Source organism: Streptomyces sp. NPDC101234 (assembly GCF_044767525.1).
Classification (GTDB): Bacteria; Actinomycetota; Actinomycetes; order Streptomycetales; family Streptomycetaceae; genus Streptomyces; species Streptomyces sasae.
This window is the reverse complement of the sequence record NZ_JBIWOA010000003.1, coordinates 340,558-397,978: the sequence shown is the minus strand read 5'-3', so window position 1 is coordinate 397,978 and position 57,421 is coordinate 340,558. Positions and strand designations below refer to the sequence as shown.

At 72.4% G+C, this 57,421-nt stretch carries 46 protein-coding genes (2 of these 46 running past the window's edge); 19 read left to right on the top strand and 27 right to left on the bottom strand.

From position 1 onward, the window contains the following. On the top strand, positions 1 to 944 hold the 3' portion of the coding sequence (locus ACIRR9_RS08230) for an RICIN domain-containing protein (RefSeq protein WP_403748870.1). The gene continues 937 nt to the left of window position 1, outside the view; the window shows 944 of its 1,881 coding nt (coding positions 938–1,881); its start codon lies beyond the left edge, outside the window; the stop codon is at positions 942 to 944. A 10-nt stretch (positions 945 to 954) separates the two neighbouring features. Here ACIRR9_RS08230 and ACIRR9_RS08225 read toward each other — a convergent pair whose 3' ends face one another. The 5 genes from ACIRR9_RS08225 to ACIRR9_RS08205 form a co-directional block, all read right to left on the bottom strand. Further along, on the bottom strand, positions 955 to 1,446 hold the full coding sequence (locus ACIRR9_RS08225; RefSeq protein ID WP_403748868.1) for a universal stress protein: 492 nt from the start codon (positions 1,444 to 1,446) through the stop codon (positions 955 to 957). A 21-nt stretch (positions 1,447 to 1,467) separates the two neighbouring features. Then, positions 1,468 to 2,727 carry an arsenic transporter gene (locus ACIRR9_RS08220; RefSeq protein ID WP_403749024.1) on the bottom strand — a complete coding sequence of 420 codons (1,260 nt, stop codon included), beginning with the start codon at positions 2,725 to 2,727 and terminating at the stop codon, positions 1,468 to 1,470. A 58-nt stretch (positions 2,728 to 2,785) separates the two neighbouring features. Further along, positions 2,786 to 4,027, bottom strand: a complete 1,242-nt coding sequence (locus tag ACIRR9_RS08215; RefSeq protein ID WP_403748866.1) for a hypothetical protein — start codon at positions 4,025 to 4,027, stop codon at positions 2,786 to 2,788. Between the two features lie 214 nt (positions 4,028 to 4,241). Further along, entirely contained in the window at positions 4,242 to 4,940 is a 699-nt protein-coding gene (locus tag ACIRR9_RS08210) for a DUF4232 domain-containing protein (protein WP_403748862.1), read from the bottom strand. A 127-nt stretch (positions 4,941 to 5,067) separates the two neighbouring features. Continuing rightward, positions 5,068 to 6,465: a serine/threonine-protein kinase gene (locus ACIRR9_RS08205; RefSeq protein ID WP_403748860.1), complete on the bottom strand. Its 1,398-nt coding sequence runs from the start codon at positions 6,463 to 6,465 to the stop codon at positions 5,068 to 5,070. A 46-nt stretch (positions 6,466 to 6,511) separates the two neighbouring features. On the opposite strand from ACIRR9_RS08205, the gene ACIRR9_RS08200 reads away from it, so the two are divergent. From ACIRR9_RS08200 to helR, 3 genes are all read left to right on the top strand, one after another. Continuing rightward, complete coding sequence (locus ACIRR9_RS08200) at positions 6,512 to 7,060, top strand: RNA polymerase sigma factor (protein ID WP_403748857.1); 549 nt, start codon at positions 6,512 to 6,514, stop codon at positions 7,058 to 7,060. Between the two features lie 170 nt (positions 7,061 to 7,230). Further along, positions 7,231 to 8,433 (top strand): glycosyltransferase, encoded by a 1,203-nt coding sequence (locus tag ACIRR9_RS08195; RefSeq protein ID WP_403748855.1) that lies wholly within the window; start codon positions 7,231 to 7,233, stop codon positions 8,431 to 8,433. 190 nt (positions 8,434 to 8,623) lie between these two features. Then, positions 8,624 to 10,798 carry an RNA polymerase recycling motor ATPase HelR gene (gene helR / locus ACIRR9_RS08190; protein WP_403748852.1) on the top strand — a complete coding sequence of 725 codons (2,175 nt, stop codon included), beginning with the start codon at positions 8,624 to 8,626 and terminating at the stop codon, positions 10,796 to 10,798. Positions 10,799 to 10,834: 36 nt separating this feature from the next. Here helR and ACIRR9_RS08185 read toward each other — a convergent pair whose 3' ends face one another. Further along, positions 10,835 to 13,222, bottom strand: a complete 2,388-nt coding sequence (locus ACIRR9_RS08185; protein WP_403748850.1) for a SpoIIE family protein phosphatase — start codon at positions 13,220 to 13,222, stop codon at positions 10,835 to 10,837. 273 nt (positions 13,223 to 13,495) lie between these two features. Between ACIRR9_RS08185 and ACIRR9_RS08180 the strand changes: the two genes are divergently transcribed. The 4 genes from ACIRR9_RS08180 (at position 13,496) to ACIRR9_RS08165 (ending at position 19,467) form a co-directional block, all read left to right on the top strand. After that, on the top strand, positions 13,496 to 16,597 hold the full coding sequence (locus ACIRR9_RS08180; RefSeq protein ID WP_403748847.1) for a glycoside hydrolase family 2 TIM barrel-domain containing protein: 3,102 nt from the start codon (positions 13,496 to 13,498) through the stop codon (positions 16,595 to 16,597). Between the two features lie 147 nt (positions 16,598 to 16,744). Next, positions 16,745 to 16,984 (top strand): hypothetical protein, encoded by a 240-nt coding sequence (locus ACIRR9_RS08175; protein ID WP_365350087.1) that lies wholly within the window; start codon positions 16,745 to 16,747, stop codon positions 16,982 to 16,984. A 3-nt stretch (positions 16,985 to 16,987) separates the two neighbouring features. After that, entirely contained in the window at positions 16,988 to 17,365 is a 378-nt protein-coding gene (locus tag ACIRR9_RS08170; protein ID WP_365350089.1) for a toxin Doc, read from the top strand. A 464-nt stretch (positions 17,366 to 17,829) separates the two neighbouring features. Next, the gene (locus ACIRR9_RS08165) at positions 17,830 to 19,467 is read left to right on the top strand and encodes an RICIN domain-containing protein (protein WP_403748843.1); all 1,638 of its coding nucleotides are present in this window, start codon (positions 17,830 to 17,832) and stop codon (positions 19,465 to 19,467) included. 51 nt (positions 19,468 to 19,518) lie between these two features. On the opposite strand, the gene ACIRR9_RS08160 is transcribed toward ACIRR9_RS08165, so the two are convergent. The 4 genes from ACIRR9_RS08160 to ACIRR9_RS08145 form a co-directional block, all read right to left on the bottom strand. Continuing rightward, the gene (locus ACIRR9_RS08160; RefSeq protein ID WP_403748840.1) at positions 19,519 to 20,496 is read right to left on the bottom strand and encodes a 2-hydroxyacid dehydrogenase; all 978 of its coding nucleotides are present in this window, start codon (positions 20,494 to 20,496) and stop codon (positions 19,519 to 19,521) included. Continuing rightward, positions 20,493 to 21,662: a lactate 2-monooxygenase gene (locus tag ACIRR9_RS08155; protein WP_403748837.1), complete on the bottom strand. Its 1,170-nt coding sequence runs from the start codon at positions 21,660 to 21,662 to the stop codon at positions 20,493 to 20,495. The genes ACIRR9_RS08160 and ACIRR9_RS08155 overlap by 4 nt, the downstream gene beginning before the upstream one ends. Before the next feature lie 85 nt (positions 21,663 to 21,747). After that, a complete protein-coding gene (locus ACIRR9_RS08150) occupies positions 21,748 to 23,328 on the bottom strand; it encodes a purine-cytosine permease family protein (RefSeq protein ID WP_403749022.1) in 1,581 nt (526 codons plus the stop codon). A gap of 212 nt (positions 23,329 to 23,540) precedes the next feature. Then, a complete protein-coding gene (locus ACIRR9_RS08145) occupies positions 23,541 to 24,071 on the bottom strand; it encodes a hypothetical protein (RefSeq protein WP_403259656.1) in 531 nt (176 codons plus the stop codon). Between the two features lie 323 nt (positions 24,072 to 24,394). On the opposite strand from ACIRR9_RS08145, the gene ACIRR9_RS08140 reads away from it, so the two are divergent. Continuing rightward, positions 24,395 to 24,817, top strand: coding sequence for a subtilase-type protease inhibitor (locus tag ACIRR9_RS08140; RefSeq protein WP_384573758.1), 423 nt, complete (start codon positions 24,395 to 24,397; stop codon positions 24,815 to 24,817). Positions 24,818 to 24,951: 134 nt separating this feature from the next. Here the strand turns inward: ACIRR9_RS08140 and ACIRR9_RS08135 are convergent, their stop codons facing one another. Further along, positions 24,952 to 25,335 carry an STAS domain-containing protein gene (locus ACIRR9_RS08135; protein ID WP_403748835.1) on the bottom strand — a complete coding sequence of 128 codons (384 nt, stop codon included), beginning with the start codon at positions 25,333 to 25,335 and terminating at the stop codon, positions 24,952 to 24,954. A gap of 270 nt (positions 25,336 to 25,605) precedes the next feature. Further along, complete coding sequence (locus ACIRR9_RS08130) at positions 25,606 to 27,111, bottom strand: MFS transporter (protein WP_403748833.1); 1,506 nt, start codon at positions 27,109 to 27,111, stop codon at positions 25,606 to 25,608. Between the two features lie 212 nt (positions 27,112 to 27,323). On the opposite strand from ACIRR9_RS08130, the gene ACIRR9_RS08125 reads away from it, so the two are divergent. Beyond that, positions 27,324 to 27,671, top strand: a complete 348-nt coding sequence (locus ACIRR9_RS08125; RefSeq protein ID WP_403748831.1) for an ArsR/SmtB family transcription factor — start codon at positions 27,324 to 27,326, stop codon at positions 27,669 to 27,671. A 5-nt stretch (positions 27,672 to 27,676) separates the two neighbouring features. Next, positions 27,677 to 28,207 (top strand): SRPBCC family protein, encoded by a 531-nt coding sequence (locus ACIRR9_RS08120; protein WP_403748828.1) that lies wholly within the window; start codon positions 27,677 to 27,679, stop codon positions 28,205 to 28,207. A gap of 4 nt (positions 28,208 to 28,211) precedes the next feature. On the opposite strand, the gene ACIRR9_RS08115 is transcribed toward ACIRR9_RS08120, so the two are convergent. The 5 genes from ACIRR9_RS08115 to ACIRR9_RS08095 all read right to left on the bottom strand — a co-directional run bounded on the left by ACIRR9_RS08115 (position 28,212) and on the right by ACIRR9_RS08095 (position 35,299). Continuing rightward, a complete protein-coding gene (locus ACIRR9_RS08115; protein WP_403748825.1) occupies positions 28,212 to 31,028 on the bottom strand; it encodes an NHLP bacteriocin export ABC transporter permease/ATPase subunit in 2,817 nt (938 codons plus the stop codon). A gap of 1 nt (position 31,029) precedes the next feature. Continuing rightward, entirely contained in the window at positions 31,030 to 33,252 is a 2,223-nt protein-coding gene (locus ACIRR9_RS08110) for an NHLP family bacteriocin export ABC transporter peptidase/permease/ATPase subunit (protein ID WP_403748823.1), read from the bottom strand. After that, positions 33,249 to 34,055, bottom strand: coding sequence for an HlyD family efflux transporter periplasmic adaptor subunit (locus tag ACIRR9_RS08105; RefSeq protein ID WP_365350112.1), 807 nt, complete (start codon positions 34,053 to 34,055; stop codon positions 33,249 to 33,251). Before ACIRR9_RS08105 ends, ACIRR9_RS08110 begins: the two co-directional genes overlap by 4 nt. 109 nt (positions 34,056 to 34,164) lie before the next feature. Beyond that, positions 34,165 to 34,380 (bottom strand): type A2 lantipeptide, encoded by a 216-nt coding sequence (locus tag ACIRR9_RS08100; protein WP_403748820.1) that lies wholly within the window; start codon positions 34,378 to 34,380, stop codon positions 34,165 to 34,167. A gap of 505 nt (positions 34,381 to 34,885) precedes the next feature. After that, positions 34,886 to 35,299: a PaaI family thioesterase gene (locus ACIRR9_RS08095; RefSeq protein WP_403748817.1), complete on the bottom strand. Its 414-nt coding sequence runs from the start codon at positions 35,297 to 35,299 to the stop codon at positions 34,886 to 34,888. Positions 35,300 to 35,507: 208 nt separating this feature from the next. Between ACIRR9_RS08095 and ACIRR9_RS08090 the strand changes: the two genes are divergently transcribed. Further along, complete coding sequence (locus ACIRR9_RS08090) at positions 35,508 to 36,944, top strand: S1 family peptidase (RefSeq protein ID WP_403748815.1); 1,437 nt, start codon at positions 35,508 to 35,510, stop codon at positions 36,942 to 36,944. Between the two features lie 82 nt (positions 36,945 to 37,026). Here ACIRR9_RS08090 and ACIRR9_RS08085 read toward each other — a convergent pair whose 3' ends face one another. Next, entirely contained in the window at positions 37,027 to 39,180 is a 2,154-nt protein-coding gene (locus tag ACIRR9_RS08085; protein WP_403749019.1) for a PP2C family protein-serine/threonine phosphatase, read from the bottom strand. 318 nt (positions 39,181 to 39,498) lie between these two features. Here ACIRR9_RS08085 and ACIRR9_RS08080 point away from each other — a divergent pair, with 318 nt between their 5' ends. After that, positions 39,499 to 40,107, top strand: a complete 609-nt coding sequence (locus tag ACIRR9_RS08080) for a response regulator transcription factor (protein WP_403748812.1) — start codon at positions 39,499 to 39,501, stop codon at positions 40,105 to 40,107. 111 nt (positions 40,108 to 40,218) lie between these two features. Here the strand turns inward: ACIRR9_RS08080 and ACIRR9_RS08075 are convergent, their stop codons facing one another. The 4 genes from ACIRR9_RS08075 to lanKC all read right to left on the bottom strand — a co-directional run bounded on the left by ACIRR9_RS08075 (position 40,219) and on the right by lanKC (position 46,605). Then, positions 40,219 to 41,958 carry an ATP-binding cassette domain-containing protein gene (locus ACIRR9_RS08075; RefSeq protein ID WP_403748809.1) on the bottom strand — a complete coding sequence of 580 codons (1,740 nt, stop codon included), beginning with the start codon at positions 41,956 to 41,958 and terminating at the stop codon, positions 40,219 to 40,221. Continuing rightward, the gene (locus ACIRR9_RS08070) at positions 41,955 to 43,754 is read right to left on the bottom strand and encodes an ABC transporter ATP-binding protein (RefSeq protein WP_403748807.1); all 1,800 of its coding nucleotides are present in this window, start codon (positions 43,752 to 43,754) and stop codon (positions 41,955 to 41,957) included. Before ACIRR9_RS08070 ends, ACIRR9_RS08075 begins: the two co-directional genes overlap by 4 nt. 85 nt (positions 43,755 to 43,839) lie before the next feature. Then, positions 43,840 to 43,956, bottom strand: coding sequence for a SapB/AmfS family lanthipeptide (locus tag ACIRR9_RS08065; RefSeq protein WP_123979343.1), 117 nt, complete (start codon positions 43,954 to 43,956; stop codon positions 43,840 to 43,842). A gap of 69 nt (positions 43,957 to 44,025) precedes the next feature. Further along, the gene (lanKC, locus tag ACIRR9_RS08060; protein ID WP_403748804.1) at positions 44,026 to 46,605 is read right to left on the bottom strand and encodes a class III lanthionine synthetase LanKC; all 2,580 of its coding nucleotides are present in this window, start codon (positions 46,603 to 46,605) and stop codon (positions 44,026 to 44,028) included. A 196-nt stretch (positions 46,606 to 46,801) separates the two neighbouring features. On the opposite strand from lanKC, the gene ACIRR9_RS08055 reads away from it, so the two are divergent. From ACIRR9_RS08055 to rfbD, 5 genes are all read left to right on the top strand, one after another. Next, the gene (locus tag ACIRR9_RS08055) at positions 46,802 to 49,255 is read left to right on the top strand and encodes a SpoIIE family protein phosphatase (protein ID WP_403748801.1); all 2,454 of its coding nucleotides are present in this window, start codon (positions 46,802 to 46,804) and stop codon (positions 49,253 to 49,255) included. A gap of 97 nt (positions 49,256 to 49,352) precedes the next feature. Continuing rightward, the gene (locus ACIRR9_RS08050; RefSeq protein WP_403748798.1) at positions 49,353 to 49,631 is read left to right on the top strand and encodes a hypothetical protein; all 279 of its coding nucleotides are present in this window, start codon (positions 49,353 to 49,355) and stop codon (positions 49,629 to 49,631) included. 162 nt (positions 49,632 to 49,793) lie between these two features. After that, positions 49,794 to 50,861, top strand: a complete 1,068-nt coding sequence (locus ACIRR9_RS08045) for a glucose-1-phosphate thymidylyltransferase (RefSeq protein WP_403748795.1) — start codon at positions 49,794 to 49,796, stop codon at positions 50,859 to 50,861. Then, complete coding sequence (gene rfbB, locus ACIRR9_RS08040; RefSeq protein WP_403748792.1) at positions 50,858 to 51,856, top strand: dTDP-glucose 4,6-dehydratase; 999 nt, start codon at positions 50,858 to 50,860, stop codon at positions 51,854 to 51,856. The genes ACIRR9_RS08045 and rfbB overlap by 4 nt, the downstream gene beginning before the upstream one ends. After that, positions 51,856 to 52,737 carry a dTDP-4-dehydrorhamnose reductase gene (gene rfbD / locus ACIRR9_RS08035; protein ID WP_403748790.1) on the top strand — a complete coding sequence of 294 codons (882 nt, stop codon included), beginning with the start codon at positions 51,856 to 51,858 and terminating at the stop codon, positions 52,735 to 52,737. The genes rfbB and rfbD overlap by 1 nt, the downstream gene beginning before the upstream one ends. A gap of 119 nt (positions 52,738 to 52,856) precedes the next feature. Here the strand turns inward: rfbD and ACIRR9_RS08030 are convergent, their stop codons facing one another. From ACIRR9_RS08030 to ACIRR9_RS08020, 3 genes are read right to left on the bottom strand one after another with little or no spacing between them, the layout of a single operon-like run. After that, positions 52,857 to 53,441 carry a hydrolase gene (locus ACIRR9_RS08030; protein WP_403748788.1) on the bottom strand — a complete coding sequence of 195 codons (585 nt, stop codon included), beginning with the start codon at positions 53,439 to 53,441 and terminating at the stop codon, positions 52,857 to 52,859. Positions 53,442 to 53,449: 8 nt separating this feature from the next. Further along, positions 53,450 to 54,862, bottom strand: a complete 1,413-nt coding sequence (locus ACIRR9_RS08025; protein ID WP_403748785.1) for an MFS transporter — start codon at positions 54,860 to 54,862, stop codon at positions 53,450 to 53,452. Next, complete coding sequence (locus tag ACIRR9_RS08020; protein WP_123979351.1) at positions 54,859 to 55,296, bottom strand: MarR family winged helix-turn-helix transcriptional regulator; 438 nt, start codon at positions 55,294 to 55,296, stop codon at positions 54,859 to 54,861. The genes ACIRR9_RS08025 and ACIRR9_RS08020 overlap by 4 nt, the downstream gene beginning before the upstream one ends. 99 nt (positions 55,297 to 55,395) lie before the next feature. Between ACIRR9_RS08020 and ACIRR9_RS08015 the strand changes: the two genes are divergently transcribed. Further along, complete coding sequence (locus tag ACIRR9_RS08015; protein WP_403748783.1) at positions 55,396 to 55,896, top strand: metallophosphoesterase family protein; 501 nt, start codon at positions 55,396 to 55,398, stop codon at positions 55,894 to 55,896. A gap of 187 nt (positions 55,897 to 56,083) precedes the next feature. Here ACIRR9_RS08015 and ACIRR9_RS08010 read toward each other — a convergent pair whose 3' ends face one another. Next, positions 56,084 to 56,695, bottom strand: a complete 612-nt coding sequence (locus tag ACIRR9_RS08010; protein ID WP_403748781.1) for an SRPBCC family protein — start codon at positions 56,693 to 56,695, stop codon at positions 56,084 to 56,086. Positions 56,696 to 56,714: 19 nt separating this feature from the next. Next, on the bottom strand, positions 56,715 to 57,421 hold the 3' portion of the coding sequence (locus ACIRR9_RS08005; protein WP_403748778.1) for an XdhC family protein. 400 nt of this gene lie beyond the right edge of the window; only the last 707 of its 1,107 coding nucleotides appear in the window; its start codon lies beyond the right edge, outside the window — the gene reads right to left on this strand; the stop codon is at positions 56,715 to 56,717.

Sequence of the window (57,421 nt, the reverse complement as noted above, 5' to 3'; positions counted from 1 at the left end):
TGCACCCCGTCGCCTCCCGGCGCGCCGCGCAGCGCGCCGCCCGCCGGGTCCGGGTCCGGCGCCGCAACCTCGCCGTGGCGGTGGGCACCGTGAGCGGACTGGTCGTGCTGCCGCTGGTGCTGTGGGCGGCGCTCGGCTCCGGCGACGACTCCGGCTCGTCCGCCTCCGCCAAGCCCTCCGCCACGCCCGGTACCGGCAGGTCCACCTCGGGCCCGTCCTGGATCGGCACCAGCCAGACCACCCAGGGCACCCTCCGCGGCCGGCTGCACAACATCGCCTCAGGCCTCTGTATCGGCGTGGTCGGCAAGCAGGCCGTCAAGGGCGCCGAGACCGAACTCGCCGAGTGCTCCTCGGCGGCCAGCCAGCAGTGGACGTACGACAGCGACGGGCTGCTGCGCAACGGCGCCGACCCCGGCCTCTGCCTCGACTCGCACCTCGGCTACTCCGTCCAGCTCGCCCCGTGTTCGTCCGCGACCGGGGCCGGCGGCCGGAGCATCCGCTACGACTTCACCCTCCAGGGCGCTCTGGTGCCCCGCTGGGACCAGGACCTGGCGCTCGCCCCGGCCGCCACCGACGGCGGTGGCGCCCTGGTGGTCAAGACCCGGACGAACATCAGCGCCCAGCGCTGGGTGATGGACACCTCCCAGCCCGACCTGCAGATGCAGATCGTCAACTGGGACGCCGAGACCACCCCGACCCCGACCGCGGCCGCCACCCCCACGACCAAGTCCGCGAAGACCCCCACAGCGACGCCCACCCCGTCGGCGTCGCAGACGACCGCACAGCCGACGCCGTCGAGCACCACCGGCTACAACCCGTGCGCCGACTACCCGGGCTACTGCTACGGGGGCGGCCAGTACGGCGGCGGCTGGGGCGGCGGAGGCTACGGGGGCGGCTACGGCGGCTACGGCGGTGGCTACGGCGGCGGTCACCAGGGGCGCTGAGCCCGCAGGCTCAGCGGTGGTGGGGAGGCGGGGGCGGCATCGTCGTCAGATCGGGCGCCCCCTCCGGCCACACCAGCAGCACCGGGCAGGGCGCGTGGTCCACGGCGAACCGCACCGCCTTGCCCAGGCTGTGCGGCCCGAGCCGGGACCGGTCGCCGTCCCGGGCCAGGATCAGCAGATGGGCCCCCTCGGCGGCGGCCACCACCTCCCGCTCCACCCGCCCGGTCCGCTCCAGCCGGGTGCACGGCCGTCCCAGCCGCGCCCCGGCCGCGTCGAGCAGTTCCACCGCCGACGTCCCGCCGAGCTCCATCAGCCGCCGTTCCGGGTCCGGCTCCGAGCCCGCCCGGCCCAGCAGCCCGGCGAACGCACCGTGCGCCAGCCCGGCCACCCCCGGCTCCGCCACGTGCAACAGCACCACCTCGGACGCGGCCGGCGCATAGGAGCGCGCCGCGTCCACACAGGCGGGCCAGGTCCCCTCCGCCAGCCAGACGATCACCCGCATACGGCCTCGTCCTCCTCCCGGTCAGCTCCCGATCACCTGTAGCGCCCCCCACAGTGCCACCACCGCCGCGCCCAGCGCGGTCGGCACGGCGAACAGCCCCAGCCGGGTGAACTCCCGCAGATCCACCCCGTGGTCGTGCTGGTGCACGATCCTGCGCCACAGCAGCGTCGCGAGCGACCCGGCGTAGGTGAGGTTCGGCCCGATGTTCACCCCGAGCAGCACCGCCAGCACCGCGCTCGGCCCGGTCGGCGCGACCAGCGGCAGCAGCACCAGCACGGCCGGCAGATTGTTGATGAGATTCGCCAGTACGGCGGCCAGCGCGGCGACACCCAGCAGCGCCGGCAGCCCGGTCCCGCCCGGCAGCACCCGCCCGAGGGCGTCGGCGAGCCCGTTGTCGACGACCGCCCGCACCACGACCCCCAGCGCCAGCACGAACGCCAGGAAGGCCGGGGCCGCGGCCTTCACGACCGTCACAGGGGTGGCCCGGCGCCGTACCAGCGCCCGCCCGGCCAGCACCAGCGCACCCGCGCACGCGGCCCACGCCGGGTCGATGCCGACCGCGGAGGTGAGCACGAACCCGGCGAGCGTGCAGCCGACCGTCACCAGGGCGAACAGCGGCAGCCGGGGCGGCTCGCCGGTGTCCTTCGCCCCGGGCGCCGCAGTCGACAGGTCCGTGGCGAAGAACCGCCGGAACACCACGTACTCGGCACCGATCGCGACCAGCCAGGGCAGCACCATCAGCGCCGCGAACCGGGTGAAGCTCAGCCCGCTGGCCGCGAACGCCAGCAGGTTCGTCAGATTGGACACGGGCAGCAGCAGCGAGGCGGTGTTCGACAGATGCGTGCACGCGTAGACGTGCGGCTTCGGCCGCACCCCGGACCGGGCCGCCGTCGCGAACACCACCGGCGTCAGCAGCACCACCGTCGCGTCCAGGCTCAGTACGGCCGTGATCACCGACGCCAACACGAACACCGCCGTCAGCAGCCGCACCGGCCGGCCGCCCGACCAGCGGGCCGTCCACGCCCCGCAGGCCTGGAACAACCCCTCGACGTCGCAGAAGTGGGCGAGCACCAGGACGGCGGCGAGGAAACCGACGACGGGCCCGAGCTGCTCGACCTCCGCCCGGGCGTGGTCGAGCGAGATCGCCCCGGTGGCGATGGCCACGCCCGCCGCGGGCACGGCCAGCACCGCCTCCGGCCAGCCGCGCGGCCGGATCACGGCCCAGGCGAGGACGGCTGCGAGCAGGAGGACGGACAGGGTCTCGGCGAGAGGCGTACTCAGGGTGTGTTCCTCGGGGCGTGATCAAATGCTGCCCGCCCATGAAAGCAGACGGGCCCGGTTACGAGGACTGTGTACCCGCCGCGCCCAGGAACTCCGCCCAGCCGCCCGTCGGCTCCTGCCCCGGGTTCAGCGTGCGCAGCTTGCGCAGCACCGCCGGGTCCTGGGCCTCCAGCCACGTCACCAGCTGCTTGAAGGACACGAATCGCACATCGTCGTGCTCGGCCATCTTGCCGATCGCCTCCTCGACGGCGTCCATGTAGATGCCGCCGTTCCAGCGCTCGAAGTGGTTGCCGATGAAGAACGGCGCCCGGTTGGTGCTGTACGCCCGCTCGAAGCCCGCCACGTAGCTGTCACGGGCCTGGGTGCGCCAGGCGTCGTACTGGGTCTTGTCGCCCAGCGGGTTTCCGGCGGACTGGTTGTACATCATGTTGTAGTCCATCGACAGGACCTGGAAGGAGTGCCCGGGGAACGGTATGGACTGCAGCGGGAAGTCCCAGATCCGGTTTCCCTGCACCTTGCCCGGCCAGATCTGCAGGCCGCCGGGGGAGCTGGCGTCGTACTTCCAGCCGAGTGCGGCCGCGGTGGGCAGCAGGTTGCTCTGGCCCTCCAGGCACGGGGTGCGGCCGCCGATCAGCTCCTTGCGGTAGTCGAAGGGCAGCGGCTCCAGGTCGGTGAAGCCGGTGTTGGTCTTCCACTTGGTGACGAAGTCCATGGCCTGGTCGATCTCGCTGCGCCACTCGGCGGAGGACCAGTTGCGCACACCGTCGCTGCCGCAGAAGTGCCCGTTGAAGTGGGTGCCTATCTCGTGGCCCTCCAGCCAGGCGGCGCGCACCTGCTGGATCGTGGAGTGGATGTGGCGGTCGGACAGGTAACCGATGGCGGAGGCGCCGACCGCGTGCTGCGGCGGCCGGTACAGGTCCTTCTTCGACTCGGGCAGGGTGTAGATGCCGGAGAGGAAGAACGTCATCTTCGCGCCGTGGTCGGCGGCCACCTTGCGGAAGCGGGAGAACAGCTGGTTGCTGAGCTCGCCCGCGCCGTCCCAGGAGAACACCACGAACTGCGGCGGCTTGGTGCCGGCCTTCATGCGGGTCGCCGTCGGCTGGTGCGGCTGGGCGCCCGTGTCGGCCGTCGAACCGTCGCCGATGAGCTTCAGCGGCTTGGCCGGCGCGCCGCCCTTGCCGCTGTCGGCGGAACCGCTGCCGTTCATCGTCCAACTGCCCTTCGAGCACGCGGAGAGGGCACCCAGCGCCCCCGCCGTCGCGCCCGCCGTCAGCACCCGCCTGCGAGAGATGCCGCTCATGTCCGTCCCCGATCCGTCGTCCCGGCCCCCCGAGGAGCCGCTTTTCTGCGTGGTCTTCGGGTTCGATGGCAGGTCCGGCGAAAAAGATCGGAGCCGGCTGTGCGTGTTGCACGTCTGTGACAGTTGTGGCCCGGACATGACGAACCCCGCTGCCCGGGGGAGTCGGCAGCGGGGTTCGCTCAGGGGAGTGGTCGAGGGAGAGCCGGGGAAGCGGTCAGACGCCGGTGCCGGCGCTGAACACCGTCAGACGTACCGAGGAGGAGTTCCCGGAGACCGGGACCGCGCCGTTCTTCCAGGTCGCCTTCAACGAGTCCCGCTCGTCGGGCGGGGTGACCACCAGCGCGGCCGGGGTCGCCGTCTTGGCTCCGCTGATCTCCGGGTTGGAGAAGGTCAGCCCCGCCCAGGCGCTCTGGCCGGGCTTGAGGGTGACCGTCGCGGGGGAGCTCCCCGACTCACGCACGGGGTCGGGGCCGAGCTGGGTGCCGGACGCGTCGACGAACGCGGCGCCCGGGAAGCCGCGCACGGTGCAGGTGCGGCCCGACTTGTTCGTGAGCACGATCGGGAAGTTCTCCTGCCCGGCCCCCGGGTTGTCGGCGCCCACCGAGGCGGACAGCTCGGAGGTGTGGCAGCGCGTGCCGCTCGCGGCGGAGGTCGTCGTGCCACTGCCGCTCGTGGCGGAGCCGGTGCTCTGGGACGACGACGAGGACGTCGTGTTCTTGCCGGACGGGGCGGATCCGGTGTCCGACGTGTCCGAGCCCGCCGAGCCGCCCGTCGCGGGCGCCGCCGTGCCCGACACGGACTCCGGGGACTTCCCCGGGCTGTCATTGCCGCAGGCCGTCAGGAGGCCCAGGGCGGCGACCGTGCTCGCGAGCAGGGCCGCCCCGCGCCGCAAGGACTGGGACGTGTGCGCCATGTCTCTCCACACTCCTGGTTGTTCATGGCACGCGGGTGAGGCGTGCCTGCGGCGCTCCGTGCACCGTCTCTCTCATCCGATGCTCGAAGCGGCGGAAAAGTTCGGGGCCACGCCGGAATTCGTCCGGTCAGGTGACCTTCAGGGAGCGAAGTATGCCGTCCGTCGTGTCACGGTCGGCCGCGCCCTTCTGCCGTATCTGGACGTACACCTGGGGCTGGGAGTCCCCGCCGGCCGGGCCGAGGGCCGCCTCCTGGATCGAGCCGCCGGTTCCGGAGCAGTCGCTCCAGGTGCGGATCCTGCCCTTCCAGGCGGTGCCGGAGAACGCACGGCTGCCGTCGTAGTGGCAGTCGTCGTGGGACAGCGCGGTCACCTTGGCCGTGAGGTCGCCGTGCTCGCTCACGCCGATGAACACACCGTTCACCGCGGCCGTCAGGTCCTGCCACTTCGACACGTCGTCGGCCACCTCCAGACCCGGCTCCTGCCCCGAGGCCAGACCGAGGGCCCGCGGATTCCAGCCGGAGTTGCGCAGCTCGCCCGCCCACGCGGACGGCACCTGGGCCACCACCCGCCCGGTGGAGTCCGTGACCCGGGACTCCTGGCCCGCCGACCCGTGCCGCTCGACCATGGTGACCGCGACGGCCGTGCCCCCGGCCGCCAGCACCGCGGCGACGATCAGGGTGACCGCGTTCAGCCGTCTTCGGACCCCGTCCAGCCGCTTCGGCCGGCGCGCCGTGGCGGCCGCCGCCAGCCGGTCCAGTTCGTCGGCGAAAGCGTGCGCGGTGGGCCAGCGCCGCTGCCGGTCCGGCTCCAGGGCCCGCATCAGCGCCCGCTGCACATCGTCCCCGAGGTCCGGCCGCAGCCGCTCGGGCCGTACGACCTGCCCGGGCGCCGCCGGCACCGCCCCGGTGACCAGCTCATAGCCCACCGCGCCCAGCGCGTAGACGTCGGCGCGCGCGTCGATGCCCTCGCCGGGCTGGGCCTGCTCCGGCGGCTGGTACCCCGCCGAACCGGCCGCGAGGGTGAGCCCCGACGCCTGCGCCAGGCTCTTCGCGAGCCCCAGGTCGGCCAGCAGGACCCGCCGGGTGCCGTCCTGCGCGGTGCGCAGCAGCACATTGGTCGGCTTGATGTCCCGGTGCACGATCCCCGCCTCGTGCAGATCCGCCGCGCCGCGCGCCGCCAGGGCGGTCAGCCGCAGCGCGTCGGGGACCGGGAGCGGGCCACCGGCGAGCAGATCGGCGAGGGTGCCCGCGTCGGCGTACTCCATCACGAAGTACGGCCGCCCGTCGGGGAGTTCGCCGATGTCGTAGACCTGCACCACACGCTTGGAGTCGGCCCGGCGCAGCAGCCGCGCCTCGGACAGGAACCGGTCGTGGATGTCCAGCCGGTGGGACCAGTTGTCGGCGAGTACCTTCACCGCGACCGAGGCGTCCAACTGGTCGTCGTGGGCGAGCCAGACCGTACCGAAGGCGCCGGTGCCCAGGCGCCGTTCCAGGCGATAGCGGCCGATCCGCTCGAGGGGTTGCATACGACTATCATGCCTGCCCTGAGATCGACTTCGAGGGGGACCTCCCGTGCCGGACGCCACGCTGACCGAAGACCTCGCCCGGCGGGCCGCCGCCGGTGACCAGCTGGCACTGAACCAGCTGCTCAGCGAGGTGTGGCCGGACGTCGTACGACGCTGTGGCCGGTTCCTGCCGTGCCGGGAGGACGCCGAGGAAGCGGCCCAGGACGTGCTGCTCCAGGTCTCCCGGAAGATCTCCACCTTCGAGGGCCGCAGCCGCTTCAGCACCTGGCTCTACACGGTCATCGCCAACTGCTCCCGGCAGAAGTACCGGGACCTGAAGCGACGGGCCGCGGAGCAGCCGGCCACCATCGAACCCACCGCGCATGTCGACCCGCGTACGACGAGTGTGATCGCGGGCTCCCGGATCGATCTGCTGGAGGCGCTGGACCGGCTGGAGCGGGAGCACCCGCAGCTCGTGGCGCCGCTGGTCTACCGGGACATCTGCCAGCTGGACTACGCCGAGGTCGCCGAGCGGGTGGGGATTCCGCTGGGGACGCTGAAGTCCCGGCTGCACGAGGCGCGCAAGCAGGTCAGGCCCTGGCTGAGCGCGCCGTAGGAACGGCGATGGCCGCGTCTCCGCGGCCCGCACACACATAAGGCGAGGAGTTCGTCCACTCCTCGCCACTCTCAACTTATAGCGCACTGGGGGGCTTGCGGCAAGGCCCCCCTCGTCCCGCAGAATCGCAGGCCGAAGCCAGGAACCGCGGTAATTGGGGGATGTGCGTCATGCGTGTGCTGTTGATGGGATTTGGGTCGCGCGGAGACGTGGAGCCACTGGCGGGGCTCGCCCGTGCGCTGCGGGAACTCGGTGCTGAGGCGCTGCTCTGTGCCCCGCCCGACGAGGAGTACGCCGAGCTGGCGGCCCGGGCCGGTGTGCCGCACGTGCCGTTCGGGCCGTCCGTGCGGGCCCTGGTGACCAGGCCGAATCCGTCCCCGGAGGACGCGTTCAAGCTCGCCCCCGAGCTGGTCGCCGCGCACTTCGACACGGTCGCCCCGGCGGCCGAGGGGTGCGATGTGCTGGTGGCGAGCGGTCTGATGCCGGCCGGCGCGCGGTCGGTCACCGAGAAGCTGGGCATCCGCTACGTGCTCGCGTGCTTCCACCCGTTCGGACTGCCGTCCTCGCACCGCCCGCCCGCGGGGCGCCCGGGCCGTCCGGCCCCGCCGGACGCCGACCTGCGGACCCTGTGGAAGGTGGACGCGGAGCGGGTGAACGCGCTGTACGGCGAGGCACTGAACACCCACCGGGCCGCGCTCGGCCTGCCGCCGGTGGACAACGTCCGCGACCACGTCCTCACCGGCCGGCCGTGGCTGGCGGCGGACCCGGTGCTGGCCCCCTGGCGGGACACGACGGATCTCGACCTCCTGCAGACCGGGGCCTGGATCCTGCCCGACGAGCGCCCGCTGCCGGCCGACCTGGCCGCGTTCCTGGGGGCCGGCGAACCGCCGGTGTACGTCGGCTTCGGCAGTATGGCGATGCGCGGCGCGCCCGACGTCGCCCGGGTCGCCGTCGAGGCGGTCCGCGCCCAGGGCCACCGGGTCCTCGTCGGACGCGGCTGGGCCGACCTGGCCCTCGTCGACGGCGAGGACGACTGCTTCGCGATCGGCGAGGTCAACCACCAGGCCTTGTTCCGCCGGGTGGCCGCCGTCGTCCACCACGGCGGCGCGGGCACCACCACGACCGCCGCCGTGGCCGGTGCGCCCCAGGTGGTCGTGCCCCAGATCGTGGACCAGCCGCACTGGGCCGCCCGGGTGGCCGCCCTGGGCATCGGCGCGGCCCACGACGGCCCGACGCCGACCTTCGACTCCCTCTCGGCCGCGCTCGCGACGGCTCTGGCCCCCGAGACCCGGACCCGCGCGGCCGCGGTGGCGGGCACGGTCCGCACCGACGGAGCGACGACGGCGGCCCGGCTGCTCCTCGACGGGGCCTGAGCGGCTGACGGTCACCGTGGCGCCCCATAGGGGCGCGGGGAACTGCGCGACCAGCCACGACGGCGCCGCAGCCTCCCACGCACCGTGACCTCTGAGTTCTGGATGACGGTCGCCGTCCCAGCCCCCCTCCATGCTCGTCCTGCCCCCGTACGCGCCCCCGGCCGCACGGCCTCTCCACGGAGCTGATGCATTGCACCCCCTGACCACCAGCGCCTTCGACCTGCCCGAAAGCCTGTCCGCCAAGGCGGCCCCCGCCCTGATCGCCGGCGACGAACGGCACTTCGCCGCCATCGCTCGCTGCCTCGACGAGACCATCGCCGAGCTGTCCGACCAGCTCGACGCCGAGCTCAGGGCGCCGGGCGGCACCGGCCGGGCCGCGATGGACCGGGACATCGAGGTCCACCGGCTCACCGGACGGCTGCGCACCCTGCGCCGCTTCGGCCTGGACCTGTGCCTCGGGCACATCGTCGGCGCCGACGACCCCGAGCCCGTGTACATCGGCCGGCTCGGCCTCACCGACAGCGAGGGCCGCCGGCTGCTTCTCGACTGGCGTTCCCCCGCGGCCGAGCCCTTCTTCGCGGCGACCCACGCCGACCCGATGGGGCTGCGCAGCCGCCGCAGGTACCGCTGGACGAACGGCCGGATCGGCGACTACTGGGACGAGGTGTTCACCGCCGACGGGCTCGACGGGCATGTCGCGCTCGACGACCAGTCCGCCTTCATCGCCAGCCTGGGCGCCGACCGGTCGGAACGGATGCGCGATGTGCTCGCCACCATCCAGGCCGACCAGGACGCCATCATCCGCGCGGGATCCCGGGGCGCCCTCGTCGTCGACGGCGGCCCGGGCACCGGCAAGACCGTCGTCGCCCTGCACCGCACCGCCCACCTCCTGTACTCCGACCCGCGCCTCGGTCACCGCCGGGGCGGTGTGCTGTTCGTCGGCCCGCACCGGCCCTATCTGAACTACGTCTCCGACGTGCTGCCCAGCCTCGGCGAGGAGGGCGTGCAGACCTGCGTCCTGCGGGACCTCGTCGACGAGGGAGCCGACGCGGCACCCGAGACCGACCCGGAGGCGGCCCGTCTGAAGTCGTCCGCCGACATGGTGCGGGCGATCGAGACGGCCGTCCGCTTCTACGAGGAGCCCCCCGCCACGGGGATGACGGTCACCACCGACTGGGCCGACCTGCGGCTGACCGCCGCCGACTGGGCCGACGCGTTCCGGGCGCCGGGGCCGAGCACACCGCACAACGAGGCCCGCGACCAGATCTGGGAGGAGCTGGCCGCCATCCTGCTGGACAAGTACGACGGCGACGACGTCACGCCCGAGGAGTTCCGCGGGTCCCTGCGGCAGGACGGGGAACTGGTCGACGCCCTCAACGGCGCATGGCCGCTGCTGGAGGCGTCCGACCTGGTCGGAGACCTGTGGTCGGTCCCCGCCTATCTGCGGATGTGCGCCCCCTGGCTGGACCGCGACCAGGTCCGGACGCTGCAGCGCGCGGACCCGCACGCCTGGACGGTGTCCGACCTGCCGCTCCTGGACGCGGCCCGGCAGCGGCTCGGCGACCCGGAGGCGGCGCGGCGCAGGCAGCGGCAGGAGGCCGTCCTCGCCGCCCAGCGCGAGCGCATGGCGCAGGTCGTCGACAACCTGATCGGGGCGGTCGCCGACTCCGGCGCCGACGGCGACGAGGGCGAGGGCCTGGTGCGGATGCTGCGCGGTGCGGACGCCGAGGTCAGCCTGGTCGACGAGTCCGAACTGCCCGCCCTCGCCCCGGACCTGCTGGCCGGCCCGTTCGCGCACATCGTCGTCGACGAGGCCCAGGAACTGACCGACGCGGAGTGGCAGATGCTGCTGCTGCGCTGCCCGTCCCGGAGCTTCACCATTGTCGGGGACCGCGCCCAGGCCCGGCACGGGTTCACGGAGACCTGGCAGGAACGCCTGGAGCGGGTCGGGCTCGACCGGATCACCATGGCCTCGCTGAGCATCAACTACCGGACGCCGGAGGAGGTCATGGCAGAGGCCGAGCCGGTCATCCGGGCCGCGCTCCCGGACGCCAACGTGCCGACCTCGATCCGCGCCGGCGGCCTGCCCGTCGTCCACGGTTCCGTGGCCGAGCTGGACCAGGTCCTCGACACCTGGCTCGCCGCCCATGCCGAAGGCGTCGGCTGCGTGATCGGCGACCCCGGCTTCACACCGACGTCCCGCGTCCGGTCGCTGACACCGGAGCTGTCGAAGGGGCTCGAATTCGACCTGGTCGTCCTCGTCGACCCGGAGAAGTTCGGCGAGGGCGTCGAGGGCGCGGTCGACCGCTACGTCGCGATGACCCGGGCGACACAGCAGCTGGTCGTCCTCACGAGCGTGTCCTAGACGGTCGTGGACGGTTCTGGACCGTCTTGGACCGTCCTAGAGGCCGTCCTCCTCCTCGAACAGGGACAGCTCCGCCCAGATCGTCTTGCCCTCGGCGGTGTGCCGGCTGCCCCAGCGCTGGGTCAGCTGGGCCACCAGCAGCAGTCCCCGGCCGCCCTCGTCCCAGGTCTTGGCCCGGCGCAGGTGCGGGGCGGTATGGCTGCTGTCGGAGACCTCGCAGATGAGGGTGGGCGTGTCATGGATCAGCCGGAGACGGATGGGGTGGGCGCCGTAGCGGATGGCGTTGGTGACCAGTTCGCTGACCACCAGCTCCGCCGTGAAGGCGGCCGTGCTCAGACCCCATTCGTCCAGCTGCTTCACGACCTGTTTGCGGATCGGCGCGACCAGCGCGGGGTCGACGGGCACGTCCCAGCTCGCCACCCGGGACGGCGGCAGGCCCTGGGTGCGGGCCAGCAGCAGGGCCACGTCGTCGGCCGCGCCGCCCGACGGCAGCAGGGCGTGCAGGATCCGGTCGCAGGTCTCGTCCAGGGAGTCGCTGTACGCCGCGAGCGCCTCGTGGAGGAGCCGGAGACCGGTGTCCGGGTCGCGGTGCTGGGACGTGATCAGCCCGTCCGTGAACATGGCCAGCACGGTGCCCTCGGGCAGCTCGATCTCGGTGGACTCGAACGGCAGCCCGCCCAGGCCCAGCGGGGGACCGGCGGGCAGGTCCACCTCGTGCAGGCGGTGGCCCGGGCGCAGCACGACGGGCGGCGGATGGCCGGCGCGGGCCAGCGTGCAGCGCCGGGACACCGGGTCGTAGACGGCGTACAGACAGGTCGCGCCGACCTCGCCGGGGCTGGCTTCGCCGCCCTGTTCCTCCGAGAGCCGGACCACCAGGTCGTCGAGGTGGGTGAGCAGCTCGTCCGGGGCCAGGTCGATGTCGGCCAGGGTGCGCACGGCGGTGCGCAGCCGGCCCATGGTGGCCGAGGCCTGCACTCCGTGGCCGACGACGTCCCCGACGACCATCGCGACCCGCAGCCCGGACAGCGGGATCACGTCGAACCAGTCGCCGCCCACCCCGGCCCGGGCGGCCGGCAGATAGCGGGAGGCGGCCTGCAGGGCGGCGGTGCGCGGCAGCGTCCGGGGCAGCAGACTGCGCTGCAGGGCCAGGGCGGTCTCGCGCTCGCGCGAGTAGCGGCGGGCGTTGTCGATGCAGACGGCGGCCCGGGCCGTGATCTCCTCGGCCAGCAGCACGTCGTCCGGGCTGAACGGGTCGGGCCGCCGGTGCCGGTTCAGCACCGCGACCCCCAGGGTCACCCCGCGCGCCTGGATGGGCACCGACATCGTGGCGTGGATACCGAAGTCGCGCACCCGCTCCGCGCGCGCCGGGTTCCAGTGCACCCACTGCTGCATGTCGCCGGAGGGCATGGAGGCCAGGATCGTACGACCCGCGATGAGCGAGTCGGCCTGCGCCGAGGCGCCCGGGTAGGACTCGGTGTGCCCCGGCTTCACCACCGCCTCGGGGACGCCGGACAGCACGGACTGGTGCGCGCTGCGGCGCAGCGTGACCGGCGCCGTCAGTCGCGCCGGGAGATCGCCGCCGTTCTCCGGCGGGTCCAGCAGATCGACGGTGACGAAGTCGGCGAGCGCCGGTACACAGACGTCCGCCAGCTCCTGTGCCGTTCGGGTGACGTCGAGGGTGCTGCCGATGCGCACGCTCGCCTCGTTGACCAGTTGCAGCCGTTCCCTGGCCAGGTAGTTCTCGGTGAAGTCGTGCGCGGCCAGGCACACGCCCCGCACTCGGCCCGCCGTGTCCGTGATCGGTGCCATCCGGGCCAGCCAGGCGTGCGCCTGCCGCTCGCCGCCCGTGCGCATATAGGTCTGGACGTCCAGCGGGCGGCCCGAGGTCAGCACCTGGAGCATGTTCTGCTCCAGTTCCGCGCTCTGCACCATGCCGCCGATCTCCGCGATCCTGAGCCCCTGGATCCGCTCCTCGGGCAGTCCGATCACCTCGGCCATCGCGTCGTTCACCCGGCGCAGCCGCAGCTGCTCGTCGTAGACGGCGATCGCGCACGGCGACTGGGTCAGCGCGGCCGTGGCCAGCGGGTCGTCCGGGGTGCGCGGGCCGCCGCCGGCCAGCGGGGAGACCACCAGCCAGTGCCCGGGACGTTCGTCGTGTGCCGCCCAATGGTGGGCGAGCAGCCAGATCGGGATCGTACGGCCGTCCCGGTGCCGGAGTTCGAGGACGCCGTCCCAACGGGGGCCGGCCGGCGCGGGCGGTGCGGTGTCACCGGCGAGCAGCAGCGCGGCGGGCCGGCCCACGACCTCGCGGGCCGCGTGGCCGAGGAGCCGTTGCGCGCCCTCGTTCCACTCGGCCAGTGTGCCGTCCTCGTCGACGACGGCCCGAGCCGTCGCCGCATCGTCGAACGGATAGACCCGGCTCATCGTCGCACTCCCAAGCGCACACTTCACAGTCAACAGGTGCACCACTGCTGTTCAGCCTAGTGCTTCGGGCCCCGCTGTGAACGGCAACCCTGTTCGGCCGGTCGGCCGCGACCGCTTCCGGTCCGAAGGGTCGAACGGGGACCGGCCAACAGGACGACAGCGGTGCCCGACCGCTTCCCGGCCCTTGACGTCCGCAAGTGTCGCACCGTCAGAATCTGTTTGTTCACGATCAGTTGTGAGTTGTTCTGAGCCCTGATGAGGGAGAGCCGCACCATGACGGTCACTCGCAGATCGGTTCTGGCAGCCGCCACGGCAGCCCCGACGGCCGGCACGCTGCTCGGCGCACCGGGAGCGTGGGCGGCCCCGGAGGCCGGTACGTCCACACAGGTCACCGGCCGCCGCACCGTCGCCCTGCGCGACGGCTGGCGGTTCGCGCTGGTCGACCCCGGCGGGATCACCGACCCCACCGGCGCCTACGCGAACGCCGCCGACCCCGGCTACGACGACTCGGCCTGGCGCCAGGTCGCCGTACCGCACGACTGGAGCATCGAGCAGGCCCCCACCACCGACCACGGCACCACCAGCGGCACCGGCTTCTTCCCCGGCGGCCTCGGCTGGTACCGGCTCGCCTTCACCCTGCCGCCCGGCTGTGCCGGCAAGCGGATCTCGGTGGAGTTCGACGGCGTCTACATGGACTCCTACGTCTACTGCAACGGCACCCAGGCCGGCCGCCACCCCTACGGCTACACCGGCTTCGCCCTCGACCTCACCGACCTGCTGCACACCGACGGCAGCACCGAGAACGTCCTCGCGGTCAAGGTGCAGAACCAGTTGCCCAGCAGCCGCTGGTACTCGGGCAGCGGCATCTACCGCGAGGCCCGCCTGGTGGTGACCGACCCGGTGCACGTGGCGCGCTGGGGGACGTATGTCACCACGCCGGACATCACCGCCGAACGCGCGGTCGTACGGGTGCGGACGGCCGTCGTCGACGAGTCCGGCGAGGGCACGGACGTGACGGTGGTCTCCCGGATCGCCGATCCCGACGGCCGTACGGTCGCCCGTACGTCCTCCACGGTCACCGTCACCGGCTCCGGAGGGAGCGCCGAGACCCATGAACTGACGGTCGACAAGCCGAAGTTGTGGGCCATCGAGAGCCCGCACCGCTACACCCTGCACACCGAGCTCCGCGTCGGCGGCACCACCACCGACACCTACCGCACGGTGTTCGGCATCCGCAGCTACCGCTTCGACCCCGACGAGGGCTTCTCCCTCAACGGCGTGCACACGAAGATCAAGGGCGTCGACCTCCACCACGACCAGGGCGCCCTCGGCGCGGCGATCAGCGCCGACGCGGTGCGCAGACAGATGACGATCATGAAGTCGATGGGCGTCAACGCCTTCCGCACCTCGCACAACCCGCCCTCGCCGCAGATGATCGAGGTCTGCGAGGAACTGGGCATCGTGATGATGGTGGAGGCCTTCGACTGCTGGCGGACCGGCAAGACCAGGTACGACTACGGCCGGTTCTTCGACGAGTGGTGCGAGAGCGACGCCACCGAGATGGTGCTCGCCGCCCGCAACTCGCCCGCCGTCGTACTGTGGTCCATCGGCAACGAGATCCCCGACTCCACCTCGACGGCCGGGCTCGCCATGGCCGACCGGATCATCGCCGCCATCAAGGCCGCCGACGACAGCCGTCCCGTGGTCATCGGCTCCAACAAGTACCACAGCGTGCCGAAGCAGGGCTCCGCAGCCGACCTGATGCTGGCCAAGCTCGACGGCCTCGGCCTCAACTACAACACCGCCAACTCCGTGGACGGACTGCACGCGGCCTACCCGCACCTGTTCCTCTTCGAGTCCGAGTCGTCGTCGGAGACCTCGACCCGGGGCGAGTACCAGGAACCGGAGCACCTCAACACCGGCGAGAACCAGACCCCGGGCCGCCGTGCGACCTCGTCCTACGACAACAACCTGGCCTCCTGGACGATGAGCGGCGAGTACGGCCACAAGAAGGACCGGGACCGCAAGTGGTTCGCGGGCCAGTTCCTGTGGTCGGGCATCGACTACATCGGCGAACCGACGCCGTACGACGTGTTCCCGGTGAAGGCGTCCTTCTTCGGCGCCGTCGACACGGCCGGCTTCCCCAAGGACATGTACCACCTCTTCCGCAGCCAGTGGGTGAGCGAGCCGATGGTGCACCTGCTGCCGATGAGCTGGAACCACGAGGCCGGGGACACGGTCGAGGTCTGGGCGTACGCCAACGTGCCCTCCGTCGAGCTGTTCCTGAACGGAACGTCCCTGGGGACAAGGGAGTTCGACACCAAGACGACCACCGACGGCCGTACCTACCTGGAGACCACCGAGGCCACCGGCGACGACAAGACCTTCACTACCGGCCCCTATCCGGGCAGTTACACCAGCCCCAACGGCAGCGCGGGCAAACTGCACCTGACCTGGAAAGTGCCCTACCATCCGGGTGAGTTGAAGGCCGTGGCCCGGCACGACGGCAAGGTGGTCGCGACCGACGTCCTGCGCACCGCCGGCGACCCGCACGCGGTACGTCTCACCGCCGACCGCCGGTCCCTCGCCGCCGACGGGCGTGCGCTGGTCTTCGTGACCGCCGAGATCGTCGACGCGCACGGCGTGGTGGTGCCGGACGCCGAGCACCTCATCTCCTTCGACGTGACCGGCGGCTCGCTCGCCGGGCTTGACAACGGCCGCGAGGAGAGCGCCGAACGCTACCAGGCGAGCACCCGGACCGCCTTCCACGGCAAGGCACTCGCCGTCATCCGCTCCGGTACGAAACCGGGCGGACTCAAGGTGACCGCGCGGGTGGACGGGCTGCGCAAGGACACCGTCACCGTGTCCGCCACCCCCGCCGGTGCCGTGGCGAGCACCCCCGCCCCCGCCTTCGGCCCGGACCACCCGGCACCGCCCAACTATCCGTACGCGGACGCCAGTTACTCCGGGCGTGCGGACACCCTCCCGGCCGCCATGCTCGACGGTGACGCGACCACCGGCTGGTCCAACGCCTTCGCCAAGTCGGCCACCGCCCTGCTGCCGGCGTTCGCCGGGGCCCGCGCCGAGGACTGGGTGTCGGTCGACTTCGGACGCGCCCGGACCTTCGACCGGGTGGCCGTCTCCTTCACCCTGGACACGACCCACGCGCTGCCCGCCTCGGTCGAGGTGGCGGTCTGGGACGGCGAGGTCCACCGGCCCGTGGACGGCACGTCGGTGGACTGGGCGACGGCCTCGGACACCCCGACCGTCATCACGTTCACCCAGGCACGCGGCTCCCGGATCCGGCTGACGCTGACCAGCGCGCACCCGGGGGAGACCTCCGGGGCGGTGCGGATCAGCCGGCTCGACATCTGACGGCGGCCCGAACGGTCCGGACGGGGCGACCGCCACTGGTCCCGTCCCGTCCGGACCGTCCGCGCCAGGACCTCGGAGGTACCGTATGCCGTCCGTGCTGACCTGCGGATATTTACGGTCGAGTACCCGCGCGGTACCGTGAAGGGCATGCCAGCTCTCAACGTGGAGTTCACCGACCGCGAGCTAGAGGACCTCAGGCAGATAGCCAAGGAGCGCGGTACGTCGATGAAGGCCCTCGTCCGCGACGCGGCCGCCGCCGACATCGCCCGGCACCGGGCCCTGCAGGAGGGGGCGGAGGAGTTCCGCCGCTTCTTCGCGGCCCATGCCGCCGAGTTCGCGGCCGCGTTTCCCGATGACGAGCCGCCCACGAAAGGCGAGGCCGCCTGAGCCATGCCGCCGGTCATCCATATAGACGTGCCCTGGCTGCTCCAGCGCCATGAGGAAGTGCTGCCGGACCAGCCCACCGTGAACGACTTCTCCGCGCTGGTCGCCGCCGTCGCCCGGCATCGCGTCGATCCGCCCCGGCTCGGCGTGGACTCCGACCCTGCCTGGCGGGCCGCCGCCCTGCTGCACACCCTCGCCCAGCTCAAGCCGCTGCCCTCGGCCAACGCCCGGTTCGCCTGTGCGACCGCCGTGGCGTACATGTTCGTCAGCGGCGCCGGTATCGACCCGCCGTACGGCGCCCTCGTCGACCTCGCCCGCGACCTGATGACCGGCAAGACCGACGTCTACGCCGCGGCGGACCGGCTCCGTTCCTGGCAGCTCTGACACCCGCCCGGACGTGCGGGGCAGACCGCCACCACCCTCGGAGGCCGCCGGCCGAGGGCGGGAGGAACGGGGCCGGCGGCCTGTTTCGCACAGAAGAGCCGCCGTTCTGCGCGGGGCCTTGCGAGGAGGGCCGGGCACCAGTCGACCACCCCGGCGGACGGGCCGGGAGGGTGCGCGCGGGACCGGGGTGGGCGCACGGTTCGCACGGGGTGTGCGGAAAGTGAATACGGCCGTTACCGGACAATGGCGGTCGGCGTCTTTCTGACTTTCTGTCAATGCTGTCGATGTTGTACGGGTGCCTTGTTGCTTGTGTGAGACTTGTGCCAGGGTGAACCACCTGCGCGGGGGAATGGCCGGGACCTATTCGGCAGTTGGGGTATGAGACCGACACCGCGTCGGCGAATTCCCGCACCCCGCCAGCGCACCGAAGAGGTACGCACCACCGCACCAAAGGAATCCGCTCAGTGCCCACCCCCCACCCGCCTCGACCTCTCTATCCGCCGCCGGGCGGTGGTCCGGGCGAGTCCGACGAGTCCCTCGCCGCCCCGCTGCGAGCCGGCTCCGACATCGAGGCCTCCCGGTCCGCCGCGCTGCTCATGGCCCGGCACTGGCGCCCCGTACAGGAATACGCGGCCATCTGCCTGGCCGTCGGCGGGCCTGTCGCCCACATGGTCGCGGCCGCCGCCTTCCACCAGGTCCTCGACCGGGTGGCCCTCGGCGAGACCGCCGACGCCCTCCGGCCCCGGCTGCTGGTCTCCGTACGCGACACGGTCGCCAACTGGTCCGCCGAGGACCGAATATCGGAAGTTCTTCCCGACCTGGGGAAACCGGCCGGTGGTCGAGGTATGCGCGCCACGAAGACCATGACACCGGAAAACCGCGCCCTCGCGGAGCGTTCATTCATGGGCCTTCCGGCGCTCGCGCAGAGTCTGCTCTGGCACGTCGAGGTCGAGGCCGAACCCATAACCGTACCGGCCGGTCTGTTGGGCATGGACACGGCAACTGCGTCGACCGCTCTCGAAGACGCCCGGGAGAAATTCCGCGAGGGCTGTGTCCGCGCCCACCGGGATCTCGCGCCGTCCCAGGAGTGCCGCTACTACAACCGGCTGCTGGACGTTCCGATCCGCCGCGGCGGCGCCCTGCTGCCGGATGTCCAGGAACATCTCGCCCAGTGCCCCTACTGCCGGGCCGCCGCCGAACAACTCGGCCATGTCGAGGGCGGACTGGGCGTACTGCTCTCCGAAGCGATCCTCGGCTGGGGAGCCCGCCGCTACCTCGACTCGCGCCCGGGCCGCAAGGGCTCCGAAGCCCCACACAGCCGTGCCGCCAACCGGCGCTCCGGCGGCGGCGGAGGGCGCCGACGCGCCGCCGCCCGGACCCGGATCCTGGCCCGTATCCCCGTCGCCGTGCGCCGCCCGCCCGGCTCCTGGTCGTCGAAGACGCTGCTCACCAGTGTCGGCGTCGCCGGGGCGGGGCTGCTGACCTCCGTGCTGGCGATCAGCGCGATGTCGGGCGGCGGCGACGGCAGCGACGCGGTCGCGACCGCGGGCCAGATCCCCGGCGACACCGACCCGGACGCGACGCCCACGCCCACCTCCGGCACGGCCGGGCTGCCCGCTGCCGACCATGTGACCCGGCTGCGCAACCAGGCCGCCCAGCTCTGCCTGGACATCAAGGGTGCGCCGAAGGCGGGGGCGAGCGTCGTCCTCGAGGTGTGCTCGACGTCCTGGACCCAGCAGTGGACGTACGAGAGCGACGGCGAGGTGCGCAGCGCGGCCGACCACAGCCTCTGCCTGGACTCGCACGCGGACGGCGGGGTCGTCATCCTCGGCACCTGCGCCGCGGCCGACGCCGAGCGCGGCCAGGACGTGCGCTACGACCTCACCGTCCAGGGCGAGTTGCTGCCCCGCTGGGACGAGACCCTCGCCCTCGCCACGGCCGGCGAGCAGGAGGGCGCGGACGTCGTCGTCAAGGTCCGCGACCACACCAGCGGCCAGCACTGGCTGACCGACTCGCCGATACCGTCCCAGAGCCGCGGCTCGCTCTCCATCGCGGGCACCGGGGCGGCCTCGGCGCAGCCCGCGGAGCTGTCCGGGAACTAGGGACGGGACGGACACGCCCCGGGACGGACACGCCCCGGGGACGGACGGCCTCTAGTTCACGACGTCCCGGGGTGCGCCGCCCGCCAGGAAGTCCAGCACGTTCTGCACGGCGGCCAGCGCGATCCGGATCAGCGTCTCCCGGGTGACGCCCCCCACGTGCGGCGACAGCACCACGTTGGGGGCGCGCAGCAACCGCAGGGCCGGGGTGGGCGGTTCGGGGTCGAAGACGTCGAGGCCCGCCCCCGCCAGGGTGCCCTTCTCCAGCGTGTCGGCCAGGGCCTCCTGGTCGATGAGCGCACCCCGGGCCGTGTTGACCACGAACGCCGTCGGCTTCAGGAGGGCGAGGCGGCCGGCGTCCAGCAGATGCCGGGTCTCGTCGGTGAGCGGACAGTGCAAGGTCACATAGTCCGCGGCGGGCAGCAGCTCCTCCAGTGGCACGTACCGCGCGTCGCCGTACCGCGCCTCGGTCTCCTCCGACGCCCGGCGCCGCTGCGTGTACAGGACCGTCATGTCGAACGCCGCGGCACGCCGTGCGACCTGCTGTCCGATCTGGCCCAGCCCCACGATGCCCAGCGTCTTGCCGGACAGCTCCGTGAGCGAGCGCTGCAGCCGGGGGAGCGCCCAGTCGCCCTCGGCCAGCGCCTGGTGCGCGGGGACCAGCTGCTTGGCGAGGGCCAGCATCAGCGCGAAGGTCTGCTCGGCCACGTTCTGCGCCTCGGCGCCGCTGGAGCCGATCGTGCACACGGACACCCCCTTCGCGCGCGCCGCGCCGGTGTCCACATAGTCGAAACCGTGGCTCGCGCACTGCACCAGCTCCAACTCCGGCGCGGCGGCGAGGTGTTCGGCGCTCACCGGGGCGAGCGCGGTGATCACGACCTGGGCCGCGCGCAGCGCGGCCGGATCCTCGCCGGCCGACTCCACGACGGTGACCTGGGCGTCGGCGGGGAAGAGGGACGCCATCCCGGCGCCGGCCGTGCGACCGCCGACGTGCGGCGGGATGACGGCGAGGACGTTCTTCGGGGCGGTCACACGGACTCCTCGACGAGGTCGGCCGCGGTGATCGCGGCGGGAGTGGAGTGCCCGGACAGGGCGAGGGTGAGGTCGAACTCGGCGAGGAGCGAGCGGATCACGTGGTCCACACCGGCCTGCCCGTCCAGGCCGAGGCCGTAGACGTACGGCCGTCCCAGCAGGACCGTCCGCGCGCCCAGGGCGAGCGCCTTGAACACGTCGTCGCCGGTGCGCACCCCGCTGTCGAAGAGCACGGTCAGCCGGTCGCCCACCGCCTCGGCGACCCGTGGCAGCGCGTCGAACGCGGCCACCGAACCGGCCACCTGACGGCCGCCGTGGTTGGACACCACGACCCCGTCCATCCCGGCGTCGGCGGCGAGCCGTGCGTCGTCGGGATGGAGCACACCCTTGAGGACGATCGGCCCGTCCCAGTGCTCCCGCAGGAAGGCGAGGTCCGGCCAGGTGTGGCTCGGGTTCCCGAACAGGCCGAGGAAGTGCAGCACGGCGGCGTTCGGGTCCTCGTGCACCGGCTTGGCGAGCCCCGCCCGGAACGCCGGGTCGGTGAAGTAGTTGGCGGTGCCCACCCCATTGAGGAACGGCAGATACGCCTGGTCGAGGTCGCGCGGGCGCCAGGACAGCAACGGCGTGTCGAGCGTGACGACCAGCACCGAGAACCCGGCCGCGCTCGCTCGTCCGAGGAAGCTCTTCGTCACCTCGCGGTCCCTGCCCCAGTACAGCTGGAACCACCGCTCGGCGTCGCCCATGGCCTCCGCCACCTGCTCCATCGGTGTGCTGGACGCCGAGGACAGGATGAACGGCACGCCCTGAGCGGCGGCGGCCCGGGCGGCCGCCGACTCGGCGTCCGGATGCATGATCGACAGCACACCGACGGGCGCCAGCGCCAGCGGGGCCGGCAGCGCACGGCCCAGCACCTCCACCGCCAGGTCCCGCTCGCCGACGTCCCGCAGCATGCGCGGCACAATGCGGCGCCGCTCCAGGGCGGCCCGGTTGGCGCGCATGGTGCTGCCGTCACCGGCGCCGCCCGCCACATAGCCGACCGGACCGGGCCCCAGCCGCCGTTCGGTCAGCTCCTCCAGCCGGGTCAGATCGGTGGGCAGCCGCGGCACCGCCCCCGTCATCCCGTTGAGATAGATCTCGTACTGGAAGTCCGCCCAGTGCTTTGCCATCCGTACGTCCCGCCTCTCACCGTCGAGTACGCGTCGTGGCGACCATACTCGGCGGTATGTAAGGGGCCGTACACCGGCCTTCGAGTCAGCTCGCGGCGGTCGCCGCAGGCCGGGAGGTGTCCGGTTCGGCGCCCGGGCCGGTGATCGGCGGCACCGGGACCTCGACGGTCCGGGCCAGCCGGGGACCCTCGGGGCCGTAGACCGCACGCGGCTCCGGGAAGACCCACAGCAGTGTCAGGAACAGCACCGCGGCCACCGCGAGGGACAGCGGCAGGCTGATGTCGACGCCGCCCGCCAGGCCGCCCAGCGGGCCGACGAACTGGCCGGGGATATCGGTGAACAGCACACCGATCACCGCCGAGACCCACCAGGCCGTCATACCGCGCCAGTTCCAGCCGTGCGTGAACCAGTAACGGCCGCCGCGCTGACGGCGGTTGAAGACCTGCAGGGCGTCCGGGTCGTACCAGCCGCGCCGGGTCCAGAAGCCCAGCATCATCACGACCATCCACGGGGTGGTGCAGGTGATGATCATCGTGGCGAACGTCGAGATCGACTGCACCAGGTCCAGGCCGAACCGGCCGATGAAGATGAACGCGATGGACAACACGCCGACCAGGAAGGTCGCCTGCACCCGCGACAGGCGCGGGAACACCGAGGAGAAGTCCAGGCCGGTGCCGTAGAGCGAGGTCGTGCCGGTCGACATGCCGCCGATCAGGGCGAGCAGACAGACGGGCAGGAAGAACCAGCCGGGGGAGATGGCCAGCAGTCCGCCGACGAAGTCCGGGGCCGACGGGTCGACGTACTTCGGTGCCTTCGCGGCGATGATGCTCGCGGTGGCGAGGCCGAAGACGAACGGCAGCAGCGTCGCGATCTGGGAGAGGAACGCGGCGCCGACCACCCGGCGGCGCGGCGCGTCGGCCGGGATGTAGCGCGACCAGTCGCCGAGGAACGCGCCGAACGACACCGGGTTGGAGAGCACGATCAGCGTCGCGCCGATGAAGGACGGCCAGAACATCGACTTGGTCGCCGCGTCCGCCGAGGCCGTGAACACCCCGGCGTACGACGGGTCGAAGTCCCCGGCGAACGCGAACGCGCCGAGCACGAACAGCACGCTCGCCGAGGCCACCGCGACCTTGTTGACGAACAGCATGAACCGGAAGCCGTACACACACACCGCGAGGACCAGACACGCGAACAGCGCGTACGCGACGACGTACGACAGCGTGCTCCGCTCCAGGCCGAACAGCCGGTGCGCGCCGCCGACCAGGGCGTCGCCCGAACTCCACACCGAGATCGAGAAGAACGCGACGGCCGTCAGAAGGGACAGGAACGAGCCGACCACCCTGCCGTGCACGCCGAGGTGCGCGGAGGAGGCGACGGCGTTGTTGGTGCCGTTGACCGGGCCGAACACCGCCATCGGGCACAGGATCAGCGCGCCCGCGACCACCCCGAGCAGGGTGGCGGCCAGGCCCTGCCAGAAGGACAGGCCGAACAGGATCGGGAACGCGCCGAGGACGCAGGTCGAGAAGGTGTTGGCACCGCCGAAGGCGAGCCGGAACAGGTCGAGCGGGGTCGCGGTGCGGTCCGCGTCGGGGATCCGCTCGACACCGTGGACCTCGACTTCGGTGAGGGACGGCGCGGCGGTGGGGGAGGGCTGCGAGGACAACGGGGGCTCCAGCGGAGGACGGCGGTGGAGCGCGGGGTCGGCGCGACGGCGGGCGGACGGCCGTGGCGCGCCGCGGGGTGTGCGGCGGTCCATGGGCCGTCCTGACAGGGTTCCGCCGACGCTAAAGCCCGGGTCAAGTCCGCGACGAGGAGACTATTCATCCCACTTTCGCAGCCGGAGTGGATGATTCGCCCATGGTCGGACGGCCGGTCTCAGTCCTCCTCGGCGTCCGGCCCCTGCGCCCGGACCTTCTCGACGTGCTCCAGCGATTCACGCAGTTCGGTCAGCCAGTCGTCGGTGTGCTTCTGGACCAGCCGCACGCACCAGGCCAGTGCCTCGCTGCGGCTGCGCGCCACACCTCCGGCGATCAGCGTGTCCAGCACCTGGCGCTCGGGCTGGCGCAGCCGGGTCATCACCGGCGCCGCCACATGCGTGAACAGCGCCCGCTGCCCCGCGCACTCCACACCCCAGGACACCTTGCGCCGGAACTGGTGCTCGGCCTCCCGCGCCACCCCGATCCGGGTCTCCCGGGTGCGCTCCCGGAACTCCTGGATCCGCCCCTGCACCGCCGCCTCACGCTCGGCGTCCGAGACGCCCTCCGCGAGCTTGGGTCCGGGGATGCGTCCGACGACGGTGACCTCCTCGCGGTCGACCGTCACCTCGACCAGTTCCTCGAAGAGGTCGTCGGGAAGCCGGCCGGCGAACCAGCCGCGCAGCTTGTCTCGTTGCTCTTGAGTAATCATGTAATGACGATTACTCCGTTGCAGCACAAAGGCAAGGGCTTGCCGCGATGTCCGCCGACAGCGGAAGCGGAATGTTTCAGGACGATTAACGAGGCGATGGGATCAGGCCATCTGGCCGCTTCGGGCGATCAAGAACCGCTCCGTTGAGCGGTCGACGCGTTCGATTTCCGTGACTTCACGCCACTGATTCAATACGCAAGGTTACTGAATTCGATGGGTTCGATGTGTGTTTCGGCGGCGGACTCGGCAGAGTGGCGCCCGCCGCCCCGGCACCCACCGGGCCGAGGGCGGCACCCGTCGAATCAAGCGGAAGGATGCACACAATGCGAACCACCGCGCGCTGGGCAGCGACCCTCGGCCTCACGGCCGCCGCCGTCTGCGGACCCCTGACCGGGGCCGCCGTCGCCGCCCCGAGCTCGCTCTACGCCCCCTCGGCCCTGGTGCTCACCACCGGCCACGGCAGCGAGGCGGCCACCGCCACGCCCGAACGCGCCGTGACCCTCACCTGCGCCCCGACCGCCTCCGGCACCCACCCGGCCGCCGCCCAGGCCTGCGCCGAACTACGCGGCGCCGGCGGCGACTTCGATGCCCTCACGCCCAGAACCGACGTGTGGTGCACCAAGCTCTACGACCCCGTCGTGGTCACGGTCGAGGGTGTCTGGCAGGGCAAGCGCGTCTCCTACGAGCGCACCTTCGGCAACGCCTGTATGAGGGACACCTACGGCGCGAGCGTCTTCGCGTTCTGAGACCCGGGATCGCACGGTCCTCGTGACTGCCGGACAGGTCCGCAACTGGGGAGTGCGGCCCATGGCGCGGGGAACCAGCGATCTCGCTGCGGGGGTCGGACGGGCGGAGTGGGGCCGCCCGCCGACCCCTGGCATCACCGCCGCTCCCCGGTGCTCCCGTCCCGGGGAAACCCGGGGAGCGGCGGAAAGCGTCCCAACAGCCCCGAGGCCCTGAGGAGTCGTGGAATCCGGGGCCCTTCGCACACCAGCCGCAGCCGCCCGCCCCGCTCCTTGGCGCGCGCCTCGGCCCTGCACAGCACCCGTAACCCCGAGCAGTCGAGAAAGTCCAGCCGCCGCAGATCGACGAGCACATCGGGCTCGGGCCCGGCGGTGGCGGCGAGCAGATGCTCGGCGAGCAACTCCTCGGTGGCGATGTCCACCTCGCCGAAGACCTCGACGACGAGGTACGACCCGCACCGCCGAGTACGCGCACAGGAGTTGGCGGCGGGCGGCCCACGGTCAACGGCTTCCGGCGTCATCTTGGCTCCACCTGGCATGGGGCGCATACGGGCCCGGTTGTTACCCACTGGGAGCGCGCCCCATCCCTGACAGGAGCAGCGCAAGATCAGGTTCACTCGACCGTGTGAATTTCTTTAAAGAGGCTTGACCTGGCGCCCCTTTAGGGGCGCGGGGAACTGCGCGACCAGCCACAGTGAACCCGCAGTCGGCAACGGCGAGCCATGGCAACGGCGAGGGGCCACCGTCTCCCTGCTGACGGCGGCCCCTGGGTCCCTGCGGCTCCTTGGGAACTACATGTGCACAACCGGCGCCGCATCGGCGTCCTGCTCCGGCACTCCTCGCCGGAAGAGCAGGAAGGCGATCACCGCGCCCGCCACGAACATGCCGGCCGACCACCAGAACGCCGTGGTGTAGCTCTCGATCGTCGCCTGCGCCTGCACCAGCTTGCTGGTCGCGTCCTTGCCGGCCAGGTAGTCGGACGCCGCGCTCGCGGCCAGCGTGTTGAGCAGCGCCGTACCGATCGAACCGCCGACCTGCTGCATGGCGTTGACCGTCGCGGAGGCGACACCCGCCTCGTCCGCCGTCACCCCGCCGGTGGCGAGCTGCATGGCCGCCGGCATGACCAGGCCGAGGCCGAGGCCGGTGACGATGAGCTGCGGGAGCACCGCGCTGACATAGCTGGAGCCGACACCGATCCCGGCCAGCCAGGCCATGCCGGCCGCGGAGACCGCGAAGCCCAGCGGCACGACCGCCTTCGGTCCTATCCGCGGCACCAGGACCTGCGTGCCCACCTGTGCCGTCACCATCAGGGCGCCGATCATCGGAAGGAACGCCACACCGGTCTTGGTCGGGCTGAAGCCGAGGTTCAGCTGGAGGTAGTAGGTGAGGAAGAGGAACACACCGAACATGCCGCCGGCGGAGATCAGCACGGCGAGGAACGAGGCGCCCCGGTTGCGGTCGAGCAGGATGCCCAGCGGCAGCAGCGGGTGCGCGGACTTGGTCTGCCACCAGGTGAAGGCCGCCAGGAAGAGCACACCGGCGATCAGGAAGCCCCAGGTCAGCGGCGAACCCCAGTCGTGCGTCTCGGCGTTGGAGAAGCCGTAGACCAGCGAGAACAGACCGGCGGCGACCAGCACCGTGCCCGGCACGTCCAGCTTGGAGTTGGCGGCGTCACGGTGGTTGGTCAGCAGCATCATGCCGCCCACGAAGGCGACGACGGCGATCGCGACGTTCACGTACAGCGTGTAGCGCCAGTCGAACGCGTCGGTCAGGACGCCACCCAGCAGCAGGCCGAACGCACCGCCGGCACCCGCGATGGCGCCGTAGACACTGAACGCCCTGGCCCGCTCACGGGCGTCGGTGAACGTGGTGTTGAGGAGGGAGAGCGCGGCCGGTGCGAGCAGTGCGCCGAAGGCACCCTGCAGGGCGCGCGCGGTGACCAGCATGCCGAAGCCGTTCGCGGCACCGCCCAGTGCCGAGACGGCGGCGAAGCCGACGACTCCCACGAGGAAGGCCGTCTTGCGGCCGAACAGGTCGGCGATCCGGCCGCCGAGCAGCAGCAGGGACGCGAAGGCGAGCGCGTAGCCGGTGACGATCCACTGCCGGTTGCCGTCGGAGAATCCGAGGTCGGCCTGGGCGGACGGCAGGGCGATGTTCACGATGGTCGCGTCGAGCACCACCATGAGCTGGGCGACGGCGACGACCGCGAGGATCCACCACCGTTTCGATGAGGAGGCGGCAGGCGGCGCCTCCACGGAACCGACGTGGACGTCGTCGGTCAGGGTCTTCTCAGACATTGGCGAACCATTCCAGGGAAGCCGTTCGGGATGTACCGAAGAAGCCGCCTCGAACGACGGCCCTGCAAGGCCGCGAACGAAACGGTTTCGTACACGTCGAGCCTAGACCACGTTCAGCGAAACGGCAACGTTTCGCTGGGGAGGGGGGTGCGGCCGCCGTGAGCTCTGCGTATTCCTTGACAGGAATATAACCAGTCGCGCATATTGAAACCATGTCCGAAGACACCCTCTGGACCGCCCTCGCCGACCCTCACCGAAGAGCCATAGTCGGCCTGCTCCTGACGCGCCCCCGGCCCGTCGGCGAGATCGTGGACGCATGCGGCCTCAGTCAGCCCAGTACCTCCAAGCACCTCAAGGTGCTGCGAGAGGCCGGCCTGGTCCGGGTGCGGCAGGACGCCCAGCGCCGTGTCTACGCCCTCGACCCCGCCCCGATCGCCGAGCTGGACGCCTGGCTGGCCCCCTACCGCCGACTGTGGAACCGCAGCCTGGACGCCCTGGGGCACCGCCTCGACGAGACGACGTACGACCCGGAAGAACCCCCTTCGAAGCCCAAGGACTGATCCCCATGCCCGCCGAACTCACCGGCACCTACGTCACCCTCGACGACGGCCGCCCGGCCGTCCGCTTCAGCCGCCTCTACGGCCACCCGATCGACCGCGTCTGGCACTTCGTCACCGACCCCGACGAACTCGCCGGGTGGTTCCCCTCCCGCGCCGAGATCGATCTGCGCCCCGGCGGCGCCGTCAAGTTCACCGGCGACCCGAACATGCCCGAGTCGTACGGCACCGTGCTCGCCGTCGACCCGCCCCGCCACCTGACCTTCGACTGGGGCGGCGACGAGCTCCGCTTCGAGCTCGCACCGGACGGCGAGGACCGCACCCGCTTCACCCTCACCCACGTCCTGGGCGAGGAGAACACCGCCGCCCGCAACAGCGCCGGCTGGGAGGTCTGCCTCACCGCCCTCGACGCCAAGGCCCACGGCGAACGCTTCGAAGGGCCGCACGCCGGGGTCAACGCGCCCTGGAAGGAGTACTACCAGGGCTACCTCGACGCCGGCCTGCCCTCCGGCGCCCCCGTTCCCGGCCTCGACACCTGAGCGATCACGCCAGCTGCCGCCGCACCAGCTCGTGCAGCCGGCCGCCGGTGTCGGCGAGCAACCGGGCCGGCGGGCCCTGCTGGGCTACCTTGCCGTCCTCCATCACGATGACACGGTCGGCGTCCATGACCGTCGACAGGCGGTGAGCGATCACGATCCGGGTGGCGTTCAGCTTGCGTGTGCTCTCGATGACCGTGCGCTGGCTGTCGTTGTCCAGCGCGCTCGTCGCCTCGTCGAAGAACAGGATCCGCGGCCGCCGGATCAGCGCCTGGGCGATCATCAGCCGCTGCCGCTGACCGCCCGAGATCGCGCCGCTCCCGGCGACGATCGTGTGCAGCCCCATCGGCATCCGCTTGATGTCCTCGGCGAGGCCTGCCATCTCGGCCGCCGCCATCGCCTCTTCGGGGGTGTACGGCTCGGTGCCGCAGATGACGTCCAGGATGGAGCCGGTGAACGGCTGCGCGTGCTGGAGCACCACACCGCACTGACGGCGTACGGCGGACTGGTCGAGCGCGCCCAGGTCCTGACCGTCGTACAGGACGCTCCCCGACACCGGCTTGTCGAAGCCGATCAGCAGCCGCAGCAGCGTCGACTTGCCACAGCCGCTGGGGCCGACGACCGCCACGAACTCGCCCGGACGGATGTCGAAGGAGACATCGTCGAGGACCAGGGGGCCGTCGTCCGCGTAGCGGAAGGACAGCCGGCGGGCCTCGACCGCGCCGGACAGCGGCCCCGGGCGGGTGCTGGCGGTGCGTACCTCGGGGGCGGCCTCCAGGACCGGCTTGATCTCCTCGAACAGCGGCAGCGCGGCCACCGCCGACACGAAGGAACCGGTCAACGACGTGACCGCGGTGAGCAGCATCGTCACCGACGTGTTGAAGGTGAGGAAGGACGCCGCGTCCATGGCGCCCCTCGCCGGGCCGGCCAGCAGCATGAACATCAGCAGGGTGCAGACCGGGAGGTAGACCGAGCCGAGGACCGTGGTGAGGTTCTTGATCCGGCCGACCTTCTGCTGGAGCTCCCGGCTGCGCGCGAACTCGCCCGCCCAGGCCGCGTACGCGTAGTTCTCGGCCGCCGCCACCCGCAGTTTCGGCAGACCCCGCAGGGTCTGGAAGGCCTGGTTGTTCAGCTTGTTGCCGAGCACCACCAACTTGCGCTGCCAGCGCACCTGCCACAGGCCGAGCCCCAGGAACAGCGCGGCGATGACCACGAGCATGCCCATCGCGGCCAGCGCCATCGGGACGCTGAACCAGAACAGCAGGCCCAGGTTCATCGCGCCGACCGTCACCGACTGGGCGACCACCGGGCCGACGCCCGCCAGCAGCCGGCGGATCGCGCTGATGCCCATCGCCGCGCTCGCCAGCTCACCCGTCGAACGCTGCGTGAAGAACTTCGTGGGCAGCCGCAACAGCCGGTCCCAGACGGCGGGTTGGAGCGTCGCCTCGATACGGCCCTCCAGACGGAGGATGGTCAGGTTCTCCAGGAGCGTGAACGCGGCCGACACCACCGCGCTGATCATCACCGCGAGACAGACCTGCACGATCAGGTTCGTCTGGGCCTTCGGCACGTAGTCGCCCAGCACCTTGCCGGTGGCGATCGGCACCAGCGAGCCGATCGCCACGGTCACCAGACCGGCGAGGAGCAGACTGCCCAGGTCGCCACGCGTGCCCTGCAGACTGAACCGGAGCAGACCCAGCGGAGTCAACGCCTTGTCGGGCAGCGGGCGGTAGAACATCACCGCGCGCGGCTCGAACTCCTCCGCGTTCGCCTTCTCGATCGGTGTCTCCCGGCCGGTCGCCGGATGGACGGCCACATAGCCGCCGCGCCGCCACAGCAGTGCGACCGGCGCCCCGGACAGGGCCCGGTGGCCGACCAGTGGGCCGACGTTGTCCCGCCACCAGCTGCCGTCGAGCCGTACCGCCCTAATACGAACCCGCGAGGCCAGCGCCACCCGTTCGACCGGGTCGATGCGGTCGCTCTCGGTGCCGCTCTGCGCGGGCTCGGCGAGGGTGATGCCCGCTGCCTGGGCGACCAGTTTGCAGGCCGCGTAGGAGGCGTCGGCGTCGGCGGCCGTGGTGCGCTTGGACCCCTTGCCGATGGAGGCCAGAAGGGTGCGGTCGGCCTGGGCGCGGACGGCCTCACCGGCCTTGATACCGGCCGCGGTCCGGGTCTCGTGGGTGCGCTCCAGCTGCTCGATCCAGCGGTCCAGCGTGGTGAGCAGCCGGTACTCCTGGTCCACCATGCTCTGCCACACGGCCGGGTCCATCAGCAGGTCCGCGGCCGCCTCCGCGCCGTACAGCGAGCCGTACTGGACACTGCCCGGCGGCACCTGCATCCAGAAGACGTCGTCGTCGGTCGGGGCCGCGGCCCGCTCGCTGGCGGTCATCGGCGCCTGGAAGAGGATGGACAGGCCACGGCCGACACCGAGGGCGAGGGCGTACTCCAGGGGGCTCGTCGTCGGCGGTACGTACTGGGGGTTGCCGTACTCGTCGTAGGACCAGGTCTGGGTGCCGGCGGGCTGGTACAGCTCGCGCAGGCCGATGCGGTGGACCACACAGTCGCGCAACGGGCGTGCCACCAGCGTGTGCTGGGGCCCGGCGACCGGACCGAGCAGCAGCGAGCCGGCCTCCAGCCGCCCCAAGTGGTGCCAGTGGCCCTGCTGTTCGGCGTCCACCGCGAACAGGTCCAGAGCACCGGACGCCACCAGCCACAGCACCTGCGGACCTTCGAGGTCCAGCCGGTTGAAGCCGGTGCAGTCGATCCGGGCACCCAGCGAGCCGAGCGCGCCGAGAACGAGGTCGCCTCCGTCTACGGTCGTCATCTCATCGCTCCCTGACCAGCGCGGCGTACGCCCCGCCGTGTGCCACCAACTCGTCGTGCCGCCCGCGCTCCACGATCGTCCCGTGCTGGAGCACGACGATCTCGTCGCTGTCGCGGACCGTGCTCAGCCGGTGCGCGATCACCACGCAGGCACAGCCGCGCCGGCGCAGGTTGTCCATCACGGTCAGCTCGGTCTCGGCGTCCAGCGCGCTGGTCACCTCGTCGAGCACCAGGATGCTGGGACGGCGCACCAACGCCCGTGCGATCTCCAGGCGTTGCCGCTGGCCGCCGGAGAAGTTGCGGCCATCCTGCTCGACCCTGCTGTGGATACCGCCGGGCCGGCGCGTCACCACGTCGTACAGGGCCGCGTCCCGCAGCGCCTCCACCACGGCCTCGTCCGGGATCGACGGGTCCCACAGCGCCACGTTGTCGCGCACCGAGCCCTCGAAGAGGAAGACGTCCTGGTCGACGAAGGAGACGGAGGCCGCGAGCGCGCCGCGCGGGATGTCCTCCAGACGCTGGCCGTCGATGCGGATCACCCCCTCCCAGGGGGAGTAGAGACCCGAGATCAGCCGGGAGACCGTGGACTTGCCGCTGCCCGAGCCGCCCACCAGGGCCACCTGCCGGCCCGGTCCGACGGTCAGGTTGAAGCCGGTGAGCAGGGGCTTGTCGAGCGGGCTGTAGCCGAAGGTGATGTTCTCCAGCTCGACATGGCCCTGCAGACGCCGGGTCGAGTCACCGGCGCCGGGGCGGGCGTAGATCGGGTCCGCCTGGAAGTTCTCCACGTCCTTGAGGCGGGCCACGTCGGCCGCGAAGTCCTGGATACGGCCCGCGACACCGTTGAGCCGGGTCAGCGGCGCGGTGAAACGGGTGACCAGCGACTGGAAGGCGACCAGGAGACCGACCGAGATGCCGCCCTCGACCGCCCGCATACCGCCGATCCACAGGATCAGCGCGCTGTTGAGGGTCGCGAGGGTCGGGGCCACCACGCCCAGCCAGGCGCTCGGCACACCGAGGCGCTGCTGTTCCTCCAGGGTGGCCGCGTGCTGCCCGGCCCACTTGCGGAAGTAGCCGTCCTCGCCGCCGGTCGCCTTCATCGTCTCGATCAGCTGAAGGCCGGTGTAGGAGGTGTTGGTGAGCCGGGCGGTGTCCGCGCGCAGCTTGGCGGTCCGGGTCGCGCGCAGCCGTACGACGAACCGCATCGCCACGATGTTCAGCAGCGCCACGCCGATGCCGAGGAAGGTGAGCTGTGTGTCGTAGGTATAGAGGAGTACGGCGTAGAGGACGACGACCACCGCGTCCACGCCTGCCGCGGCGAGGTCGCGGGCGAGGGTCTCGGCGACCTGGTCGTTGGACTGGAGCCGCTGGACCAGGTCGGCGGGGCTGCGCTGGGAGAAGAAGGTCACCGGCAGCCGCAGCAGATGGCGCAGGAAGCGGGCGCTGGAGAGGGTGGAGGAGACGATCCGGCCGTGCAGCAGGTTCGCCTGCTGCAACCAGGTCAGCACCAGCGTGAGCAGGACACAGGTGCCCATGGCGGCGAAGAGCACGGCGAGCAGCGAGGTCTGGCCGCCGATCAGGAACAGGTCGATGTACTGCCGGCTCAGCGCGGGCAGTGCCGCGCCCACGACCACCAGCAGCAGGCTGGCCAGGACGGCCGCGGGCATGGTGCCGGCGGTGCCCCGCAGCCGGGCCGGCATCGCGCCGAGGACGCCGGGACGGCGCCCGCCCTTCTCGAAACCGTCGCCCGGTTCCAGGACCAGCACCACACCCGTGAAGCTGCCGTCGAACTCCTCCATGGGCACGAACCGGCGGCCCTTGGCGGGGTCGTTGATGTAGACGCCCCGGCGGCCGAAGCGGCGGCCCATGCCGTCGTAGACGACGTAGTGGTTGAACTCCCAGAACAGGATGGCCGGGGCTTGGACGTCGGCGAGGGCGGCCAGGTCCATCTGCATGCCCTTGGCCGTGAGGCCGTAACTGCGGGCCGCTTTCAGGAGGTTGCTGGCGCGTGAGCCGTCGCGGGAGACACCGCAGGCGATCCGCAGCTCCTCCAGCGGGACATGACGGCCGTAGTGGCCGAGGATCATCGAGAGGGAGGCGGCGCCGCACTCGACCGCCTCCATCTGGAGCACGGTGGGCGTGCGGACCGTGCCGCCGCGGCCCTTGGGCACCGGACGCTTGGGCGGGGCGGCGCGCCGGCGGCCGCGGGTCTCCTGGGCGGTGGTCACGGGAGCAGCCAATCGACGGGACGCTGGTCGGCCAGCCGGATCGAACCCGAGGCCAGGGTCATGGAGTCGAGCCGGAACGGCGGCCCGTCGGCCGAGGACCACTTGTAGCCGCTCTTCGTCCTGTTCGACGTGTCCAGCCGGACCAGTACGGCCACCGGGCGGCCCTTCTTGCTGAACTGCTCGCCCAGCTGGCTGTCCCCGAGGAACGCGGCGATCGACTGGGCCGACTGGGCGGAGCGGTCCACCGACTTCACCTGGCCGCGCAGCACGCCGTACTCCTGGGTCGACACCGACGACACGGTCAGGTCGACCTGGGCGTCCGCCGGTATGGAGGAGGCGTTCTCGGCGGGGACGTAGACCGTCGCGTACAGCGGGTCCGAGGCGTGCGCGATCTTCTCCACGGCGGCGACGTTCGCGCCGGTCTGGATGATCTGTCCGATGGTGGCGGCCAGCGCGCTGATCCGCCCGGCGGCGACCGTGCGCACGATCGAGTCGCCCTGGGGGGTACGGACCTTCAGGACGGGGGAGTTCGCCGGGAGCCGTTCGCCCTGCTCGGCGAGGACGGCCGTGACCTGGCCGGCGACCGGGCTCTGCAGGATGTAGCTGCCCTGCCCGTGGGTGAGGATGGCCTGCGCGCTCACCGTGGAGGCGACCGAACCGGTCACCGCCCACACCGAGGCCGCCGCCATCACGACGACCGAGACGGACAGCGCGAGCCAGCCCTGCGGGCGGGCGAAACGCACCGGGAGATCGAGCTCCTCCGGTGACTGGAGCTTGGCGAGGGCCTGTTGGCGGAACTGCACGGAACTTCCCTCACCTGTGGGAGAGACGCTGATGAAGAAGGCGTTTCAGAACGCCCGAGAGCCCCGGGGCCGGGATCCGGCTCCGGGACTCAGCGGCAACGAGGTGCGATCAGAGACCGGCGACCAGGTTGGTGACCGGCTGGGTGTTCAGGCCGGTGACACCCTCGACGGTGCCGACAGCGGTGTTGACCAGGCCGGAAACCGGGGCGATGCCGTCCACCAGGCCGGTCACGGTGCCGAGCGCGTTCAGGGACAGACCGCCGGAGACGTTGTCGAGCTCGGCGTCGGAGATCTCGACGGTCTCAACCTGGGGGGTGGAGTTCATGATGGAACTTCCCTTCATATGGATATTCACAAGGGGGGAGAACGGCCCCCTACGGCCCTTCGGGACGAGACAACGGTCCTGTGGGGACGAGCGGATGGCCGCGACCGCGGGTGCTGGGCGCCCGTTTCCGGGAACCCTTCGCGGTCCCTGCGGTGCGATGGATCAAAGCACGCCCGCGGTCCGCGCTTCCAATCAACCAGGGGTCTCACCTGGGAACTTGAGCCTCAGAAGGGCTCATCCGTGCAGGCGTGCGCACGCCATGTCGGCGACTCCTTCACAAGCCGCACGACTTCGCCCCAGCGCCGAGGCTTGCCCGCCCGGTGGCGAATCCGGCACACCGCGCCAAAGGCGCGGCAGGGGGCGTGCGGTTGTGCAGATCCGTCGCTTCCCGTGACTTGGTTGGGTATTCGATGTGCAGATTCCCTGAAGCAAGGATTCCGGTCCGTGATCGCAACGGAACGTCAGTGATCGATTGCTGACCGTGTCGGTTCGGGGGTGCGGGCTCTCACCCCAGCAGTGCGTAGACAGTGCTTGCCCGGGCGGCGAGCGCGCCCGAACTCTCGTCGCGCATGGTGATGTCGGCGAACGCCATCCGGCGGCCCAGCTTGGTCAGTACCGCTTCGATCAGGACATCCGTACCGGTCACCGCGCGCTGGAAAGACGTGGACTGCTGCACCGTCGTCATCGGCACGAAGGAGCCCCGGGCCGCCGAGACCGCGATCACCGTCGCCGTGTCGGCGGCCGCCATCAGGGCCTGCCCCGACAGTCCGCCACCCTCCCTGGACAACCGCTCCGACCAGGGCAGACGCAGTGTCGCCCGGTCCTCGCCCACCGCCTCGACGGTCAGTCCGAGATCGAGCACCCAGGGGGCGAAGTTGGCGGAGAGGATCTTGTCGGCTTCGGCGGTGGTCATCGTCATATGGGGGATTGTTCCCGGGCCTCGGACGCACCACGCGCAGCCACGCCACGACACCCACGGGCATGGCCGATTTTCAGCCGGTCCAAGGAAGTTGGGAACCGGAATTGAACGCACCACGTGACCCGCCCGTACCTATGAGCATCCAGGCGCCGCTCACGAACGACTGCCCTACTACGGCAGGTACTCCGTCCCTTGGAGGTCGAGAAGTTTGAGTCACAAGCGAATTCCGAAGCGCAATGCCGCGATTGCGGCGGGCGGTGTGGTGGCGCTCGGAGCTGCGGCCTTTCTGCTGCCGAACGCCAACGCGTCCCAGGACAACGCCTCCGGTGCCAGCACCGCGCCCAAGGTCCTGAAGGCGACGCAGGCTTCGGATCTCTCCTCGCAGCTGCAGAGCCTCCTCGGCCAGGCGTTCGCCGGGGCCTACTTCGACAGCGGCAAGCAGCAGCTCGTCGTCAACGTCGTCAACGGCGACAACAACGTGATCGTCCAGGCGCAGAAGGCCGGCGCGGTCGTCCGTCAGGTCGCCAACAGCACCTCCGCGCTGGAGGCCGCCGCGGCCACCCTGAAGACCAAGGCGACCATACCGGGCACCGCCTGGGCCATCGACCCGAAGACCAACAAGGTCGTGGTGAGCGCCGACAGCTCCGTCACCGGCGGCAAGTGGGACACGCTGGAGTCGACGGTCAAGGGCCTCGGCTCCAACATGGCCACCCTCAAGAAGTCGTCGGGCACCTTCAAGACCCTCGTCTCCGGCGGCGACGCGATCTTCTCCCAGGTGGCCCAGGGCACCGTCCGCTGCTCGCTCGGCTTCAACGTCAAGGCATCGGACGGCAGCCCCGCCTTCCTGACGGCCGGTCACTGCGGGGTCGCGGCCAAGGACTGGTCCGACTCCCAGAACGGCCAGCCCATCGCCACCGTGGACCAGGCCCAGTTCCCCGGCAACGGCGACTTCTCGCTCGTCAAGTACAACGACGCCACCACCCAGGCGCCGAGCGAGGTCAACACGGGCCAGCAGACCGTTCCGATCACCCAGGCGGTCGACGCCACGGTCGGCGAGACCGTGTTCAGGATGGGCTCCACCACCGGTCTGCACGACGGCCAGGTCACCGGCCTCGACGCCACGGTCAACTTCGCCAGCGAGACCGTTCCCGGCGGCACCGACACCGTCACCGGTCTCATCCAGACCAACGTCTGCGCCGAGGCCGGCGACAGCGGCGGCTCGCTGTTCACCCAGGACGGCGGCGCGGTCGGCATGACCTCCGGCGGCAGCGGCGACTGCACCGCCGGCGGCGAGACCTTCTTCCAGCCGGTGACCACCGCTCTGAAGGCGACCGGCGCGACCCTCGGTGACGCGGGTGCGGGCGCCGGTGACGCCGGTGCCTCGGCCGACCCGTCGGCCACCGCCAGTGACCCGGCGGCGGGCGGCGACCAGGTCGGCGGCGTGGCCGACCCGTCCGCCACCGCCAGCGACCCGGCTGCCGGTGGCGACCAGAGCGGCACCGGCGCGGTCGACCCGTCGGCCACCGCCAGTGACCCGGCCGCGGGCGGCGACCAGAGCGGCACCGGCACCGCGACGGGTACCGGCGACCAGTCCGGGACCGTCGCGAACGGCACCAGCAGCAAGCACCACCACAAGAAGGGCTGACCGGCCCCACCAGCGGTTCCGTTCGGCAGCGGACGGCCCGGCCCTCCGGCGGGAGGGCCGGGCCGTCCGCTGCCCGCGGGGTTCAGCCGTCCGGCTGGGCTCGCAGCAACAGCACCGCCACATCGTCCACACGCTCCTGCGCCGCCGCACTGTGCCGCACGAGCGTGTCGGCGAGCCTGTCCAAGGGCTGGTCGCCGTTCTCCGCGAGCAGTTCGCCGAGACCGACCAGCGCGTCCTCGATGTCCACGCCGGGTGATTCGACCAGCCCGTCGGTGTAGAGGGCGAGCACCGAACCCGGCGCCAGCGAGACCTCGGTGGTCGGGTACGTCGCCTCCGCGTCGATGCCCAGCAGCGGACCGCCGGCCAGGTCCAGCACCCGTACCCGGCCGTCCGGCCGTCTCAGCAGCGGCGGCGGATGCCCGGCCCGGGCCATCACCGCCCGCCCCTGTGCGGGATCCAGCCGCAGATACAGACAGCTCGCGAACAGGTCCGCGCCGAAGTCGATCAGCAGCCGGTTGGTGCTGCGCATCACCTCCTCGGGCGCCTGTCCGACGGTGGTGAAAGCCCGTACACCGGTACGGATCTGGCCCATCAGCCCGGCCGCCGTCACGTTGTGCCCCTGCACGTCCCCGATCACCGCCGCGGCCAGCGGCCGGGTCGGCACCAGGTCGTAGAAGTCGCCGCCGATCTCCATGCCGTGCATGGCCGGCAGATAGCGTGCGGCCGCCTCGACACCGGGCGGCGGGGTCAGCGAGTGCGGCAGCAGGGCCGCCTGCAGACCGTGCGCCAGCTGGTTCTTCGCGTCGTAGAGCAGGGCCCGCTCCAGGGCCTGCGCGATGAGCCCGCCGAGACTGGTCAGCACGGCGCGCTCGTCGGCGGGGAAGGCATGCGGTTCGGCGTAGGCGAGGACACAGCTGCCCACCGGCCGCCCCGACGCGATCAGCGGCAGGATCGCCCACGCGGCGAACCCGTCCGGGGAGTCGCGCCGCCCCGGATACAGCCGTTCCAGCTGCTGCCGTGACTCGAAGAACGCGGGCACACCGGTGTTCAGGACATGGGTGCCAGGTGTCCGCGAGGCCAGCGGGATACCGTCGAACCGCTCCACGACCTGCGGATCGTCGTACCCCCGGTGCCCCAGCACATGCAGCCGCCCGCCCCGTGACCCGAGTATCACCAGGGCCTGGCTGCCGACGGCGGGGGCGACCTCGTCCGCCACCAGCTGCACCACGTCCTGCACCCCGACGGCCTCGGTCAGCGCCCCGGCCAGGCTCAGCACCTGCGAGATGGTGACCAGCCGGGGGGAGGCCGCCGCGTCGGCGCGCGGCAGCGCACCCACCATCTCGGCGGCCGCCCGCGCCCGGGTGATCCGGGTGGTCAGCCCGGTCCTGCTCGGATACATCCGGAACGACAGCCAGTCGCCCGGCGGCTTCAGCGCCACGAACGACGTCACATGCTGGCTGATCAGCGCGGCCCGGTAGCGGTCCTCGTACATCGGGTCGTTCAGCCAGGGCACCGACACCCACGGCTGGGTGCCGAGCAGTTCGCCGGCCTGGACACCGAGCAGTTCGGCCGCCGCCGCGTTGGCGAACGCGACCCGCCCGTGCAGATCGAGCGAGGCCAGCCCGTACGGCAGCCGTGCCACCATCCGCGCCGCCTCCACCGTGCCCAGCGTGCCCGCCCCCGACACCGGCGCCGTCAGCAGATCCGGCTCGGCCCGCAGCGCACGGTTCTCCCGGGCGGCCCGGTCGAGCCGCACCGCCAGCCGTTCGCACGCCGCCGTCAGCGCCTGCCGCTCCCTGTCGGACGGCACCGTCGGATGCGAACCGGGCCAGGTCACGTACACCGCCCCGTACACGGTGTCGGCCGTCGCCACGGGCAGCGCGGCCAGCACGAACGGATACGGCAGCACCACCGCGATCCGCGGATACCGGCGCGCCATGTCCTCCTCACCGCCCACCCACACCAGCCGGCGCTCGCGCACCGCCTCCGCCACCGGGATCGGCGCGCTCAGCCCGACCCGCTCCCAGGGCGCGGCGAACGCCCGGGGCAGCCCCGCCGTCACCGCCATCTCCAGGACCGGCTCGTCGGCCGCCATCAGATAGACCCCGCCGGAGTGCGCCTGCACCTCTTCCATCATCGAGGCCAGCGCGAGCGACAACAGCGGCCGGCCGGACCCGGCGTCGTCGGCCGCCGGCTCCTCCACGGTCGGCTCCACCGGCGCCGGAGGGGACCCCATCGCGTCGGACACGCCCGACCACCTCCTCGCCCGGCCGCGCGTCGCGTCCTCGGGATCAAGGCTCCCTCGCGGCGGCGACCGGCGCACGGCGAGAGCGGCAGGAGCCACTGCACCGGGCGGCCTCCGTGTACCCCGTTCACGCCCGCACATGCCCCCGCAGTCGATGCGCGCGGCGGCGTACGAGCGCCTGGCGTGCGCCCCCGCGCACCCTGATGGCCGGAACTCCGCGCCCGCGAGGGGTGGCGGACGCCAACAATGGGGCACGCGGTCAACACCTTGAACCGAAGAACCGAAGGACGGCTGGCTGAGGGGGCGGCGGTGATCCGGGTACTTCTGGTGCACGACGCATGTCTGGTGAGATCGGTCCTGGCGGAGTGGTTACGCCGGGAACCGGGGCTCCGCGTGTACGACACGCCGTGGCACGACGCTCGGGGGCAGGTCCGGGCGGTACGGCCGGACGTGTGCGCGGCGGACCTCGACAGCTCCGGCACCCACGGTGTGCCACCGCTGGCCGAACTGCGCCCGGCGGAGGCCGGCACGCCGTCGCCGAGGCTGGTGGTGCTTGCCGGTGCGAACAGACCCGGGCTGCTGAAGCGGGCGGCCGAGGCGGGGGCGCTGGGTTACGTCGACAAGGAGGGCGCGCCGGAACGGCTGGTGCGGGCGATCCGGCGCGCTGCCGAGGGGGAACGTTTCGTCGACGACTCCCTGGGCTTCGGTTTCCTCAAGGCCGCCGAGATCCCGTTCACCCGACGGGAGTTGAGCGTGCTGGAGCTGGCGGCCGGCGGGGCGTCGATCGCGGAGATCGCCGGGAGCCTGCACCTGTCCCACGGGACGGTGCGCAACTACATGGCGGCGATCACCCGCAAGACCGGCGCCCGCAATCGCGTCGACGCGATCCGCATCTCACAGGGCGAAGGGTGGTTGTGATGCGGCCGGGCTCGTGGTGGTGGGGGGAGGAGGCGCGGCGGGTGGCGTGCGGCGAGTGGATGTGACACGGCCGGTGTGGTCGGATGAGGGTGGGTGTGGTGTGGCTGGTCCTCAACGGGCGGCTGGTGGGTGTGACGGTGCCGCCAAGTCCTGGTAGAGCGTGCAGGTGCGCAGCAGGTCCTGGTGGGTGCCGTAGGCCGTGCGGGGGCCGTCCAGCACCAGGATCCGCTGGGCGCGGCCGGCGGAGGCGATCCGGTGCGCGACGACCACCAGCGTGCCGCCCGGCCGTGCGGCGAAGGCGCGCTCCGCGTGGGCCTCGGCCTCCGCGTCGAGATGGCAGGTGGCCTCGTCGAGCAGGGCGAGCGGCGCGGGGGAGAGATACGCGCGGGTGAGCGCGATCAGCTGGCGCTCGCCGGCCGACAGCGCCGCGGGGCGCACCGGGGCGTCCGGCCCGCCCAGCCGCTCCAGGAGCGGGGCGAGCCCGACCGCCGCGGCGGCGGCCAGCAGCTCGGGCTCCGGGACGGGGGCCGGCCGCAGCAGTCCGAGGTTCTCGGCGAGGGTGCCCGTGCTGACGTACGCCTCCTGCGGGATCAGCACCCGCAGCCCGGCCGCCCGCGCCCCCGGCACGGGGTGCCCGTACACCCGGATCTGGCCGTGCGCCGGGGCCAGCAGCCCGGCGGCCACCGCGGTGAGCGTCGACTTGCCGATCCCGCTCGGCCCCACGACGGCGAGGTGACCGCCCTGTGGGACACACAGGTCGAGGCCGTCGAGGACGGGGGCGCTCGCGGGTCCGTAGGCGAAGGACACGGCGGCGAGGGCGAGGGCAGGGACACCGACGTCCGGGCGTCGCCCGGGGACCTTGCGGGGTGTGGTGGACCTGGGGGTGTCCGGGGTCTCGCCAGGTGTGCCGGTGCCGGTGCCGGGGTTCGGGGGCGGGCGCAGTCTGCGCAGGACGACCGTGAGGCGGGCGCCGCTGGTGCCGAGGCCGTGCACCAGGTTCTGCAGGGCGGGGAGCAGGGACTGGGTGATGTAGGCGAGCGCGCCGACCAGGGCACCGGCGGTGACGCCGTGGGCGAGCAGCCAGGGGGCGGTGGCGAGCAGCAGCACCAGGGGCAGTTGGCCGCCGACGCCCAGGGCCGCCACCCGTACGACGCTCCAGCGGGCCAGCGCCCGGGCGGCCCGGAACTCGGCGTCGACGCGCTCCCCGGCACGTGTGCAGGCGTACTGCTCGGCGCCCGCCGCCGTGACGTCCCGCAGCCCCGGGCACATCTCGCCCAGTTCTCCCGCGAGGGCCTCGTCGGCGACGAGGAAGGCCTGCTGCCGACGGGCCAGCGGGCGCAGGGTCGCCGCGAAGAGGCCGAGCCCCGCGAGCAGCGGGGGTACGACGACCAGCAGCAGCGGGGGCGCGAGGGTGCACAGCCCGGCGAGGGCACCGCCGACCGCGAACACGAAGGAGCGGGACACCATCACCAGCCCGGCGAGGGTGTCCCGGGCGATCTCCACCTGCTGGGTCAGCCCGGAGAGCGCTGCCCGGTCCGCCTCCCGCACCCCACGCGCGACCACCCCCGACACCAGCCGGTCCCGCACCGGTTCGACCAGGTCGGCGACCACGCCGTACACCCGCCGGGTCCCGTATGCCCCGAGGACCACGCCGCCCCCGGCCGCCGCGAGCCACAGCAGCCCCGCCCGGACGTTCCCGGCCAGGAACCCGACGTCGAGCGCGCGGGCCAGGGCGTATCCGAGGAGAAAGGTCTGCCCGGCCTCCAGCAGAGACCAGCCCGCGAGCCGCGCCGACACCGGCCATCCAGCCCGCAGCAACCCCATGGCCCGCCGCCGGGCCCGGCTCGTCACCGTGTCCTCCGTTCCGTCGCCGCCGACCGCGACACGTCAGCGGCCTGCGTCGGCAGGGCGCCTGCCGCGCCCTTGCTCGCGTCGGGTGTCGCCTCGGCGGCCGGGGCGAGCGCGCCCGCGTCCCCGAACACCGCCCGGTACCCCGCGTCGCGCCACAGCTCCGCATGGGTCCCCACCGCCCGGACCCGCCCCCCGTCGAGCCATGCCACCGCGTCGGTCCTGGCCGCCGTGGTCGCGCGGTGGGCGACGATCAGGCGGGTCGGGCCGGGGCCGGACAACAGGGACTCGGTGATGTGGTGTTCGGTGACCGTGTCCAGGCTGGAGAGGGCGTCGTCGAGGATCAGCAGCCGGCCCGGGTGGGCGAAGGCGCGGGCGAGACCGAGACGCTGGGACTCGCCGCCGGAGCGCGGGGCGTCGGCGATGCGGGTCGCGTAGCCGTCGGGCAGGCGGCGGATGTACGCGTCGGCCCGGGCCCTGCGGGCGGCGGCACGGATCTCGGCGGGGGAGGGGGCGGCGAGCCCGAGGGCGACGGTGTCCTCGACGGTCGTACCGAGGAGGGCCGGGCGGGCGAAGGCGTAGGTGACGGCCCGGCGCAGGTCGTCGTGGCGGAGGGCGGGCAGCGGAACGCCGTCCAGCAGGACCTCCCCGCTGTCCGGGTCGGTCAGGCGGCCGGCGAGTTCGGCCAGCAGGGACTTGCCCGAACCCGAACGGCCGACGACGGCGAGGGCGGTGCCACCGGGAACGGTCAGGTCGAGGCCGTCGAGCACCGCGCGCCCGCCCCGGTGGGCCGCGACCCCGCGCAGTTCCAGGCGGCCGGGGCCCGGCGGGAGCGGTTGGGTGCCATGGGAGGGTGCGGGGTACGACACGACCTCGGCGAGGCGCGCCGCGGACGCGCGGGCCCGCGTGAGAGCCGCGAGCTGTCCGACCAGCACGCCGACGCCGGTCGCGAGGACCGCGTAGCGGGAGGCGGCCAGGACCTCGCCGACCGAGATCCGGTGGCGGGCGAGCAGCAGACCGGCCACCGCCATGACGCCGAGCTGGAGCAGCGGGCCCACCATGACCGCCTGGGCGGCGGCCCGGCCCTGCACCCGCCACATCCGGCGCCCGGCGCGGGCGAGTTCGGGCAGCGGGCGCAGGATCCGGGCCGTCTCCCGGTCCTGGAGGCCCGCCGCCGCGATGGTCCGGTGGCCGTCGACCGCCTCCGCCAGCGCGCTCGCGATCCGGCCCTGCACCTGCTGGTACTCCGTCACGCACGCCGAGGTGTCCCGGGTGAACGCCCGCAGCAGCAGGGCGAGTACGGGCGCCCCGGCGAGGAACACGGCCGCCAGCCAGGGGTCGATGAGACCGAGTGCGACCACGCCCCCGACCGGACCGGCGAGCGCGGCGAGCAGCGCGGCGAGCGCGGCAGGCCCGGTCCCGGCCTGGGCCGCGTTCCCGACCAGCCGGGCGACCAGGTCCCCGGCGCCGAACCGGGCCCCCGCGCGCGGCCCGAGGGCCAGTACATGCCCCGTGACCCGCTTGCGCAGTACGGCCGTTGCACGCGCGTCGACGGTCCCGGCGACGACGCTCGCGCAGCCGTCCAGCACGGCGAGCAGCAGCACGATTCCCGCCGCCCGCAACACCCAGCCGGCCGCCGGGGCGCCCGCCAGCAGCAGGTCCAGCGCGCGGCCCAGTACGGCGGGCAGCAGCAGCCCCGCCGCCGTGGCGGCCGTACTCACCAGGCACAGGGCGGCGCAGCGCACCCCGGCGTGGCGCAGGGCGGTGCGCATCGGATCACGGTGCGGAGGCGGGGTCATCGTGGCAGCCCTCGTATCGGCGAAGGCCCCGGACGGGCCCCCTCCCGAAGGAGAGGGCCGCCCGGAGCCCGGTTCGCGGTGCCGGTCAGAGACAGAGCAGGATGCTCGCCGCCGACACGCACGACAGCAGGCTCACCGTGCTGGCGCCGCCTCCGTCGTGACGCTCTTCGGACTCCATCGTCTGCAGGTCGAGAAGTGCCATGTCTTGTCCTTTCCGGGGACCGAGCGGTCCCCCCGGTGTTGTCGGGGACGGGGTTGCGTCACGGCTCCTTCAGAGTGCGGAGCCGTGTTCGGGGGCCGCCGGTGGCGGCGGGAGGAACGGCAGGTGGGCGGCGCGGTCGCCGTCGAGGGCGGCCGTCAGCGCGAGCAGACACCCGGCGGTGCCGGTGCCGAGGTCCATGGAGAGCCGCATCATCTGGTGCCCGGGGAAGGCGAGTTGGCCCTGGTAGGCCATCGCGAACCAGCCGAGCCCGTCGACCTGGGCGGCGATCCTGTCCGGGTCGGCGCCGGTGCGGGCGAGGTGCAGGATCATCCCGGCGCGGCCCTGGAACAGGCCCGGCTGAGCGTAGAAGCGTGAGGTGGCGGCGGTCAGGATCGCGGCGCGGGCGCGCTCGAAGGCGCCGGTCCCGTCGGTGCCGTGCGCCAGCCAGTCGTCGAGGACCAGCCCGATCCCCGCACTGCCGTCGCCGAGGTACGGCAGGGTGCGCCAGCCCTCGTCGACCTCCAGACCGCCGCCCCGCTGCACCACACAGCGGTCCAGGTCCCGGCGCAGCGCCTGGCCGGCCGCCGTCAACAGCCGGGCCTCGCCGGTCCGTTCGTATCGCCGCAGCAGGAACAGCGCGGGCCCGGTCGCACCCCGCAGCAGCCCGGCGCGCCGCCGGGGCGTGTCCGGGAGCGGTTCGGCGAGACGCCGTACGACGATCTCCGCGGCCTCCGCGGCCCGCTCCCGCAGCGCTGTCTCACCGGTCGAGTCGGCGAGCGCGTCGAGGACCAGGCCGAGGCCCGCCAGGCCGCCGTGCAGGTCGGACGAGAGGTTGCGCCAGTTCTCCCGGAGGATGCCCGACACGAGGTCCAGCGCGCGTTGCCGGTGGCCGAGTCCGGCCAGGACGTGGGCGACGCCCGCGAGACCGTCGTACAGACCGAGCGGGGTACCGGGCGGCGGCGGTGCCGTGTGGTCGAGCAGCCAGCGCTCGCCCTCCTCGTGCCGTCCGGCGCCGGACCGGTCCAGGGCGTACAGCACCCCGGCCGCACCGTGCGCGAGGCCCAGACCGCCGCCGTCGCCGAACTGGGCGATGTCACCGGGGAAGAGCCGGTCGTCGCGCTCGGGGGTGGCGGAGGCGAGGATCGCCTTCACCATCGAGTCCCGGCTGTGCGGCCAGTCCGCCGGCACGACCGGGCGCGCGGCCGGGGTGCCCCGGGTGATCTCCGCGACCGCCTCGTCCAGGAACGCCCATGGCACGTCCGGGAACTGACCGGCTATCACGTCCGCCAGGTGGGCGGCCTTGCCCCGGTCGACGACGAACAGCGTGGTCACCGGCAGGAAGAGGGCCAGGCGCAGACAGGCCAGCGCGTAGCGGTCGACCTCCACGCCTCTGCGGTCGGGCGGGGCGAAGAAGCCCGGGTGGGCGACCACTTGACGGCCGTTCTCCGCGACGGGGGCGGCCGCCTCGAAGTCGACGAGGAACACCGACTCCTCGTCCGGGGCCACCATGATGTTGAAGGCATGCAGGTCGTTGAAGACGATCCCGCGTGCGTGGACGGCCTCGACGGCCCGCTCCACCGCCCGGTGGATTCGCAGCGCCCAGTCGGTGTAGTCCCGTACCGCCCCCGGGTCCGGGTCCGGGGTGAGCAGCGGATGCCGTTGTGCGAAGAAGGCGTTGAGCGGGCGCCCCTCCAGGAAGTCCGTCACCAGGAACCGGTGGTCCCCGAGGGTGAACCAGTCCCGCACCTCGGGCACCACGCCGGTGCCGGCCACCGCCTCAAGTGCCGCCTTCTCCCTGGCCAGTCGGGCGACGGCGTCGGCGCCGTCGGCCGCGAGCCCCGCGTGCGGCCGCCCCTCCTTGAGCACCACCCGCCGCCCGTCCCGCGTGTCGGTCCCGGCGTAGACCCCGCCGCCGTTGGAGAAGTGCAGCGCCTTCTCGATCCGGTACGGCAGGTCGCCCACCGTCGTGGCGTCCCGCGCCGCCAGCTGCGGCCGCAGGAACTCGGGGAGCGTCACCCACTCCGGGACCTGGAAGGAGGGCGCCCGCCGGTCCGGCACCAGCCTCCCCGCGCCGTCCCGCACCGCCGTCACCAGCGAACCGCGCTCGTCCACCACGTAGGAGCGGGCGAACGCGCCGTAGCGCACGTACAGCGGACCGTCGTTCCATCGCAGGTCGGTGAGGATGTACGGTCCCTCGAAACCCTCCAGGAGCGCGCCCAGTTCGCGCAGCACCTCCTGCAGCCGGCCCTCGTCGGACGGGTAGACCGTGACGAACTTGCCGCTGGTGTCGCGGCCCGCGTACTTGGCGTTGCGCAGGTGCAGCAGATGCGGTCCGGGCACGAACTTGAACGGGATGCGGCGCGGCACGCAGTAGTCCCACACGACCGCCGCGATCCGCTCCGCGTTCGCCCGGGTCGCCGAGGAGTGGATCTTCCAGCCCTGGGCCGGTGAGGGCAGCGGCGCGCCGTCCGCGCCGAGCGGGGTCATGGTCAGCCAGTCGCCGGACCGTGCCGCGTGCCAGCCCTCCGGCACCGCGCGACGCGCCGTGGCGAACAGGGGCTCCGACTGCGCCCCGCCCGACCCGAGCCGGTCGGGCGTGTCGTAGAACTGCCCGTCGGCGAGCGCGTACACCTCGTACCGCCTGTCCATCCCGTCCCCCTCCGTGGCCAGGTCCCGACACTCCCAGGCGCCGAACGGCCGCGGACAGTCATGTCTGTCATGAGATCGCCGTGCGGAACCCACGGGTCAAGACATGTTCGGTTCCTTTCGAGCGCATCGACCTTTGGACCTCCACGGAACGGTCACAGGGGCTGCGCATACGCGTCATAAGCGCTGTAATGGCGGCGTGGTCAGTGAGGGCGCTGCGGTACGCGGAACGAGAACGGATCGCGCCGAAATCGCCCTCGAAACGCTCACGGGCGATCCCGGCGCACCCGACTGGCTCCGTCGCGTCCTCGAACAGGCGCTGGTGTTCGCGGGCGCGGCGTTCGCCGGTGTGTACACGCCCGGGGACGACGGGGCCGTGTTCTGCCTCGCCGAGTCGGCCGGCCTGCCCCGCACCCTGTACGGGCTGCGGGACTCCTATCCGGCCGTGGGGCGCTCCTCGGTCGCAGAGGTGTACGGCACCGGGCGGCCCGTCTGGCTCGGCCCCGAGGAGCTGGCCGACTGCCCGGACGCGCGGCGGACCCCGGCCCAGGAGTTCTCGCTGGCCGTCCTGCCGGTGCCCGGCCGTGCCGGACTCCTGGTCGCCGTCAGCGAGCGGGACGACGGATTCGGCCCCGAGGACCGCGCCTGCCTGCACCTGGTCGCCGACGCGATCGCCCTGCCCGCCCCGTTCTCCGGCCCCACCGACACCGGTGAGCTGCCCGCCGACGCGTTCAGCCTCGCCATGGACACCGGCCGGATCGAGGTCGGCAACAGCATCCTGGACCTCTTCGGCATGGAGCGGGACGAGTTCGACGGCAAGGTCGAGACGCTGCTGGGCCGTACCGTGCCCGAGGACGTGCCCGCACTGATGTCCGTCGTCGAGGCCGACCACATGTCCATCGGCGACCGTGAGCTGGAGTTCCGGATCCTGCAGCCCTCCGGCGCGCCCAGATGGCTGCGGCTGCGCGGCCGTCTGATGCCCGGCGGCGAGGGCCGCCCGGCCCGGCTGGCCGGCACCGTCGCCGACGCCTCCACGCTCCGCTCGGACGTCACCGACGTGGCCCGTGTGCAGCGGCTCGCCGCCGCCCTGGCCACCGCTCTCACGGTCAAGGACGTCAGCCAGGCCGTCGTCACCGCACTGCGCGGGCCGCTCAAGGCCGACCGGATCGCGCTCGCGGAACTGGAGAACGACCGTCTCGTGGTCACCGTCCTGGAGCCGCCCGACGCCGAGTCCTGGCCCGAACTGTGGCGCACCGAATGGCGCACCGAGTGGCCCGACGCGCCCGTACGCGCCATGCCCACCCTCGCCGCTGCCCTGCGGGACGGCCGGGTGCAGATCTGGCCCGCCCAGAGCGCCCTGGAACCCGCCCTCGCCGAGGTCGGCCCCGGCGGCCTCGCCGTCCTCCCGCTGCCCGCGGGCGGCCGGATGGCCGGCGCCTGCCTGATCGGCTGGGACAGCCCGTACGACTTCGGCCCCGACGACCGCGCCCTGCTCACCGCCTCCGCGGGCCTGGCCGGCGAGGCCCTGATGCGCGCCCACGCCTTCGACGCCGAACACGAACTCGTCGGCATGCTCCAGCGTGCCCTGCTGCCCCGTCGGCTGCCCACGCTGCCCGGCGCGGTCGCCGTCGCCCGCTATCTGCCCACCACCGAGGGGCTGGAGGTCGGCGGCGACTGGTACGACGTGATCCCCCTGCCCGAGAACCACGTCGCCCTGGTCATCGGCGACGTCCAGGGCCACAGTGCGGCCGCCGCCACCCTGATGGGCCAGATGCGCACCGCGCTGCGCGCCTACGCCGCCGAGGGCCACACCCCCGACGTGGTGGTGTCGCACGCCAACCGTCTCCTCATGGACATGGAGAGCGACCTCTTCGCCACCTGCTGCTACGTGGACGTCGACATGGAGGACGGCACCGCGTGGTGCGTCCGCGCCGGGCATCTGCCGCCGGTCCTGCGTCACCCGGACGGCTCCACGGAGATCGCCGAGACCGAGGGCGGCCCCCCGCTCGGTGTGCTCGGCCAGGCCGACTTCCCCATGACCCAGCTCAGCCTGCGCCCCGGCACCCTGCTCGCGCTCACCACCGACGGCCTGGTCGAGTCCCCGGGTGAGGACATCGACGACGGCATGGCGCGCTTCGCCCGCGACCTCGCCGTCTCCGACCCCGCCCACCTCGGTCTGGTCGCCGACGCCCTGCTCGGCAACGCCCACCGCGCCGACGACGTCGCCCTGCTGCTGATGCGCTACGACGGCATGGCCGTACGGCCGCTGCGCGAGAGCTGGACGGTGTGGCGGGTCCCGGAGGCCGCCCGGCACGCCCGCCGGTTCAGCAAGCGCACCCTGCGCTCCTGGGGCGTCACCGACGACGCCATGGACACCGCCCTGCTGATCGTCTCCGAACTCGTCACCAACGCCCTCATCCACACCGAGGGCCCGGTCCGGCTCGATCTGACCCAGGTCGACCACCGGCTGAGGATCGCCGTCGCCGACGCCTCGCCGCGCAGCCCGGTGAAACCTCCGAACATCGGCTGGGAGGCCACGGGTGGCCGCGGCATCCTCCTCGTCGAGGCCATGTCGGCCGCCTGGGGGACCGTGCCGGTCAGCGGCGGCAAGCAGGTGTGGGCGGACCTGGTCGAGGACGCCGAGGAGGACTGAGGGCGGCTGAGGGCGGCTGAGCCGGTCGAGCGCCACACGGGTGCATGTGCGGCCGTCTCGGGAGGCGGTGCGGGCCGAGGCTTCTTAGGGTCTTGACGTGGCACACACCTTCGAAGAACTGGTGGCGAAGCACCGCGCCGCCGACGCGGCCCACGAAAAGGTCCTGGAGCTGCGGGACGCCTACGGCCCCCCGGCCCAGCAGCAGGAGCCGGGCGGCGCCCAGTCGGAGACCTACGAGACCGCCCTGCGCGCCTGGCGCGACCTCGCCCGCGACGAACTGACCGCGGTGAACGAGTACGCCCGTGACGAGGGCCGCCCCCGGTCCGAGATCGAGGCGGAGGTGGAGCGTGCCGCGGCCTGGCCGGAGGACTCCTGAACCGCGGCCGCGCGGGCGCCGAATTCATCGGACATAACGGGCGGGATGCCGGTACGAGGCACCTCGTGGTCACATGCCATCCGCACCAGGGCCATACTGTCGTAACCAGTCGTGAAAACAGAAGAACGTCTAAATCAGATGTTCACCTATAAGGTGTAGTGAATGAAGGCTTTGGTGCTCTCCGGCGGTGCCGGAACCCGGCTGCGGCCGATCACCCACACATCGGCGAAGCAGCTCGTGCCGGTGGCGAACAAACCCGTGCTGTTCTACGGGCTCGAATCTCTTGCCGCCGCGGGCGTCACCGAGGTCGGGATGATCGTCGGCGACACCGCCGCCGAGATCGAGGAAGCGGTCGGCGACGGGTCGAAGTTCGGCCTGCGCGTCACCTACATCCCCCAGGAGCACCCGCTGGGACTCGCCCACGCGGTGCTCATCGCGCGCGAGTTCCTCGGTGACGACGACTTCGTGATGTACCTCGGCGACAACTTCATCGTCGGCGGCATCAGCGGACTCGTCGACGAGTTCCGCGAGACCCGTCCCGACGCCCAGATCCTCCTCACCCACGTGCCCAACCCGCGGGCCTTCGGTGTCGCCGAGCTGGACGCCGACGGCCAGGTGGTCGGCCTGGAGGAGAAGCCGCAGGAGCCCAAGAGCGACCTCGCCCTGGTCGGCGTCTACCTCTTCACGCCCGCCATCCACGACGCCGTGCGCGCCATCAAGCCGTCCTGGCGCGGCGAGCTGGAGATCACCCACGCCATCCAGCACCTCATCGACCAGCGCGCCGACGTGCGCTCCTCGGTGATCAAGGGCTACTGGAAGGACACCGGCAACGTCGTCGACATGCTGGAGGTCAACCGGACCGTCCTGGAGAGCCAGGAGCCGCGCATCGACGGCGAGGTCGACGAGGCCAGCCAGATCGTCGGCCGCGTGGTCGTCGAGCCCGGTGCGCGCGTCACGGGTTCCCGGATCGTCGGACCGGTCGTGATCGGTGCCGGTACTGTCGTCAGCGACTCGTACGTGGGCCCCTTCACGTCGGTCGCGGAGAACTGCCGGATCACGGACAGTGAGCTGGAGTTCTCCATAGTGCTGCGGGACTCCTCCATCGACGGGGTGGGCAGGATCGAGTCCTCGCTGATCGGCCGGCACGTCGAGGTGACCCCGGCACCCGGCACCCCCAGCGCCCACCGCCTCGTTCTCGGAGACCACAGCAAGGTGCAGATCCGTTCATGAATCTCCTCGTCACCGGCGCGGCCGGCTTCATCGGCTCCACGTACGTCCGCGGCCTGCTCGCCGCCGACGGCCCCGACGCGCCGCACATCACCGTGCTGGACAAGCTCACCTACGCGGGCACGCTGACGAACCTGCCCGCGGAGCACCCCCGGCTGACCTTCGTCCAGGGTGACATCTGCGACGCCGAGCTGGTCGACAAGCTCATGGCGGACGCCGACCAGGTCGTGCACTTCGCCGCCGAGTCGCACGTCGACCGCTCCATCGACGGTGCGGGCGCGTTCGTGCGCACCAACGTGGTCGGCACCCAGACCCTCCTGGACGCGGCTCTGCGCCACGGCGTCGGCCCGTTCGTGCACGTCTCCACCGACGAGGTCTACGGCTCCATCGAGACCGGTTCCTGGCCCGAGAGCCACCCGCTCCAGCCGAACTCGCCGTACTCCGCCTCCAAGGCCTCCTCGGACCTGCTGGCGCTGGCCTTCCACCGCACCCACGGCATGGACGTCCGCGTCACCCGCTGCTCCAACAACTACGGGCCGCACCAGTTCCCCGAGAAGGTCATCCCGCTCTTCGTGAGCAACCTCCTCGACGGCAAGAACGTCCCGCTCTACGGCGACGGCAGCAACGTCCGCGACTGGCTGCACGTCGAGGACCACTGCCAGGGCATCGACCTGGTCCGCACCGGCGGCCGCTCCGGTGAGGTCTACAACATCGGCGGCGGCACCGAGCTCAGCAACAAGGAGCTCACCGGGCTGCTGCTCGAAGCGTGCGGCGCCGACTGGGAGCGCGTGGACCGGGTCGCTGACCGCAAGGGCCACGACCAGCGCTACTCGGTCGACTGGAGCAAGATCCACAACGAGCTGGGGTACACCCCCAAGCACGACTTCACCTCCGGCCTCGCCGACACCGTCGCCTGGTACCGCGACAACCGGGACTGGTGGGAGCCGCTGAAGGAGCGCGCCGCCCTGGAGTCGCGCAAGGAGCAGGGGAAGCACTGATGAAGTGGCTCGTCGCCGGAGCGGGCGGAATGCTCGGCCACGACGTGGTCGAGGAGCTCACCCGCCGGGGTGAGGAGGTCGTGGCCCTCGGCCGCGCCGACCTCGACATCACGAGCGCCGACTCGGTGGAGTCGGCGCTCGCCGGGCACGCGCCCGACCTGGTGGTCAACTGCGCCGCGTACACGGCCGTCGACGACGCCGAGTCCGACGAGGAGCGGGCCCTGCTGATCAACGGCGAGGGCCCGCGCCTGCTGGCCCGCGCCGCGGCCCGGCACGGCGCCCGTCTCGTCCACGTCTCCACGGACTACGTCTTCGACGGCGAGGCCCGCACCAGCCCGTACCCGGAGGACCACCCCACCGCCCCGCGCACCGCCTACGGGCGGACCAAGCTCGCGGGCGAGCGGGCCGTCCTGGCGGAGCTCCCGGGTGCGAGCGCGGTCGTCCGCACGGCCTGGCTGTACGGCACGCACGGGAAGAATTTCGTGCGCACGATGATCGAGCTGGAGTCCCGCCGGGACACCCTCGACGTCGTCGACGACCAGCGCGGACAGCCCACCTGGAGCGCCGACCTGGCCGCCCGGATCGCCGACCTCGGCCCCCGCCTCGGGCGGGACGAGAACGCGCACGGTGTCTTCCACGGCACCGACTCCGGCGCGGCCACCTGGTGCGAGCTGGCCCGGGAGGTCTTCCGGCTGCTCGGCGCCGACCCGGAGCGGGTGCGCCCCACCACCAGCGAGGCGTTCGTCCGCCCGGCCCCCCGCCCCGCCTACAGCGCCCTCGGGCACGACCGGTGGTCACAGGTCGGCCTGGAGCCGCTGCGGGACTGGCGGGAGGCCCTGCGGGAGGCGCTGCCGCTGATCCGCAAGGAGATGTCCGCCTAGGGCTCACCCAGGGCGCGACGTACCCAACCGCCGCAGGGCGGCCGACGGCTCACCGAGCTCGTCGGCCGCCCTGCGGCGTTTCGCGGCACACCGGGGCTCGCCGATCCTCGTGGCGGAGCTCAGCCGTGGGTCTTGGCGAGCAGTTCCAGGACCTCCGCCGTGGTGCCGGACTCGCCGAGGCGCGGGAAGATCCGCTCGACACTGCCGCGGTGCGCCTCGGGGTCGGCGTCGGCCATGGCGTCGGTGGCGAGCGTGACGTGGTAGCCGTGGGCGTAGGCGTCACGGGCGGTGGACTCCACACCGATGCTGGTGGCGATGCCGGTCAGCACGATCTGGGTGATGCCGCGGCGGCGCAGCTGGACGTCGAGGTCGGTGCCGTGGAAGGCGCTCCAGTTGTGCTTGGTGACGTGGATGTCGCCGTCGTGGCCGGACAGCTCGTCGACGACGACGTCCCAGCCCGCCGGGAAGGAGAGGCCGCGCGCCTGGCGCTCGGTGCGGCCGGGGACGGCGTCGGCGAAGTCGGCCGCGAAGGAGACCCGGACCAGGACCACGGGCAGCTCCTGGGCGCGGAAGGCGTCGGCGAGTTCGGCCGTGCGGGCCACCACCTCGGCGCCGGTGTACGGCTGGGTGGGCATGGCCACGATGCCCTGCTGGAGGTCGATGACGACAAGGGCGGTACGCGGGTCGAGGGTGCTCAGAGACATGGGGTGGATCAGGCCTTTCCGGAGGCTTGACGGGGTTGGGGGGTGAGCCGGGCCAGGGAGCGGTCCGGCAGCGTGATCGCCAGCAGCAGTGCGGAGCCGGCGAGCATGAACAGGGCCAGGCCGTGCAGCCCGCCCGTGTCGGCGCGGTGCGGGAAGAACGCCGCGGTGGCGGCGGAGGCGCCCAGCGCGCCGAGGTACATGAAGGTGCGCAGCAGCCCGGCGGCGGAGCCGATGCGCTCCGGGTCGGCCTGCCGGTACAGCGCGGTCTGCCCGGCGAGCCCGAGCAGACCCTGCGGTACGCCCAGCAGCGCGCCGACCGCGAGCAGCAGCCACACCGGGCTGCCCGCGCCGACCGGCAGCAGGGCCGCGCAGCCGGCGATCTGCAGCGCGGAGCCGACGAGCAGCTTGCCGCGCACCGCCTCACGGCGTCCGGTGAGCGTGGAGACGGTGAGCGCGGCGACCGACAGCGGCAGCAGCGCGAGTCCTGCGGTGGAGGCGCTGAGCCCGCGGCCCTGCTCCAGCCACTGCGTGTAGCCGTACAGGAAGGCGTACGAGGTGGTGTACGCGAGGAGCTGGCGCAGATAGGTCAGGATGAGCGGGACGTTGCCGCCCAGGACGCGCAGGTCGACGAACGGGTCCGCCACCCGCAGCTCCCGGACCGTGAAGACGGCGGCCGCGACGAGGGTCAGGACCGGCAGGTACCAGCGGTCCGGCCGCGGGTCCATCAGGAACAGCATCAGGGAGACCAGCAGGACGGCGAACAGGGCCATCCCCGGCAGGTCCATGCTCTGGCGCCGGTGCGAGGTCTTCGTCCGCGGCAGCCGCTTGACGCCGAGGACCAGGCAGGCCGCGGACAGGGGCACGTTGAGGGTGAACACCAGGTGCCAGCCACCGGCACCGATCAGCAGCCCGCCGAGCGTGGGCCCGATCACGGCCACGGTCTGGCCGGACACGGCGAGCGCGGTCAGTACCCCGGCCGGGCTGTCCTGCCCGGTGCGCTCGGCCTCGCTCCGGGTCAGCCGCATCGCCGCCGGATACGCCGCCGACGTGCCGAACCCGAGCAGTACCCGGGCCGCGATCAGCACGCCCAGCGAGGGCGCCAGCGCGCCCATCAGACCCGCGATGCCCACCAGTCCCGTGCCGACGAGGTAGAGCCGGCGCGGCCCGTACATGTCCACGAGCCGCCCGATCACCGGCTGGCCCACGGCGGTCGCCAGGTACAACGCGGTGACCAGCCACACCGTCTCGGCGGGCGGGGCCCCGAAGGCGATGCCGATCGGCACCAGGGCCACCGCGATCATCGAGGAGTTGATCGGGTTCAGCACGGACCCCAGGACCATCGGCGCGATCAGCCGCCGGTCGAACCCGGCGGGGGCCGTGCGGGTGGCCTCGCGGGCGTGTCCGGTGAGCCTCGGTATCACGGGCGCGACAGCCGTTCCAGCAGCTCGATCGCGGTGACGAGGGTCTGCCGTTCCTCCTCGGTGTACCGCTCCTGGAAGGCGCGGGCCAGCCACTCGTCGCGTGCCTGCCGGTTCCCCTCGACACGCGCCTGGCCCGCCTCGGTCAGGGTGACAAGCTGGCGACGGCCGTCGGTCGGGTCGGGACTGCGGCGGATCAGCCCCTGCTGGTCCAGCGCGGCCAGAGTGGCGGCCATCGACTGCGGCCGCACCCCTTCGGCGGAGGCCAGCGCGCTGGCCGTGGCCGCGCCGTGCTTCGACACCAGGGTGAGCGCCGACTCCTGCGACGGGGTGAGGTCCGCGTCCCGGGCGACCTCCCGGATACGGCGGCGCAGCCTGCTGAACATCACGCGCAGGTCGCGCGCGGCGCGGGTCGCGGAATCGGTGATCTCTGCCATGCGGTCCACTCTAGAACCGTCAGTGGAAACTGTCCAGGTGCAACTGTTAAGTTCGAACTGAAGATCTCGTAAGAGGCGGCGGCTGGCTACGCTGGCCGGGTGCGCCTCCTCCTGACCTCCGACACGCACCTGCCCGCGCGGGCCAGACGGCTCCCGGACCAGCTCCTCGCCGAACTCCCGCGCGCGGACGTCGTGCTCCACGCCGGCGACTGGATCGACGAGGCCACCCTCGACCTGCTGGAGAGCCACAGCCGCCGGCTGATCGGGGTGTACGGCAACAACGACGGCCCCGGCCTGCGCGCCCGCCTCCCCGAGGTCGCGTACGCCGACCTGGGCGGCCTGCGCTTCGGGGTGATCCACGAGACGGGTCCCGCCCAGGGCCGCGAGGCCCGCTGCGCCGCCCGCTTCCCCGACCTGGACGTCCTGGTCTTCGGGCACAGCCACATCCCCTGGGACACCACGGCACCGGGCGGCCTGCGGCTGCTCAACCCCGGCTCGCCCACCGACCGGCGGCGCCAGCCGTACTGCACCTACCTGACCGCGACCGCCGCCGACGGTTCGCTCATGGAGGTGACGCTGCACCGGCTGCCGCTGCGCTGACCGGGGCCGCGTGCGGCGGTGCTGGGACGCCTGGTCGTCTGCGAGGGGTTGTCCGTCGGCGGGTGCGGGTGGTTCGTGGCTGGTCGCGCCCACGCGGCGCAGCCGCATATCAGACACGGCCCCGCGCCCCCAGGGGGTTGCTGCCGCCGGTGCTGGCCGGTTCGCCTCGTCCCTCGGGGAGTTGCCGTCATCGGTGTCGTCCGGTGCGCCTCCTTCGCTGTAGCCGTGCCGTCAGCCAGGCGAGCAGGGCCACCGCCAGCAGGGCGGCCGCCCGTTTGGCCACCGGCAGGCCCGCCGTGCGCAGCAGGTCGAGGGGCTCTGGCTCCTCCTCGTCGAGGACAGGCTCGTCCTGCGGTCGCTCGGTCAGCCGTTCCGCCAGGCACGCCGCGAACTGGCCCACCAGCCGGTCGCCCACCTCCGCCAGCACCCCGCGGCCGAACTGGGCGGGACGTCCGGTCACCGTCAGGTCGGTGCGGACCGACACCGCCGTACCGCCGTCGCGTTCGGCGAGGGTGGCGGTGACCGTCGCCCTGGCCGTGCCCTGGCCCCGGGTCTCCCGGCCGCTCGCCGCCAGGACGATCCGGTGTGCCGGCTCGTCCTGCTCCTCGAAGACCGCGGTGCCCCGGTAGGTCACGGTGACCGGGCCGACCTTGACCTTCACCGAGCCGGTCACGGTCTTGCCGTCGTACTCCTCCACGACCGCGCCGGGCAGGCAGGGCGCGACCCGTTCGATGTCGAGGAGCGCCCGCCAGGCGTCGTCGACCGGCACGGGGACGGTGAACTCGTGGTGCAGCTCCATGGCTTGCTCCTCCTCGCACTCAGGGCGCGACCGGGTGGTGGATGGCCCCGGCGGTCTTGGCCAAGGGCGTACCGCTGCCGCCCCAGCGCAGGGCGACGATCTCGGCGGCGACGGACACCGCGACCTCCTCCGGAGTGCGGGCGCCGAGGTCGAGGCCGAGGGGCGAGCGCAGCCGGGCCAGCTCGGCCTCGGTGAGACCGGCCCCGGCCAGCCGGGCGCGCCGCTCGTCGTGGGTACGGCGGCTGCCCATCGCCCCGATGTAGGCGGCCGGCCGGCGCAGCGCCTCCTCCAGCAGCGGCACGTCGAACTTGGGGTCGTGGGTCAGGACGCAGATCACCGTGCGGTCGTCGGTCTCCGTGCCGCTCAGGTAGCGGTGCGGCCAGTCGACGACGACCTCGACGCCGGCCGGGAACCGCTTGGGCGTGGCGAAGACCGGGCGGGCGTCGCACACGGTGACCCGGTAGCCGAGGAAGTCGCCGATCCGGGCCACCGCGGCCGCGTAGTCGATGGCCCCGAAGACCAGCATGCGGGGCGGCGGCGCGAATGACTGGAGGAAGACGGTGACCGCGTCCTCACGGCGTTCCCCGTGCGGGCCGTAGTGCCGTAGGACCGAGGCGCCGAGCGCGAGTTCGCCGCGTGCGTCGGCGGTGACCGCGACATCGAGCCCGGCCGTGCCGAGGGTGCCGGCCTCGGTGTCCGGCCAGACGGCCAGTGCGGCCCCGCGGG

What these genes read in the sequence shown, in the direction of transcription:
- ACIRR9_RS08225 (WP_403748868.1), bottom strand. Translation starts at nt 1,446, where the DNA reads ATGCGGGTGATCGTCTGGCTGGCGGAGGGGACCTGGCCCGCCTGTGTG.
- ACIRR9_RS08215 (WP_403748866.1), bottom strand. Translation starts at nt 4,027, where the DNA reads ATGAGCGGCATCTCTCGCAGGCGGGTGCTGACGGCGGGCGCGACGGCG.
- ACIRR9_RS08210 (WP_403748862.1), bottom strand. Translation starts at nt 4,940, where the DNA reads ATGGCGCACACGTCCCAGTCCTTGCGGCGCGGGGCGGCCCTGCTCGCG.
- ACIRR9_RS08205 (WP_403748860.1), bottom strand. Translation starts at nt 6,465, where the DNA reads ATGCAACCCCTCGAGCGGATCGGCCGCTATCGCCTGGAACGGCGCCTG.
- ACIRR9_RS08195 (WP_403748855.1), top strand. Translation starts at nt 7,231, where the DNA reads ATGCGTGTGCTGTTGATGGGATTTGGGTCGCGCGGAGACGTGGAGCCA.
- ACIRR9_RS08185 (WP_403748850.1), bottom strand. Translation starts at nt 13,222, where the DNA reads ATGAGCCGGGTCTATCCGTTCGACGATGCGGCGACGGCTCGGGCCGTC.
- ACIRR9_RS08180 (WP_403748847.1), top strand. Translation starts at nt 13,496, where the DNA reads ATGACGGTCACTCGCAGATCGGTTCTGGCAGCCGCCACGGCAGCCCCG.
- ACIRR9_RS08175 (WP_365350087.1), top strand. Translation starts at nt 16,745, where the DNA reads ATGCCAGCTCTCAACGTGGAGTTCACCGACCGCGAGCTAGAGGACCTC.
- ACIRR9_RS08170 (WP_365350089.1), top strand. Translation starts at nt 16,988, where the DNA reads ATGCCGCCGGTCATCCATATAGACGTGCCCTGGCTGCTCCAGCGCCAT.
- ACIRR9_RS08155 (WP_403748837.1), bottom strand. Translation starts at nt 21,662, where the DNA reads ATGGCAAAGCACTGGGCGGACTTCCAGTACGAGATCTATCTCAACGGG.
- ACIRR9_RS08145 (WP_403259656.1), bottom strand. Translation starts at nt 24,071, where the DNA reads ATGATTACTCAAGAGCAACGAGACAAGCTGCGCGGCTGGTTCGCCGGC.
- ACIRR9_RS08140 (WP_384573758.1), top strand. Translation starts at nt 24,395, where the DNA reads ATGCGAACCACCGCGCGCTGGGCAGCGACCCTCGGCCTCACGGCCGCC.
- ACIRR9_RS08135 (WP_403748835.1), bottom strand. Translation starts at nt 25,335, where the DNA reads ATGACGCCGGAAGCCGTTGACCGTGGGCCGCCCGCCGCCAACTCCTGT.
- ACIRR9_RS08130 (WP_403748833.1), bottom strand. Translation starts at nt 27,111, where the DNA reads ATGTCTGAGAAGACCCTGACCGACGACGTCCACGTCGGTTCCGTGGAG.
- ACIRR9_RS08125 (WP_403748831.1), top strand. Translation starts at nt 27,324, where the DNA reads ATGTCCGAAGACACCCTCTGGACCGCCCTCGCCGACCCTCACCGAAGA.
- ACIRR9_RS08120 (WP_403748828.1), top strand. Translation starts at nt 27,677, where the DNA reads ATGCCCGCCGAACTCACCGGCACCTACGTCACCCTCGACGACGGCCGC.
- ACIRR9_RS08115 (WP_403748825.1), bottom strand. Translation starts at nt 31,028, where the DNA reads ATGACGACCGTAGACGGAGGCGACCTCGTTCTCGGCGCGCTCGGCTCG.
- ACIRR9_RS08100 (WP_403748820.1), bottom strand. Translation starts at nt 34,380, where the DNA reads ATGAACTCCACCCCCCAGGTTGAGACCGTCGAGATCTCCGACGCCGAG.
- ACIRR9_RS08095 (WP_403748817.1), bottom strand. Translation starts at nt 35,299, where the DNA reads ATGACGATGACCACCGCCGAAGCCGACAAGATCCTCTCCGCCAACTTC.
- ACIRR9_RS08085 (WP_403749019.1), bottom strand. Translation starts at nt 39,180, where the DNA reads ATGGGGTCCCCTCCGGCGCCGGTGGAGCCGACCGTGGAGGAGCCGGCG.
- ACIRR9_RS08070 (WP_403748807.1), bottom strand. Translation starts at nt 43,754, where the DNA reads ATGACCCCGCCTCCGCACCGTGATCCGATGCGCACCGCCCTGCGCCAC.
- ACIRR9_RS08065 (WP_123979343.1), bottom strand. Translation starts at nt 43,956, where the DNA reads ATGGCACTTCTCGACCTGCAGACGATGGAGTCCGAAGAGCGTCACGAC.
- lanKC (WP_403748804.1), bottom strand. Translation starts at nt 46,605, where the DNA reads ATGGACAGGCGGTACGAGGTGTACGCGCTCGCCGACGGGCAGTTCTAC.
- ACIRR9_RS08045 (WP_403748795.1), top strand. Translation starts at nt 49,794, where the DNA reads ATGAAGGCTTTGGTGCTCTCCGGCGGTGCCGGAACCCGGCTGCGGCCG.
- rfbB (WP_403748792.1), top strand. Translation starts at nt 50,858, where the DNA reads ATGAATCTCCTCGTCACCGGCGCGGCCGGCTTCATCGGCTCCACGTAC.
- rfbD (WP_403748790.1), top strand. Translation starts at nt 51,856, where the DNA reads ATGAAGTGGCTCGTCGCCGGAGCGGGCGGAATGCTCGGCCACGACGTG.
- ACIRR9_RS08030 (WP_403748788.1), bottom strand. Translation starts at nt 53,441, where the DNA reads ATGTCTCTGAGCACCCTCGACCCGCGTACCGCCCTTGTCGTCATCGAC.
- ACIRR9_RS08020 (WP_123979351.1), bottom strand. Translation starts at nt 55,296, where the DNA reads ATGGCAGAGATCACCGATTCCGCGACCCGCGCCGCGCGCGACCTGCGC.
- ACIRR9_RS08010 (WP_403748781.1), bottom strand. Translation starts at nt 56,695, where the DNA reads ATGGAGCTGCACCACGAGTTCACCGTCCCCGTGCCGGTCGACGACGCC.